We start from the raw sequence: 56,073 nt of genomic DNA, 5'->3' as shown, positions 1-56,073 counted from the left end.
GGCCGGATCCATCCACATGAACTCGAGGATGTTCCCGTCGGGATCGGTCATGCTGATGCCGTACATGAACCCGTGATCCGTCGGTGGGCGGTTCTCTCCGCCGCCGGCTTCGAGGATCGCGGTGCGCATCGCATCGACGTCGGCTCGGGACTCCCGGGAGAGCGCGGTCATCACCTGCGCCACGGAGTGCGGATCGGCGATCGGCTTGTCGGTGAAGGTCTGGAGATACTCCTTGGCGAGGATCATGAAGAAGATCGCGTCGTCCCACTTCACGCATGCAGCGTTGTCGTCGGAGAACTCGGGGACGATCTGCGTGCCGAGCGCCGAGTAGAAGGCCTTCGCCCGTTCGAGGTCGAGGGTGGGGAGGTTGACGAAGATCTGGGACATGACTGCTCCTTCGCAGTGAGGTGGTCGCGCGGATGCGGTGCCGCACTTCATCCTCACCGGTCGCCGACTCCGAGTCAACGGTCACGGTAACCCGGCCCCACCTCGGCGAACGACCGTGACGGCAGCCTGTCCACGGGAATCCGCGGGGCGAGCGGCCGAACGGCCCCACCTCGGCGGACTGACCGGACTTCGCGGACTCACCCGCGGTGGTGGCCGAAGACGAGGCTCGTCTGCGTGTGGGCGATCGTCGTGTCCGAGAGATGCTCTTCGATGAATGTGTGGAGACCGCGGGGGTGGCTCGCGGCGATGTGGACGAGGAGGTCGCGCTCACCGGAGACCTGGAAGACCTCGAGGGTCTCCGGCACCTCGAGGAGGCGGGCGATGACCGAGGCGATCGCGGCGCGTCCGACCGGTGTCATCCGCACGGAGACCATTCCGAAGACCGTGAGACCGAGCGCCTCCCAGTCGATGTCGGCGTGGAAGCCCTTGATGACCCCGCGCCGGCGCAGGGCGCTCACCCGGCCCGAGCACGTCGAGGGCGCGAGCCCCACCCGTTCGGCGAGATCTTTGTTCGAGATCCGGGCATCGGCACTGAGCTCGCGGAGGATCGCCAGGTCGGTCGCGGCCAGGGGCGCACCCGGTTCGGCACGGTGATCGGTGATGAGACTCGAATGATTCACCATTCTCCTAGAGGTTTTCCGTCGATCGTTCACTTCCGCATCGATCGTCTCGCATCTTTGACACGATGGGAAGACGATCCGACGTGTCACCGTCGTCACCGCCCGACAGTGACCGACCCGCGAAGGAAGGACCCCCGATGACCGAGCTCGACCGCGCCGCCTGCGAACGCCGCGACGCCGCTGACCCCCTGCGCGGCTTCCGCGACGACTTCATCATCGACGAGGGCACGATCTACCTCGACGGCAATTCGCTGGGCGCACGCCCGCGCGGCGCTGCCGAACGGGCGCAGGAAGTCATCGCCGAGGAATGGGGCACCGGCCTCATCCGCTCGTGGAACACCGCCGGCTGGTTCGAGATGCCGGCCGCCCTCGGCGAGAAGGTCTCCGGCCTCGTCGGTGGCGGCGCCGGCAGCACGGTCGTCACGGACACGACGTCGATCAATCTCTTCAAGGCCGCCTCGGCGGCGCTGCGCATCCAGCGCGAGGACGCCCCCGACCGCCGGATCATCCTCACCCAGCGGGAGAACTTCCCCTCCGACATCTACATGCTCCAGGGCCTCGCCGAGCAGCTCGGCGACGGGTACGAGGTGCGCCTCGTCGACGACGCCGAGGTGACCGCCGGCTTCCCGCAGTCGATGAGCGACGAGGTGGCCCTCGTCGTCCTCACCCACGTCAACTACCGCACCGGCCGGCTCTTCGACATGCGGTCGACGACCGAGGCGATCCACGCCGGCGGCGCCCTGGCGATCTGGGATCTGTGCCATTCGGCCGGCGCTCTGCCCATCGACCTCGCCGGCGACGGCGCCGACATGGCCGTCGGGTGCACGTACAAGTTCCTCAACGGCGGCCCCGGCTCCCCGGCCTTCATCTGGGTGTCCGAAGACCTGCAGAACCGGTTCGCCCAGCCGCTGTCGGGGTGGTGGAGTCACGCGAAGCCGTTCGAGATGAGCCCGGACTACGCCCCTGCTGAGGGGATCCGCCGCTTCCTCACCGGCACGCAGGGCATCGTGTCGATGTCCGTCGCCGAGGTGGGCCTCGACGTGGCGGCGCGCGCGGACATGGGCGTGGTGCGGGAGAAGTCGCTCGCGCTCAGCGACCTCTTCATCGACCTCGTCGAGCAGCGCTTGGCCGCTCACCCGGTCGAGATCGTCACCCCGCGCGACCATGCGCACCGCGGTTCGCAGGTCTCCATCGCCCATGAGGAGGGGTTCGCGATCATGAGTGCGCTCATCGACCGCGGCATCATCGGCGACTACCGCGAACCGTCGATCCTCCGCTTCGGCCTCACCCCGCTCTACCTCGGCTTCACCGACGTGTGGGACACCGTCGAGGCGCTGCGCGACATCCTGGACAACCGCCTGTGGGACACCCCCGAATACCAGGTTCGCGGCGCGGTCACGTAGGCCACGAGCCTCGGATCTCAGCAGCCGTCCGGACGCTCGGCAAGACAGCGTTCGGCAATTCTGCGATGGGTTGCTCAGCGCCGGGCCACTCTGCGCTGGGCTACTCTGCGCTGGGTTGCTCAGCTCTGGGTTGCTCAGCGCCCGGAGTGCTGGACCACCTCGGCGTAGACGCCGAAGAAGGGCTCACCCACACGGTTCGGCGCCCTCGTCGCGGCAAGCGTCCGCAGCAGACGGTCGGTGCGCTCGCCAGTGGTCGGGTCGAGATCAACGACGGCGCAGCGCGGCACCGGTCCCCCGATCCGCACGCGCAGCCCGTCGACCGCCCCGCGCAGGGTCATCACCCGCCCCAGCCACGACTCCTCGACGAACGGCTCGTCGGTCTCGACGAGGAGCGTCGCCCGGAAGCGGTGGAAGAGCTCAGCCACCGCGGTATCGCCGATCGGCTGAGACCGTTCACCGTCGGCCGCTGTGGCATGCCCGGCTGCCCCGGTGCGGTTCTCCTCGGCACGGTGCGCCACCTCGGCGATTGAGGCTGTGGCGACGATCGTCAGCGGCTGTCCGAAGACGATCGCTCCGCGCGGGGCCTGTGCCACATGCACCGCCTGCGCGAGGTGGTCGGAGAACAGCTCGGTGTGGGCGCCGGTCATCAGGCCGAGTTCGACGGAACGCCCCCAGTAATCGCAGGTCAGTGTCTCGCCGGAGAGTTCGGGCGCCTCGGCAACCGTCGTGCCGTCGGGCAGCGTCACCACCAGCTGGGACCCCTGCAGGCGCGCGACGACGGAGAGCAGCGAGGGATGCTGCACGGTCCGCAGAACCCGCCCGCGGGCGGCATCGACGAGGCAGAAACGACGATCGCCGAGCGGACCGTGCGCATCGAATTCGACGTCCGGCTGGACGCTGTGCCGGGTCCCCTTGATCGGAGTGAAGGCGACAGCGCGGGTCTCGACCACCTCGGCGATCTCCTCTCTGAAACTCCGTCCGTCGGACGGCACCTGCCCGACCACACCAGCCGGACACGGCCGACTCCATCGGTCGGACGGGGGCCGACTGTGGGGACAACCCACATTCCATCTCGCGAGCGTCCGCGTCCCACACTAGGGGATCGTCCACGGCGCGCAATCACCCCCACTAGGCTGGTGCACGGACGCACATCTGCGTACACAGCGCACCTGACCAAGGAGTCTGCTCATGCCGAAGATCACGATCGGCCTCGGAATCGTCCTCATCGTCCTCGGAGTCATCGCGTGGTTCGCCACCGCCATGGCGAGCGTGACCGCGCTCATCCCCGCGTTCCTCGGTCTCGTCATCGCGATCTGCGGTGTCATCGGCATCCGCCGCCCGAAGATCGGGATCCACATCGCGCTCGTCGTCGCCCTCCTCGGCGTCATCGGGACGTTCATGAACGTCCTGCAGCTCGGCGCCCTCTTCGCCGGCACCGCCGAGCGCCCGGCCGCGGTCATCGTCAGCACGATCACGTTCGTCCTCCTCATCATCTACATCATCCTCGGCATCCGCTCGTTCATCGCGGCCCGCCGGAGCCCCTCCGCTAACCTCGGCTGAGCCCGGGCCTTCGCCGAGGCCGCCGCCGGTGACCCTTGGGCGCGGCGCCGCCGGTGACCCTTGGGCGCGGCACCGCCGGAGACCCTTAGGCGCGGCGTTGCCGGCAACTCCGAGGGATCGTCCTTGACCTGCGGGTCGACTTGGCAGACCATCGAAGGGATCGAGGAGGATCATATGACTGCTGACTCAGCATCCACCCCCGCTCCCGCCCGCCCCGCGGACCGCCCGGACTCCGCTCTCGTCGTCATCGACGTGCAGAACGGCGTCATGGCCGAAGCCTGGAGATCCGCCGAGGTGATCGACACGATCTCCGGCCTCGTCGACCGGGCCCGCGACGCCGGCACCGAGGTGGTGTGGGTCCGGCACAGCTCCGGCGAGCTTCCGCTGAACTCCCCGCAGTGGCAGATCGTCGACGCGCTCGCTCCCGCCGACGGTGAGGCGATCGTCGAGAAGACCCACGGCAACACGTTCGAGGAGACTGACTTCGAGGACGTCCTGGCCAGCCGCGACATCGGCCACCTCGTCGTCACCGGCGCACAGTCGGATGCGTGCGTGCGCTCGACGATCCACGGTGGATTCGCGCGCGGCTACGACGTCACCCTCGTCTCCGATGCACACACCACGGAGGATCTCACGGAGTGGGGCGCGCCGGAACCCGAGCAGGTCGTCTCCCACACGAATCTCTACTGGGGATTCGAGTCAGGCCCCGGTCGCACCGCCTCGGTGAAGGAATCCGCCGAGATCGACTTCGGCACCCGGTGACAAGGCGCCGCCCCGCCTGACCGGGCGGCTCCGCCTGACTGGGCGACCCCGCATGACCGGGCGGCTCCGCCTGACCGCGCGTCCCCGCATGACCGACAGCCGGCGAGGGAGTGGACCGTCGACTGCCTCTGTCTCTGACTCTGCCTCTGCCTCTGCCATCATGGGACCATGAGCGAAGACAAGCGCAGCATCGAACTGACCCGCATCGCCCCCAACCACTACCGCGCCACTGCTCCCAACGGCGCGAGCATCGAATTCGGTCGCGGTGAGGGGCTCATGACCCCCGTCGAACTGCTGCTGGCGGCCGTGGCCGGATGCTCGTCGATCGACGTCGACACCGTGACGAGCCGCCACACCGACGCTGAGCGCTTCGACGTCCGGGCGAGCGCCGACAAGATCGTCGAGGACGGCGCCAACCGGCTCGAGAACGTCCACCTCGACTTCGACCTCGCGTTCCCCGACGATGAGGCGGGTCGCCGTGCGGATGCGCAGATCGAGAAGCTCGTCGGGCTCTCCCACGACAAGTACTGCACGGTCTCGCGCACGGTCGAGCACGCGACTCCCGTGACCTACAGCGTCCGCCGCGACTGACCTGCGCGGGGACACAGAGTCAGCGGCGTGCCGGAATCCGCGCCACGACGGCTGAGCACTCGGACCGTCCGCGAATCTGCGCCATGCCCACAGCGATTGTGCGCCGCCCCCATGGCGATCTCGGCGCCGAAACCACCCTGAACCCGGCGCAGAAGGTAGTTGGCCGCCCTGGAAGTGGCGCAGAAGCTGGCCAGCCACGATGGACTCAGCGCAACAGGTGGTCGGCCGCCCTGGACCTGGCGCAGAAAGTGGCGTGTGCGCCAATGCGGCTGCGCACTCGGACCGTCCGTGAATCTGCGCCATGCCCACGGCGATTGTGCGCCGCCGCCATGGTGATCTGGGCGCCGAAACCACCATGAACCCGGCGCAGAAGGTGGTCGACCGCCCTGGAAGTGGCGCAGAAGCTGGCCAGCCACGATGGACCCAGCGCAGAGCGTGGTCGGCCGCCCTGGCCCTGGCGCAGAAAGTGGCGTGTGCGCCAATGCGGCTGCGCACTCGGACCGTCCGTGAATCTGCGCCATGCCCACGGCGATTGTGCGCCGCCCCCATGGCGATCTGGGCGCCGAAACCACCCTGAACCCGGCGCAAAACGTAGACGGCCGCCATGGAGGTGGCGCAGAAGGTGGTCGGCCGCCCTGGAAGTGGCGCAAAAGGTGGTCGGCCGCCCGGGAAGTGGCACAGAACGCACTGACTGCCCCTGCGTGCGGCACCCTGAACCCGCCGCCGGCGGGGCCGCGCACCCGACTCAGCTCGCGAGGAGGCGCTTCTTCTCGACCTCGATGTCGAAGTCGGCCGGCGGCCACTGCGGGTCGATGCGCTCGAGGGCATCGAGGATGAGGCGCTGCACAGCCAGGCGGGCGTACCACTTGCGGTTCGCGGGAACGACGTGCCAGGGCGCGACCTCGGTCGAGGTGCGGTCGAAGACATCCTGGTAGGCCTGCATGTACTCGGGCCAGAGAAGTCGTTCGTCGACGTCGCCGGTGTTGTACTTCCAGTACTTGTCGGGCCGGTCGAGACGCTCGAGGAGTCGGTCGCGCTGCTCGTCGGGTGAGATGTGGAGCATGACCTTGATGACGATGACGCCCGCCGCCGCGAGTTCGGCCTCGAAGTCGTTGATCGCCTGGTAGCGGCGCTCGATCTCCTCGGCATCGGCGAGCTCGCGGACCTTGCCGATGAGCACGTCCTCATAGTGCGAGCGGTCGAAGACGCCGATCATCCCCGGTCCCGGCACATGCGGACGGATGCGCCAGAGGAAGTCGTGCTCGAGCTCCTCGTCGGTGGGCTTCTTGAACGCCGCGAGTTCGACGCCCTGCGGGTCGACGGACCCGACGACGTGACGGACGATCCCGCCCTTGCCCGCCGTGTCCATCGCCTGGAGCACGAGGAGAACGGCGGGGCCCGTCTCCGCATCGTGGTGGGCCGCGAACAGGCGTTCCTGCAGGTCATCGAGCTGCGTCGCGGTCGCTGCGAGCTCCTTCTGACCGGCCTTCTTATCGCCCTCATAGCCGGGGGTCGCCTCCGGATCGACATCGGCGAGGCGGAAGCCCTCGTCCACGCGCAGAAGGGGCTGGGGATCTTCGGTCCAATGGCTGCTCATGCGTTCATCTTCGCAGGTGGGAAACCGGCCGTCCACAATCCGTGAACACCGTGACCCAGGAGTCACGGACCCAGTGACCCGCCAGTCCAACCCCCAGTGACCCGCGAGACCAACCCCCCGTGACCCGCCCGTGCCGGACGCCATCACCTGACGCTCCCCGAACCCGGTGACCCGACGAACCCTGGGCGAGACCCCATCTCATCCCCTACCCTGGAATCACCGCAGCGGGAGGGGCGCCCCATGGAAGACGAACTGCTCATCGTCGAAGAGCTCATGCTCCTGCTCCTGGCCGACGACGGCAGCGCGATCGCCGGCTCGAAGGTCCTCCACTGCGTCCTGCCCGGCGCTGTCCTCGCCGAGCTCGCGCTCACCGGCCGCCTCGAGGTCCATTCCCATCGCCGGGTCGGCGGCACCCTCATCCATGCGAAGCGCGCGACCCCCGACCCGCAGATCGATCCGATCCTTGCCGAGGCGCTGCGGGCGATGGGCACGCGCGAGCACTCCGCGTACGGTCTCGTCTCCGGCCTCGACCTCGACGTCCGCCAGCCCGTGCTCGATCGCTTGGCGGCGAAGGGCATCATCCTCCGCGAGACGAAGAAGGTCTTCGGCGTGCTCCCGACGACCCGGTGGCCGACGCTCGATGTGCGCGCCGAGGCGGCCCTCCGCAACCGTGTCACCGCCGTCCTCGACGACGGTCGGCGTCCGGATGCGCGCACCGCTGCGATCATCGCGCTCATCTCCGCGGCCCAGGTCTACGTCCAGCTCCAGCCGCGGATGCCGTGGAACGCCGAGGTGGCCGCCCGGCTCAAGGAGATCGAACGCGGACAGGTGAGCGCCGCGGATGCGACACCGGAGTCCCAGGAGATCATCGACGAGATCGCCAGGGCGGTGCTCGCCATGACGTCCTCGGCCTCCTCGGCGCCGATCCTCTGACGGCATCAGCGACCGGGTCCCGGACGACCGGACCAGCGACAGCGCAGGCAACCGGCTCCGCCCCTCATCCGCCATCGGGAGCTCAGTCGGGGCGACGGAACACCGCCGGCAGGCGCTTGCGCCGCGACTGCCCGTCCTTCGCGCGCAGCGACCACTGCCGCATCGGCTGCGGCACCCGCCACTGCAGTCTCCACGCGAGCATCCTGAACCCGAAGGCGGCGGCCGCGATGAGCACCGAGGTGACGCCGCCGAGGAGACCGAACCGATCAGCGAGGATCGTCAGCCCCGAACCGAAGAGGGCGGGAATGAGGTAGAGGTCGGTGCCGCGGAAGATCGCGGGATCCTCGTTCGCCACGACATCGCGCAGGAGTCCGCCGCCGCATGCGGTCAGCGCGCCCATGAGGAGCGCGACGGGTGCCTGGGCGCCGGCCTCGAGCGCGATCGCCGTGCCGGTGAGGCTGAAGAGCCCCATGCCGAGGGCGTCGAAGACGATGATCCAGATCCGGGCGCGCAGCGTGCGCTGCCCGATGAGGTAGATGAGCAGGGTCGCGAGCAGCGGCGGGGCGAGGTAGATCGGGTGGGCGAGCGTATTGGGCACGCGGTCGAGGAGGATGTCGCGGATCATGCCGCCGCCGATTCCCGCGAGCAGACCGAGGACGAGGCCTCCGGTGATGTCGTAGCCGCGGCGTGCCGCGAGCAGCACCCCGGAGATCGCGAAGACGAACGTGCCGAGGAGGTCGAGCGCGAGCAGCACGGTCTCCGTGAATGACATGACCTCTCCTCTGCGCTCTCAATCACGTGCTCTGGACTCTCGAGCACTGTCGCCCCCACTGTAATGCGGGCAGAGCGCTCCGCATTCCGCCACCGACGCACTCGGCCCGCATGAGACCCCGCCGGACCGGAGTCAGACCACGTCCCCCTCAGACGAGACCGGGTGCCGCTAGGGTGTGACCATGTCCGAACCCACTGTGGTCCTCATCCACGGAGCGTTCGCGAACTCGCTGACGTTCGCCCCTCTCCAGGCCGAACTCGCCGCGCGGGGGGTCCGCTCGGCCGCACTCGACCTGCCGGGCCATGGCTTCTCCGCCGTCATCCCCGACGGGTATCAGTCCCCGCAGGATCTCGAGGCGCTGACCACCGCCCCGAGTGCAATGGCCGGGGTGAGCCTGGCCGACAACGTCGCCCACCTCGCCGAGGCGATCGGCCGCCTCCGCGCCACCGGGCCCGTCATCGCCCTCGCCCACAGCCGAGGCGGAATCGCCCTGACCGCCCTGGGCAACGCGCACCCCGAGCTGCTCGACCACCTCGTCTACACCTCGGCGTGGGCCCCGGTCGACCTCGAGGCCGCCGCCTACAACGCCGAACCGGAGATGGCCGACGTCGATGCCGGCGTCCTCGCGTCCCTCCTCGTCGGCGATCCGGGGCAGCTCGGTGCCCTGCGCTGCAACTTCCGCGGTGCCACCGGCGAACAGCTCGCCTCGCTCAAGGCCCTCTTCAGCGCCGACGCCACGGCTGATGAGTTCCTCACCTTCGTCAGCACGTTCCAGCCCGATGAGAACCTCGATGCCGGCGGGCCGGACGACCGCGCCCAAGCGGGCACGTGGGGCACGATTCCGCGGACGTTCATCCGCCTCGGCGAGGATCGGTCGATTCCCCTGCTGATGCAGGACCGCCTCATCCGGGAGGGCGATGCGCTCACCCCGGACAATCCCTACCGGGTGATCACGCTGGACTCCTCACATCTGCGGTGGCTCATCCGTCCCACCGAGGCGGCCGACGCCATCGCCGGCATCGTCGCCGAGGTGCGCGCCCGGTAGCACACGACCGTGCGCCCCCGCTCATCGCGGAGGCGCACGGTCGCTGCGCTCATTCGGCCCGGCTGTACGTCCTCAGCTGAGCTGGAAGTTGTCGGGGTTCTTGTAGTCCTCGATCTCGACGACCGGGGTGCCCATCCCCTTGAGGAGCTTCGAGATGGGGCAGCGGGCGTGGGCGCGGGCGGCGTACTTCTCCGCATCCGCGTCGGAGACGCCCTCGACGGAGATGAAGGCGCGGGGCACGAAGTAGAAGCCGCCGGACTTCTCCTTGTGGAGGTCGACCTCGCAGCGCACCCGTGACAGGGCGTCGATCTCGTTGACGGCGAGAACGACCTTGAGGGTCTCGCCGAGGCAGGTGCTCCATGCCATCGCAAGGAACTGCTCCGGGTTGCTGCCGAGCTCCGTGTGCGAGGTCGGGGCTGTGGCGAGAGTCGGACCGTCTTCGACGCGCACTTCTCCCGACGTGCCGCCGAGGTTCTCCACCCGAGCGGTGTAGATCGGTGCGTTGGGGCCTTTGGGTTCGTCGTCCGAGTCGGCGGGGCGCGCCTGCGGCTCGGCGTATCCGGGGTTCTCAGTCATCAATCCATGCTACGACAGCAGGGCGACGCCCGGCTGAACGTTCCGTGAAATGAGCACACAGCATCCACGGACGCGTCGGCTCCGAATCCCCCACATGAGACTTCGTCTGCGCCCCATCCTCGTCGGCGTCGCCGCGACGCTCCTCCTCTTCGGCCTCGCCGACCTCGTCGCGCGGCTCATCGGTCCGACCTCAGCGCCGCTGCTCGTCCTTGGCCAGGCGATCATCCCGCTCACCCCGACGAGCGTCATCAAACCCGTCATCGCGCTCTTCGGCGCCAACGACAAGATCGTCCTCGTCGCCACGGTCGCGCTCGGCGCCCTCATCCTCGGCGCGCTCATCGGCTGGCTCGGCGGGAGCCGGCCACGGGTAGGGCTGGCCGCCTTCATCGTCGCCGGCCTCGTGCCCGCCGGGGCCGTCCTCACCCGGACGGGGTCGACGCTCATCGACCTCGTGCCCACCCTCGTCGGGCTCGTCGCCGGGGTCGCGGTGCTCTGGGTCGGCCTGCGCTGGGCCGCACAAGCCGCGGCGGCACGGGCCGCCGTGCAGGTGCCGGCAACCCGGCCGGGGCGCTGGCCGCTGGCCCCCTCCGGGGGCGCGTCCGCGACCGGCCGGGACGGAGCGTCGGCGACCGACCCGGACGGAGCGTCCGCGACCGGCCGGGACGGAGCGTCGGCGACCGGCCCGGACGGCGCCTCCGTGACCGGCCCGGACGGCGCTGCTGCCGGAGCGACCCCTGCCGATGACCCCAGCGACCGTGCTGACGCCGAGGCGGTTCGACCGGTCGCCCGCACCCCGCTGCTCACCCGGGACTCCCCCGCCGAACGCACTCAGCGGGCCGGCTCACGGCGGCGCTTCCTCGCTCTCACCGGGATCGCGGCGGCCATCGGCGCTGTCGGGGTGGCGACGGGCCAATCGCTCGTCGCCCTGACCAGGGAGGCGGCCGCCTCGGCGGCGAACCTCGTCCTCCCCCGCCCCGCACGGACGGCGGGACCGATCCCAGCAGGAGCGAGCCTCGACGTCGCGGGCATCCGGCCGTTCGTCACCGCACAGAAGGACTTCTACCGCATCGACACCGTCCTCGCCCCACCGACGATCGACCCGCAGGACTGGTCGCTGACGATCCGCGGGATGGTCGACCAGGAGGTGACGATCACGATGGACGAGCTCCTTGCGCTGCCCCTGCAGGAGCAGCACACGACGCTGACGTGCGTGTCGAACCCGGTCGGCGGGGATCTCGTCGGCAATGCGACGTGGTTGGGCTACCCCATCCGCGAGCTGCTGCGCCGTGCGGGGCCGAGCCCGGACGCCGACATGGTGCTCTCCCACTCCCACGACGGCTTCACCGCATCGACGCCGCTCGAGGCGATGCTCGATGACCGGGACGCTCTGCTCGCCGTCGGGATGAACGGTGAGCCGCTCACCCCCGTGCACGGCTTCCCGGCCCGGCTCGTCGTCGCCGGTCTCTACGGCTTCGTGTCGGCGACGAAGTGGGTGACCGAACTCGAAGTCACCCGATTCGACGAGAAGGAGGCCTACTGGACGCAGCGCGGCTGGGACGCGAAGGCGCCGATCCTCGTCGCCTCCCGCATCGATGTGCCCCGTCCCCTCGCGAAGCTCCCCGCCGGCACCATCACCGTCGGCGGCAGCGCGTGGGCGCAGACCCGCGGCATCGACCGCGTCGAGGTGCGCCTCGACAACGGCGACTGGACGGAGGCCGAGCTCGGTGCCGAGGCGACCGTCGACACGTGGCGGCAGTGGCGGGCCGAGTTCGACGACGTCCGGTCGGGCCTCCACAGCGTCACGGTGCGTGCCGTCGACAAGGACGGCACCGTCCAGACCGCCGAGCGCCGCGAAGCCATCCCGAACTCCGCGACCGGTCACCACCGCATCCAGTTCACCGTCGAGTGAGCCGACCGTGCCCGGGTTCGCCTGACCGTTGGGTCCCGGTGCCCGGAGCCGCGAGCCTCGTGCCCGGAGCCGCGAGCCTCGTGCCCGGAGCCGCGAGCCTCGTGCCCGGAGCCGCGAGCCCCGTGCCCGGAGCCGTGAGCCCGGTGCCCAGAGCCCGGATCCCCGCGCCCACGACCCCGGCCACGCTCCACTGCCTGTCCCGCACACGCCGCATCCCGCTTCACACCTGCCCCGTCACCTCGGTGTTCTCTGCCTCCGGGGGACGGGGTCCGGCGACGAAGGACCGGAAGACAACGAGAAAAACCTGCCCGATCACCCATCCGGAATCGCGGTCGCTGCGAACCCCCAGTAACACAGCAGGACACACCACGCTGTGTCGACCAGAGCACGACCGTGAAAACGGAGAAACAAGGAGTAGAACGATGAAAACACTGCGCACTCGCACTGCCACCCTCCTCTCGGCCGGCGCGATCGGCATCCTCGCTCTGTCCGGCTGCGGAAGCTCCGGCAGCGGCTCGGAGTCGGGCGGCTCGGAGACTCAGTCGAGCGAATCCTCCGAGAGCTCCGCTCCGGCATCGGATTCGTCGGCCATGGCCGGTGAAGAGCTCGTCGGACCCGGCTGTGCGGCCTACGCCGAGCAGAACCCCGACGGTGCCGGCTCGGTCGAGGGCATGGCCCAGGACCCGGTGGCCACGGCCGCCTCGAACAACCCGATGCTCTCGACCCTCACGCAGGCCGTCTCAGGTGAGCTCAACCCCGATGTCAACCTCGTCGACACTCTCAACGGTGACGAATTCACGGTGATCGCACCGACGAACGAGGCCTTCGAGAAGATCCCGAAGGAGGACCTCGACGCGGTGGCGGGCAACGCCGATGAGCTGACGAAGGTGCTCACGTACCACGTCATCCCCGGCCAGCTCTCACCGGATGAGGTCGCCGGTGAGCAGAAGACCGTCGAGGGCTCGACCGTGAAGATCGAAGGCAGCGGCGACGACCTCACGTTCGGCGACGCGAAGCTCGTGTGCGGCGGCGTGAAGACCGCGAACGCGACCGTCTACATGGTCGACAGCGTCCTCATGCCCCCGAAGTGATCGGGGACCGCTGACGCGGTGTGCTGCCAGGGGCCTGGCTCGAGTGGTCTCGGGCCGGTTCCTGGCAGCACCCGTTTTCGGCCGCACGCGAACCCGGCACTCCCCTCGAAGCCCCCGCCCCACCCGGACGGTCGACGTCGTCCCCGCACAACCCGACCTGAGGTGAGCACCACCTCGGCGAGGATGACATGATGTTCTCATGACTTCCCATGATCCCGGGGCATCGCCGCCCGGTCGGACGATGCGGGCAGACGGTGAGGCGAACGCGCAGACGGACCCCTGTGGGCAGCTGCTCATCCAGGTGGCCGCCGGTGACCGTCGCGCCTTCGAAGAGCTCTTCGCCACCCAGTCGACCATCCTCATGGCGGTGATCGTGCGGATCGTGATGAGCCGATCGCTCGCCGAGGAGGTGCTCCAGGAGTGCTTCGCCGAAGTGTGGGCGAGGGCCGGAAGCTTCGATCCGCAGCGGGGCAGCGGGCGGGCATGGCTCGTGACGATGGCACGGCGGCGCGGCATCGACTGCGTCCGCAGCGTCCAGTCGTCCCGTGACCGGGACCTCGCCGACGGACTGAGGTCCGCAGCCGAGGTCGGCGAGCAGGTCGAGCAGACCGTCATCGACAGGGCGGAGTCCGACCGCACCATCGCCGCCCTCAAGCTCCTGCCCGACGATCAGGCGAGACCGATCGTCATGGCCTTCTATCAGGGAATGACCCATGCGCAGATCTCCGAGACGCTCAAGGTCCCGTTAGGCACGATCAAATCGAGAATCCGAGACGGCATGAGGAAGATGCGCGAAGAATTGGAGGCGAGCCGATGAACGCCGATCGTGACTACCTGGCCGCCGGCTTGGCGCTGGGCGGACTGAGCGACGATGAGCTCGTCGAGGCGCAGGCGCTGGCCGACACCGACCCCGAGTTCCAGGCCGAGGTCGCCGCCTACGGTGAGACCGCCGCCTTCATGGCCGCCTCCGACGCTCCGGCAGCCGTGAGCGAGGAGACGAAGAACGCGATCCTCTCCCTGCCCGACCACCTCGCCCAGGAGAGTGCGACGTCGGACACCGCGGCCGCGGCGCGTCCCGATAGCGACGCAGCCGGAACCGATGCCGCGCCCCGTGACGGACACATCCTCGCCGAGGCGGGCGACCGTCCCGCTGACACCGGGGCCACCGAGGTGGGCGACCGCACCGCGGCCGCTGAATCCGATTCCTCCCGCAGCGCTCAGACCGACGAAGCGGCGTCCGGTGCCGACGAGCCCATCGACCTCGCGGCACGACGGCGGAAGCGGAACTGGCTTCCCTGGGCAGCCGCAGCCGCGGCACTCATCGTCGTCTGCGGATTCGGCATCAGCGCCTGGCAGATGCAGCAGCGGCAGAACGAACTCGAGGCGACGCTCGCGGAGACGCAACAACGACTCGATGAGACGGCGCGACTCATGGACGCCCCGGACCTGAGGACGACGACGGCCGATCTCGCCGCGGGCGGTTCGGTCACGGTCGTGTCCTCCGAGACCGAACAGCTCATCCATGTGACGTCGCGCGATGTCACCCCGGCCGAGGGCACATCCCTGCAGATGTGGGTGATCGGCGACGACGGGCCGAAGAGCGTGGGCCTCATGGTCGGCGACGCCGAGAACATCGACGGCAGCGACTTCGCCGCCGGCAATCTCTTCGGCATCACCGTCGAACCCGAGGGCGGCTCCCCGCAGCCGACGACCGATCCCGTCGTCGCCGTCGAGCTCTGAGGGCTGAGGCCGCGATCGCCCGCGGACGACGTCGTGCTTCAGCGCGCCCTGAGGCGTTCGAGGTCGACCGTGCCCTGTGGGAGTTCGCGGAAGGAGCCGCGGACCAGCGCCGCCAAAGCGGTCGCATACGTCGACCGCAGCCGTTCCTCGCCGCGGCCGGCGACGATCCTCGCCACGACGCTGCGCGCGAGCAGCAGAGCCGCCTCGGCGATCGCTGAGGTCCCACCGGCGATGGCCGGCGCGAGACCCCACACCTCGGCCACCGACGCATAGACCGCTTGGAGCCGGGCCGCATCCTCGCTGTCGATGCGGTCGAGCAGCTCCTGGATCTCGGGCGTCGGCGCGTCGAGTGCCACTGCCTGGAACCGGACGAAGGCTCGCCACCGGTCCGAGCTCAGCAGCAGGTCGAGCTCTTCCTCTGCGGCGCGCGCGATGAAGCGCGCGGCGCTCTCGACTCGTGACGCGCTCCCCGTGGGTGCTTCACCGAGCACCTCTTGAGCAAGAGCGAGCGCCCGCTGCTCATCAAGGGTCGCCATCGCATGACCTGCGAGGCACTGCTCGAGCGCGAACGTTCCGAAGGCCGATCTGCCCGGCCAGATGCGATAGGCGGAGGCGCGGGAGACGCCGGCGGATTCGAGGATGCGCTCCATCGGAATCTCAGGCCAGACCGCGATGCCGTGATGGGCGACGTAGTCGACCACCGCCTCGGCGACCAGTGTGCGAGTCTCCTCGACCGATCGGTGAGCGCGGGGCATGCGATCCTCCTTGACATGAGACATAGTGTCTCTTTAATCTAGCATCACGCGATTGATACATAATGTCTCAATCAGAACTCCTGACTTCGGAGGGCATCATGACTCGGACCCGCACCGTCGCGCTCATCGGTGGATTCGTCAGTGCAGCGGCGATCGCTGCGACGATCATCTCGGCCGGACAGATCCGTCCCGCACTGCTCAGCGCCTACCAGTACCCCACCTCATCGGGGGTCAGTCTCGAGGAGGCGTCGTCGCTGACGCTGACCTACCTCTTCGCGATCGCCGGCACCGGACTGCTCGTCGCACTCGCCTTCCTCGCCGTGCGCCCTCTCGAGCGGTCGCGCTTCGGCTGGTGGTCGGCCGCCGCGCTGACGACCCTCGGATTCGCTGTCGCCGCCTACAACGTCACCCAGCTCGAGATCCCGCCGGCAGTGCGCATTGCGTTCTTCCTCCCACCGCTCGCCGGGGCCGTATGGCTCGTCGTCTCTCGCCGCGACTCACGGGAGTGACCACTGCGGCTCTCCCCCGTGCGGTGGAGGCGAATCAGCTCTCGGAGGGATGCCGCCGGCGACCTCCTTCTGTCTAAGCTGGAGGAATGGCAGAGCCGATCACCGCCGAGGAGAGGCGACCGCGAGTCCGTGACTGGTACCTCGTGGCCGCGCTCGGCATCGGCTCGGCCGTCTTCGCCGCTCTCTACAACGCCGGCGGTTTCTGGCCGTTCAAGGTTCCGCTGTGGGCCTCGTGCCTGGCCTCTCTCATCGTGCCCCTGCCCCTGGTCTTCCGACGCACGCATCCGAGCCTCGTCGCCTGGGTGGTCTCCGCCCTCTACATCGCCGCCCAGTTCCTGGGGATGATGGAACCCGGCGTTTCGCAGATCACCCTCTTCCTCGCCGTCTACTCGATCGGGGCCTGGCAGAGCAACCGTCAGGCCGCGTTCATGTCGCGCCTCCTGCTCTGCATCGCGATCTTCGCCTCGATCATCGGCGCTGCCGTCGTCCAGCTCTCCGGCCTCGGTGAGCTCACCGTCCTGCAGTACGCGGCGAACTCCGGCATCACGTTCCTCATCAACCTCCTCTTCTTCGGTGGGGCATGGGTCTTCGGCGACCGCGCCTGGCATCAGCGGCGCCTCGTCGGCGAACTCCGCGCCGCCAATGACGAGGTGCGTCGGCAGGAACAGCAGCTCGCCGACCAGGCGCTCGACCTCGAACGCGTCCGCATCGCCCGCGAACTCCACGACGGCGTCGCCCATCACATCGCCGGGGTCGGCATCCACGCCGCAGCCGCCCGGCGCAGCCTGGAGAAGAACCCCGACCGTGCCCGGGAGTCACTGCAGACCATCGAGACCTCGACGAGGGAGACCGTCGACGAGCTCCGCACCCTCGTCTACACCCTGCGCGACACGAGCTCCGCGACCGCTGCGGCGAACCGGACGAGCGGCACCCCCGGACTCGCCGACCTCCCCGACCTCTATGCCGACGCCCGCCGCAGCGGACAGCACCTCGACATCGCGACCTACGGGACACCGCATCCGCTCACCGCCATCACCGAGCTCTCGGTCTACCGGGTGATCCAGGAATCCCTGACGAACTCCAAGCGCTACGCGGGCCCCGGCGCCGAGGTGGTGGTGCGCTTCCGCTACGGCGCGAGCGACCTCGAAGTCGAGGTCAGCGACTCCTCCCCGGCCGGCGAGCGCGCCGGGCAGTCGCCCGGGGCGGGACAGTCACCCGGGGGCGGGCAGTCGCCCGGGGGCGGACAGTCACCCGGGGTCGGGCAGTCACCCGGCACCGGACAGTCCGACGGTGCCGGCCGGTCGCAGGGCACGGGGCTCGGCATCGTCGGGATGCGCGAGCGGATGAGCGCCCTCGGCGGCACCCTCGACGCGGGTCCGAAGTCACGCGGCGGCTGGCTCGTCCGCGCCCGAATCCCCTACACGCGCCCGGAAACGCCCCCGACGGCGTCGACCGCGCCCGAGATCACCGCACCTGAGATCTCTGCATCGACCGCGAATTCTCCGACGCCGATGGCAGACCAAACGCCTGCGGCCGAGACCACGGACAGCGCCGCCTCGGCGCCCGCGTCCCCGGACAGCCCGAACCCCACCGCACCGCCGGAGACGACCGCACCTCCGAACCCGACCGCACCCCCGAGCACAAAGGCACGGCACGCATGATCAGAGTCCTCCTCGTCGACGATCAGTCGATGGTCCGCACCGGCTTCCGCACGATCCTCGAATCCGAGGACGGCATCGCCGTCGTCGGCGAAGCCCAGAACGGGCAGATCGCGATCGACCGTGCCATCGAGCTCACGCCCGACGTCATCTGCATGGACGTCCAGATGCCGGTGATGGACGGCCTCGCCGCCACGGCGGAGATCGTCCGGCGCGACATCGGAAGCGCCGTCCTCATGCTCACGACTTTCGATCGCGACGACTTCCTCTTCGAAGCGCTCGCCGCGGGGGCCGGCGGCTTCCTCCTCAAGACCGCCGAGGCCGAACAGCTCATCGACGCCATCAAGGCCCTCGCCAGCGGGGACGGCCTGCTCTCCCCCGAGGTCACGCGCCGCGTCATCGAACGCTCGGTGCACGCCCCGGCTGCGACCGCGCAGCCCTCTCCCGCACTCGACCTCCTCACCGAACGCGAACAGGAGGTCCTCCGCCTCCTCGCCACCGGCCTGAGCAATGCCGAGATCGCCGGTCGGCTCCACCTCGGCGAGGCCACGGTGAAGACGCACGTGTCGAACCTGCTCGCCAAGCTCGGCATCCGCGATCGCACACACGCTGTCATCTGGGCGTATGAGAACGGTGTCGTCCGCGTCGGGGAGTCCGCGCCGACGACATGACCACCCCGACACCCGCCCCGAGGACACGACCGCCTCGGCGCTTCTCCCACAGAGCGCTTCTCCCACAGAGCGCCTCGTCCCACGGGGCTCCGCATCCCACAATGCGCCTCATCCGACAGGGCACCTCACCCACGGACGGAGCAGGGCGCTGCTGTTCACAGCGCCCTGCCTCCACGTCCATTGGGGATGGATCACGAGCACTGCTCATGAGGGGTGAGCGGGATGGTATGCCACCGCTCGTTACGTAGCGTAACGGAATGATAAAGAACCGGCAACCCCACCCCTCTCCTCTGCTACAGTCAGAGCGAATTCTGCGACCGCACGACCGATGTGAAGGATGATCGACATCAGCACCAATCGATTCTCCGGTCGGCCGCGCGACGATTCGATCGACCTGAGCATCCTCGATGCCGCGGCGCAGATCATCATCGACCAGGGCTACGGGGCGGCGACGGTCGCTGCGATCGTCGCCTCCGCCGGCACGAGCAAGCCCGCGTTCTATCGCCGCTTCACCAGTGTCGCCGACCTCGTCCCCGCGCTCGTCGATCGGCGGCACCCGCTCGACACCCCGGAGCCCACCGGCACTCTCGCCGGCGACCTCCGCGCCTTCCAAGCCCAGCAGGCGGCGATCTTCAACGATCCGTTCGTCCGCGCGGCGATGCCCGCGTGGCTCGCCCACATGCACGACGGCCCCGACGAGGCGGCCGACGCCTTCGTCAAGGGCTTCCTGCCGCAGCGGATGGCGGTGCTCACCGAGATCCTCGACCGCGCCGCCGCCCGCGGGGAGATCGTCCTCGACGACGTCGAAGCGGACGCCCTCATGGAGAGCTTCGTCGGCACGTTCCTCATGCGTTCGCTCATCCCCGGCTCGTCGCTGCTCGACGACGTCGACATCGACCGCTCCGTCACCCTCGCCCGACTCCTCATCGATCAAGCCCAGCCCGGGCAGACGGGCTGAGCGCAGGCCCGGCGAAGTCGGAACGCGCCGCAGCCGGCCCCGACCGGCCGGGGTCCGCTGCGACACAGGCAGCTCCCCCGGCAGCAGGAGGCGGATTTCGCCCGTCCGGGTGAGCCGCGGGCACCGTGTCCCCGCATAGCGTTGAGGCATGATCACGCTTGAGAACATCGCACGCAGCTTCGGCGACAAGCAGGTCCTCCACGACCTCTCGTTCACCATCGGCGACGGCCGGATGACCGGTTTCGTCGGCGCGAACGGCTCAGGCAAGACGACGACGATGCGGATCCTCCTCGGCGTCCTCGCCGCCGATGCCGGTCGCATCACCGTCGACGGCCAGCCGATCACCGCCACCGACCGCAGCGCCATCGGATACATGCCCGAGGAGCGCGGGCTCTACCCGAAGATGCCGATCATCGATCAGCTCGTCTACCTCGCCCGCTTCCACGGCCTCAGCCGGCATTCGGCGAAGCGCCGCGGTCTCGAACTCCTCGACCGGCTCGACCTGAGCGGCAAGCCGACGGACACGCTCGAATCGGTCAGCCTCGGCAACCAGCAGAAGGTGCAGATCGCCGCAGCCCTCATCCACCGCCCCCGCGCGCTCGTCCTCGACGAACCGTTCTCCGGTCTCGACCCGATCGCCGTCGAACGCACCCTCGACGTGCTCACCGACTTCGCCGACACCGGTGCTCCCGTCCTCTTCTCGAGTCATCAGCTCGACCTCGTCGAACGCCTCGTCGACGATCTCGTCATCATCAACCAGGGCCGCCTCGTCGCGACCGGCACCGCCGACGAGCTGCGCAGGCAGCGCAGCCGCCCGGAGTGGATCCTCGAGGCCGATGCGGATCTCGCCTGGGTCCGGGACCTTCCCGACATCGACGTCGCCGAGTTCGACGGCACGTGGGTGCGGTTCTCCGCCCCTGACGGTGATGCCGCCGAGGCGGTCCTCCGGCAGGCGATGGCCCTGTCGTCCGTGCGCGCGTTCGCACCCCATTCCGTTCCCCTCAATCGTCTCTTCCAGGAGGTCACGCAGGCATGAGCGCCCACCAGCCCATTCCCGGAACCCATCTCTCGACACCGGTGACGACGACCCGGGCGAGCTTCACCACGGCGATCGGCCTCGTCATCGAGCGCGAGATCATGGTCCGGCTGACCTCGAAGGCCTTCGTCTTCTCCACTCTGCTCGGGGTCATCCTCTTCGGCGCGCTCGTCGCCGTCTCCGGGTCGCTGCCCTCACTGTTCGCCTCGACGGACAAGGTGGCGGTCACCTCGGCGGGTTCCGTGGCCAGCATCGACGGCATCGAACCGGTCGTCGTCGGCAGCACCGAGGAGGCCGAGGAGCTCGTGCGCAGCGAAGAGGTCGTCGCGGCCGTCGTCGACTCCGCCGACTCACCGACCGGGACGACGATCATCGCCCTGCGGGCGGCACCCGAGTCGCTCAGCGGTGCGCTCAGCCTCGCCCCGACCGTCGACATCCTCGACCCGAATGCCCCCGACCCGGCGCTCACCCGCTTCATCGGGCTCGGCCTCGGCCTGATCTTCCTCTCCTCGGCGATGACGTTCGGGATGACGATCGCCTCATCGGTCGTCGAGGAGAAGCAGTCGCGGATCGTCGAGATCCTGCTCGCCTCCACCTCGGCGCGGGCGATCATGTTCGGCAAGGTCATCGCGTGCTCGGTGCTCGCGTTCGCGCAGGTCGCGCTCACCGCGGTCGCGGTGCTCGTCGGTGCCGCGATCAGCGGCAACGACCTCGTCCTCGGTCGTCTCGCCGACCCGATCGCGTGGTTCATCCCCCTCTTCGTCGTCGGCTTCGTCATGATCGCCGCCCTCTACGCGGCTGCCGCGTCGATGGTCTCCCGCTCGGAGGACCTCGGGTCGACGAGCACGCCGATCATGATGCTCATCCTCCTGCCCTACATGGGCGTCGTCCTCTTCTCCGACAACGAGTCGATCATGGCGGTGCTCAGCTACATTCCGTTCTCCGCGGCCGTCGCCGTCCCGATGCGGGTGTTCATGGGCACGACCGCCTGGTGGGAGCCGCTCGTGTCGCTCGCGATCCTCGTGGTCACCACGCTGCTCGCCCTGCTGCTGGCCACCCGGATCTTCGAGCAGTCGATCCTGAAGTCGGGACCGAAGGTGTCGTGGAAGCAGGCGCTCGGCCGGTCATGACCGGACCCGGCCCGAGCGCTCGGCCGGGTCCGACATGTGCTCGGGCGGTCATGACCGCGCCGCCGGCCGTCCGCATAGTGGTCATGTGACAGGGCAATTCACGCGCCCTTCATCCCGGATCAACACAGTCTGCGAGTTCCCTGAGTAGGTTGGAATGGCAGATTCGCGCACTCGCGCACCACGATCCGAAAGGACAATCATGGCCAGGAGAACTCTGCGTCTCGCAGCAGCAACCGGCGCGCTCAGCCTCGCGCTCTTCGGTGTCGCCGCCCCCGCCTCGGCGGCCGGCATCGATGAGCCCGGCGGTGCCCGCCAGCTCGACGGCGACATGACCGACTCGATCCGGAAGTCGATCGAGGACGCCGGGGCGAAGAACGTCATCCTCCTCATCGGAGACGGCATGGGCGATTCGGAGATCACCGTCGCCCGCAACTACGCCGAGGGCGCGAACGGCCGCTTCTCCGGCATCGACGAACTGCCGCTGACCGGCAGCTACACGACGTACGCGGTCGACCGGGACACCGGCAAGCCCAACTACGTCACCGACTCCGCGGCGAGCGCCACCGGCTGGGCCTCGGGCGTGAAGACGTACAACGGAGCGCTCGGCATCGACCGCAACGGCACCCCGGAGAAGACCCTCGTCGAGATCGCCCGGGCGAACGGCCTGAAGACCGGAAACGTCTCAACTTCTGAGATCCAGGATGCGACTCCGGCCGCGCAGGCCTCGCACATCTCCGCCCGCGGCTGCTACGGCCCCGAGGAGACGAGCCAGGACTGCTCCGAGGCCGCCCTCGAGAACGGCGGGCTCGGGTCGATCAGCGAGCAGATCCTCAACACCCGCGCCGATGTCACTCTGGGCGGCGGCTCGGCCTCCTTCGAGCAGACCGCGAAGGCCGGTGACTGGGAGGGCAAGACCCTGCGCCAGCAGGCCGAGGAGCGCGGCTACCAGCTCGTCGACGACGCGTCCTCACTCGATGCGGTGACCGAGGCGAACCAGGACGCCCCCGTCCTCGGCCTCTTCTCCGAGGGCAACTTCCCCGTCCGCTGGGAGGGCCCGCTGGCCACCCGCACCGGTGGCGGCGAACCGGCCGCGCAGTGCACGGACAACCCCGAGCGCACCTCCGCCGTGCCCAGCCTCGAGGCGCTGACGACCAAGGCCGTCGACCTCCTCGACAACGACAAGGGCTTCTTCCTCCAGGTCGAGGGCGCGAGCATCGACAAGCAGAACCACGCGGCGAACCCGTGCGGTCAGATCGGTGAGACCGTCGACCTCAACGAGGCCGTCACCGCGGCTCTCGACTTCGCGAAGCAGGACGGTGAGACGCTCGTCATCACGACCGCCGACCACGCCCACACGAGCCAGATCGTCGAGACGGGTTCGACGACGCCGGGCCTGAGCCGCACGCTGGAGACGAAGGACGGCAGCCCGATGACCGTCGCGTACGGCACCGCCGAAGAGGGCAATTCGCAGAGCCACACCGGGTCGCAGGTGCGCATCGCCGCCTATGGTCCCGGTGCCGCGAACGTCGTCGGACTCACCGACCAGACGGACACGCACTTCACGATCCTCGACGGACTCGGCCTCGACCCCGACGCCGAGGTGCCCGGCGACCCGGGTGACGACCCCGCGGGCTCCGATGACTCGAGCGGCACCTCCGAGGGGTCCGCTGACGCCGGCGGGAACGAGTCGAACGGCTCGGCCGATGCCGGCGGATCGGACGCCGGTGGCGATGAGTCGAACGGGAACTCCGATGAGAACGGCGCCGGTGGAGCCGGTGGCTCGGGCGGCGGCTCGGACGGCGGCGAGGGCAACGGCTCCTCCGGCGGCGACCAGGGCCCCGGACTCGCCGGCAAGGGCGGAGGCACCCTCCCGCGCACCGGTGTCGAGATCGGCGCGGCGATCTTCTTCGGTGTCGCCGCGATCATCGGCGGCACCGCCCTCGTCCGCTACGCCCAGCGCCGCAAGCTCATCAACATCTGAGCAGCAGGACGCTCTGACTCAGAGTCCGGGCTGAGCCGAATCAGCTCACGCCTCCGCTCACGGCACGGCCGTCGGCCAGCGGCACGGGTTCCCCGTGCTGTGGGTCGGCGACCGTGCCGTTCGCGCTCCCGCGAGCAGGTGGCCCGGGAAGCTGGGGCGCGTGCCCAGGCACGGTGGGGCGAGTGCCCGGGCACGGTGGGGCGAGCGCCCGGCCTCAGGGTCGGCCGGGGCGAGGCCCCACCCCGACCGAGTGCGCCGTCACGGACCCCTCCGTACGGGCCCCTCGGTACGAATGCCCCATCCCGAATGCACCCCATGTGCGCACCTTGACCCGGGGGTGGCGGCGTGGTTCGGTAGACGACATGACCGACCCTGCGCTCACCGTCCGCACCGCGCGGCTGCGCCTGCGCACCTACCAGCCCTCCGACGCCGAGGCGCTGCTGCCGATCTATGCGCGCGAGGACGTCTCGCGGTTCCTTCTCTGCGACCCCTGGACCGCCGAGGTGGCGCGGACCGAGATCGGCAAGCGGATCCCCCGCACGGGGCTGGCCGGGGAGTCGAAGGCACTCGCCCTCGTCATCGAGACCGACGACGATCATGAGGACTTCGCCGGCTCGACCGTCATCGGCGACATCGCGATCTGGCTCGACTCCGCGGACGAGACGAAGGCGGAGATCGGCTGGGTGCTCAACCCCGCTGCCGGCGGCCACGGCTTCGCCTCGGAGGCGGCGCTCGCCGTGCTCAACCATGCCTTCGACGACGCTCAGCTGCGCCGGGTCGTCGCGCAGATGGATGCCCGGAACACCGCCTCGGCGAAGCTGGCCGAGCGCATCGGCATGAAACGCGAAGCCCACCTGCGCAGGGACTGGTGGTCGAAGGGCGAGTGGACGGACACCCTCGTCTTCGGGATGCTCGCCTCCGACCGCAGGCGGGCCTGAGCGCGCTGTCACGGGGTCCGACGGCGCAGCGTGAGCGAGCCGACGATGATCGCCCCGACGATCCAGCAGACGATGAAGAGGATCCGCAGCCACACCCAGTCGGCGTCCTCGGACCCCGTGGCGACGGCGGTGAGCGCGTCGATCGCGTGCGACAGCGGCAGCCAGTCGCCGATGGTCTCGAGCACCTCGGGCAGCCGGTCCCGGGCGAGGAAGATCCCGCCGAGGAGGATCTGCGGGAAGACGAGCACCGGCATGAACTGGACGACCTGGAACTCGGTGCGCGCGAACGCGCTGGCGAGCAGGCCGAGCGCGGTGCCGAGGAGGGCATCGGCGATCGCGACGACGAAGAGCAGGACCATCGACCCCTCGATCTCGAGTCCGCACACCCAGATCGCGTAGGTCCCGGCGATCGCCGTCTGCACGATGGCGAGGAGACCGAACGCGAGCGTATAGCCGAGGATGAAGTCACCCTTGCCGAGCGGCATCGACAGCAGCCGCTCCAGCGTCCCGCTGCGACGCTCGCGCAGGGTGGAGATGCTCGTGACGAGGAACATGACGATGAACGGGAAGAGCGCGAGCATCGCCGGGCCGATGTCGGCGAAGACCTCGGTCTCGTCGAAGATCCACGCGACGAGGCCGATGAGGAGGCTCGGCACGACGAGGAGGAGCGCGATCGTGCGCGGATCGTGACCGATCTGGAGGAGGACGCGCCCGGCGGTGGCGAGCGTGCGCTGGGCGGTCATCGCGTGCCTCCGTCCCGGCCGGCGGATCGTTCCCGACCGCTGCTCGAGGATCGCCTGCGCCCGCGTCGCCGCGACGGCCTGCGGTGGTTCGCGGCACCGTTCGTAACCTCGCCGAGGAGGTGGTGGCCTCCGGCGCGATCGCGTTCGATGATCGTGAGGAAGGCATCCTCGGCGGTCTCCGCACCTGTCGCGGCGAGGAGGTCGGGCGGGGTGGTGTCGGCGATGATGCTGCCGTCGCGCATGAGGAGGAGCCGATCGCACCGGGTCGCCTCGTCCATGACGTGGCTCGAGACGAGGATCGTCGCCCCGTCGTCGACGAGCCGGCGGAAGATGTCCCAGAGGTCGGCCCGGAGGACGGGGTCGAGGCCGACGGTCGGTTCGTCGAGGATGAGGAGGTCGGGGGTGCCGAGCATCGCCGCGGCGAGGGAGACGCGGTTGGCCTGCCCGCCCGAGAGCGTGCGGGCCAGCTGCCGCGTCTGCCCGGTCAGGCCGGTGCGCTCGATGACGCGGGCGGCATCCGCGGCCGGGGCGCCGACGATGCGCGCGAAGTAGCGGAGGTTCTGCTCGACGGTGAGGTCGTCGTAGATGCTCGCCTGCTGGGTCATGTAGCCGACTCGATGGCGCAGCGCCCTCGATCCGGCGGGCCGACCGAGCACGGTGACGGTGCCGCCGCGGGTGATCTGCATGCCGACGATCGCGCGCATGAGCGTCGTCTTGCCGCTGCCGCTGGGGCCGAGCAGGCCGACGATCGCGCCCGTCGGCACGTCGAGATCGAGCCGGTCGAGGACCGTCGTGCGTCCGCGCCGGACCGTGAGGCCGCGGGTCTCGATGACATTATTCATCATACGATGAATTAGACGCCTCTTCGTCGGAGCCGTCAAGGGGAATCCGTCCGGAATCGGCGCGATCCGGCGGGTACGAGTTGCCATCCGCGTCGGCGCACTGCTCGCCGCATGGCCGTGGAAGGGCTCGCCCCACGACCGTGGACGGGCTTGCCCCACGACCGTGGACGGGCTTGCCCCACGACCGCGGACGGGCTTGCCGTACGACCGTGGAAGGTCAGTCGCGGGAACCGTCGTCGTCGCGGTCCGGGTCGCTGACCTGCGTGTTCCCGTCGATGTGCCGCTGCACGGACAGCGAGGTCCGGGCGATGACCTCCGGCAGCGGCGCCGAGGCGAGCGGTTCGAGGGCGACGACGTGGCGGATGATGAGCACGCCGGCCATCTGACTGAGCACGAGCGAGGACCGCAGCTCCGCCTCGGCGGATTCGATGCCCTCCGCGGTGAGCTTGCCGGTGATCGCCGACCCGAGCTCCCGGACCATGAACTGCCGCAGCAGGCTGCCGGCCGCGGATCCGCCGATGACGGATTTGAGCAGGGTGATGCCGATCGGCCTGATCCTCGGGTCCTCCCAGGCGGTGAGCACCGTGCCGGCGATCGATTCGCCGAGGCGGTCGAGCGGGGCGTCGAGCGCGCGCCGGACGATCCGGTCGGGGCGCACGGGCAGTCTCACCGCCTCGGCGAAGAGGGCAGCCTTCGACTCGAAGTAGTGGTGGACGAGCGCCGGATCGACGCCGGCGCGGCGGGCGATGCCGCGCATCGACGTCGCATCGTACCCGCGGTCGGAGAACTCGTCGGCCGCGGCCTTCGCGATCGCCTGGCGCGCGTCACCGCGCGAGGACTTCGGCGGGCGGCCGCGGCGGCGCGGTGCAGGATCGGACACGGTACTCAGCTTAGTCGCCTGCCGGCAGCCGGGCAGCGGCGCTGCCGGGTCGCCCCGCACGACACGAGCGGCTGCCCAAAGGTCTGCACTTCGGTCCGTCGGGGCGGACAAAGGTGTTCGAAACGCGCCTCTGTTTGGTCGGGAGCACTCAGGTCCGGGCCCTAGCGTGGAAGAGGCAGCAGTCGCCGAAGAAAGGCACACATGTTCAGGCAGTCGTCGAAGCTGGCCAATGTCCTCTATGACATTCGGGGTCCCGTCCTCGAAGAGGCGGAGGCGATGGAGGCAGCGGGACACACGATCCTCAAGCTCAACATCGGCAACCCCGCACCGTTCGGTTTCGAAGCGCCTGAGACGATCGTCCAGGACATCGTCGGTCACCTGCCCGTCGCGCAGGGCTACTCGGAGTCGCGCGGCATCCTCTCGGGGCGCCGAGCCGTCGTCCAGCACTACGAGTCGAAGGGGATCACCAACCTCGACACGCGGGAGGTCTTCCTCGGCAACGGGGTGAGCGAGCTCATCACCCTCTCGCTGCAGGCCCTGTGCAATCCCGGTGACGAGATCCTCGTGCCCAGTCCCGACTACCCGCTGTGGACCGCCTCGGTGGCCCTGTCCGGCGGTACCCCGAAGCACTACCTCTGCGACGACGAGAACGGCTGGCTGCCCGACCTCGAGGATCTCGAGTCGAAGATCACCGAGCGCACGCGCGGCATCGTCGTCATCAACCCGAACAACCCCACTGGTGCGGTCTACCCGCGTGAGACGCTGGCCGCGATCGCCGACATCGCACGCCGCCACCACCTCATCGTCTTCGCCGACGAGATCTACGAGAAGATCACCTACAACGGCGTCGAGATGATCAACATGGCGACCCTGACCGGCGACGACGTGCTGTGCCTGACCTACTCGGGACTGTCGAAGGCCTACCGGATCGCCGGCTACCGGGCGGGGTGGCTCGCGATCACCGGACCCCTCGCCGAGGCGAAGAGCTACATCGAGGGCATCACCCTGCTTGCGAACATGCGGATGTGCGCGAACGTGCCCGCTCAGCACGCGATCCAGGCGGCGCTCGGCGGCAAGCAGTCGATCGAGGATCTCGTGCTGCCGACCGGCCGCCTCGGCGAGCAGATGACCGTCGCCCATGAGGGCCTCAACTCGATCGACGGCGTCAGCGCCGAACGCGCCGACGGGGCGCTCTACCTCTTCGCGAAGCTCGACACCGAGAAGTTCGGGATCACCGACGACGAGCAGTTCGCCCTCGATCTGCTGCGCGAGCAGAAGATCCTCGTCTCCCACGGCACCGCGTTCAACTGGTCGCGGCCCGATCACTTCCGTCTCGTCACGCTGCCGTCGGTCGACGTGCTCACCGAGTCGATCGACCGCCTCGGCGAATTCCTCTCCGGCTACCGGCAGCACGCACCGACGACGTGCGAGCTGCCGATCGTCCGCGAAGTGGAGGGCGCCGCCGGGTAGATTTGGTCCTGTGACCGCACCCCGCCGAGCCCCCACCCCGCCCTGGCGTCGACCGCTTCCCCTCACGGCGATCGCCGTCGTCGTCGCAGTCCTTGCGGTGGCCGTCTGGTGGTTCGCGTGGGTGCCGAACACCCGGCCTGCGCTCGAGCCCGGCGAGGTCCACGCGATCGACGTCTCCAACCACCAGGGCGCGATCGACTGGCGGGCGGTGGCCGCCGACGACATCGCCGCGGCGATGATCAAGGCCACGGAGGGCAACGACTACGTCGACCCCCGATTCGCCGCGAACTGGACGGATTCCGCAACCGCCGGCGTGCGCCGCGGCGCCTATCACTTCTTCACCCTCTGCTCCCCCGGCGCCGAGCAGGCCGAGAACTTCCTCGCCGCCGCCCCTCCCGAACCCGAGGCGCTGGCACCGGCGATCGACCTCGAACTCATCGGCGCCTGTCAGCAGCGGCCGCCGCAGGACGAGGTCGACGCCGAGCTCGAGGACTTCCGGCGCATCGTCGAGGACGCGTGGGGTCGCGAGCTCCTCGTCTATGCGCGCGGATCCTTCACCTCCGACTACACGATCGGGACGCTGGCCGACCGCCCGCAGTGGGTGACGAACTTCTTCGTCCGGCCCGGCGGCGAGTGGACGATGTGGCAGGTCCACTACTTCGCGAACGTCGCGGGCATCGACGGGCAGGTCGACCTCGACGTCCTCCGCGTGACCGAACAGGCCCACGCCCCGCAGTCCTCGCGGGCCTCGCGGGCCCCAGAGGCGCCGCTGTCCTCGCGGGCACCGCAGTCCTCGCGAGCCTCGCAGTCCTCCGGCTGAGGGGGTCGATCCTCCGGCGGTCGGTGGGGACAGCGCGCGGGGCGGGGAGAATCCCGTCGCGGCACGGCGCTGCACCCCGAACCACCCCGCCCACCGAACCACCCCGCCCACCGACACAGTGGCACGACAACTACGCGGTGAACCGACAGTTACGCCCCGAACCTGCGCCTCCCGTGTTCGCGTCGTCGTACTCCGGACGCAGAGTGTCGATGATCGAGGTCGAAATCGACACTCTGCGTCCGGAAGTCCCTGCGTCCCGGGTGGCACCAGGACGGGCACCGACTCCAGGGCGCACGCCGCGCGGATCGCAGCCTGCGTCGGGTCGCCGAGTCACGAGTCGCGGGTCGCGGGTCGCTGCCTGCCTCGCGTCGCCGAGTCACAGGTCGCAGGTCGCCGAGTCACGGGTCGCGGTTCGCGGGTCGCAGGTCGCGGGTCGCAGGTCGCGGATCGCGTTGATAGTTGAGCAATGTGCGCCGCGTTCACGGCGATTGCGCGCCAGGTTCATGGTGATCTGGATGCGAATTTCACCATGAACCTGGCGCAGAACACGGGGATCGCCACGGATGCGGCGCAGAACCGCTGCTCCGTCATGAGCATCTGCGACTCGCTCATCCGCTTCCTCTGCTGCCGCTGTCACAGAAGTTCATAGTGTAGTAATTCACTCAACTTAATGAGTATTGTGTGGGAGGCACGTGAATCTGCTCAACAATCTCACTCAACCTCGCACAACGGAAAGGCGGCCACCATGAGGCAGCTCATCGTCTTAGGCATCGTCGGGCTCATCGCCCAGCTCATCGACGGATCCCTCGGCATGGCGTACGGCGTGACGTCGACGACCCTGCTGCTGGCCACCGGCATCGCCCCGGCGACCGCCTCGGCGGCCGTGCACTTCTCCGAGATCGGCACCTCGCTCGTCTCCGGCATCTCCCACCACAAGTTCGGCAACGTCGACTGGCGCACCGTCCTCATCCTCGCCGTCCCCGGCTTCGTCGGCGCCTTCGCCGGTGCGACGTTCCTCGCCGGACTCAACGGCGACGCCGCCACCCCGTGGATCTCCGGTCTGCTGCTCGCCCTCGGCGTCTACGTCATCTGGCGCTTCCTCGCCCTCGGCGGCGCCCGTCCGACGTTCAAGGGCCGCCCGGGCAAGGGTCTGCTCGTGCCCATCGGACTCGTCGGCGGCGCGCTCGACGCAATCGGCGGCGGAGGCTGGGGGCCGGTCGGCACGACGACTCTCCTGTCCTCCGGACGCCTCGAGCCCCGCAAGGTCGTCGGCTCGATCGACACGAGCGAATTCGTCGTCGCCGTCGGCGGATCGCTCGGCTTCCTCTTCGCCCTCGGCTCTCAGGGCATCGAGTGGTCGATCGCGGGCGCTCTGCTCGTCGGCGGCATCATCGCCGCACCGTTCGCGGCGTGGCTCGTGAAGATCCTTCCGGCCAAAGTCCTCGCGATCGCCGCCGGCGGCATCATCATCCTCACGAACGCCCGGACGATCGCACTGGCCCTCGGTGCGTCGACCCCCGTGGTCTCGACGATCCTCGCGGCGCTGGCACTCGGGTGGATCTCCCTGCTCATCCACGTCGTCCGCCTCGAGCGCAGGGCCCGTCGCGCAGAGGCCGCAACCGAACCCGTCGGCGCCGAGGCCTGAGGCCACGCCTGCCACCCCCTCCGAGGGGTCGGCCGGGCTGGGGTCAGTCAGGCTCAGGTCGTCCGGGCTTGGATCAGTCAGACTCGGGCCGCCCAGGCTCGGGTCGGCCAGGCCCAAGACGGCCGGACTCGCGGGTCGGCCGGGCTCGGGTCGGCCGGACTCAGATCAGCAGGGCTCGACTCGGCTGGGCTCAGGTCGTCCGGGCTTGGATCAGTCAGGCTCGGGCCGCCCGGGCTCGGGTCGGCCGGACTCAGATCAGCAGAGCTCGGGTCGGCCAGGCCCAGGTCGGCCAGGCCCAAGCCGGCCGGGCTCGGGTCGTCCCGGCTCAGGCCTGCCAACCTCGGATCAGCCAGCCTCGCGGGTCGGCACGACCCGCGAGGCGTCAGAGTCGGCGCCACGGTGAGTCAGCCCGACACCACCGCACTGCGCCTGTCGTGTTCCGCACCCTCAGGCGGCAAGACAGGGTGCTACCGAACCGCCGTGCGCGGTAGCATATCGGGATGCGGGTCACGACGAAATCCGACTACGCGCTGCGCGCGCTCATCGAGATCGCCGGCGCTGTCGACGGCGATCCCATCAGCGCCGACGAACTCGGACGCCGGCAGGACATCCCCAAAGGCTTCCTTCAGTCGATCCTCGCCGACCTCCGTCGCGCGGGGATCCTCGTCTCCGTCCGCGGAAAGTCCGGAGGGTGGCGGTTCTCCCGCCCAGCCGCCGAGGTGACCGCCGCCGACGTCATCCGCGCCGTCGACGGCCCCCTCGTCTCCATCTACGGCCAGCGGCCCGAGGCCGTCGAATACGATGACGCCGCCGAATGCCTCCAACAGGTGTGGGTCGCCGCCCGTTTCGCTCTGCGCGACGTCCTCGAGAAGGTGACGATGGCCGACCTCGCGGTCAAGACCCTGCCCCCGGAGATCACGGACAGAGTCGCGATCGAAGACGCCTGGCAGCCGCACTGAGAGCCACCTCGTAGTCCGACTGCCTACCGCCGAGGCGGTCCGCCCGGGTGGTCCCCACACCGGCGTCGCGCTCTCAGGCTTGCGATCCGCAGCCCGACCGCCCCGACTCCCTCACCGCGGTCCGACTGCCCCCGCCGTGACTGCAGTGCGCGGTCCGACCGCCCAGCGCCGGGGCCGCAGTCCCATTCCTGACGGCCTACCGCCAGACCGCGGTGACGGTGCGGACGTCAGCGACCACCTCGGCGACGGCGGCGGAATGGGCGGCGACGATCGGATCGTGTCGCGCAGACTTCTGCCGCGGGCCGAGCTGCGGAGCCCGGGAGACGAGGAGGACGTCCCGCCGGGCGGCCGACAGGGGCATCGGGACGATCTCGATCTCAGGGTCGGTGGGCAGTGAGGACTCGGGGATCATCGCGATCGCCAGACCCGCGGCGATCATCCTGTTGATCGCCGCGTAGTCGTCCATCCGCATCCCCACCCGGGGTTCGAAGCCCGCGGCCAGGCAGAACGCTCGGATCACCTCGTCGATGGCGTCGCCGGGATCGATGCTGAACGCCCACGACTGCGTGACGAGCGCCGCGAAGTCGGGCAGCCCGTGCGGATCGATCGGCACCGGTCCCACGGCCTTGGGCACGCAGAGGAAGAGCTGCTCGGAGTAGAGCTTCCGCGCCGTGAGGCTCGGCGGGATCCACACCTTGTCGACATCGGTGGAGACGAGGAGTGCGAGGTCGAGATCGCCGGCCTCGAGGCGCGAGACGAGCTTCGCGTGCTCGTCCATCGTGACGTCGAGGGCAGCCCCGAGCACCGTCGCCGACGCATCGTCCCCGACCTGCCACCGCGGACGCTTCTGCAGCTCGTGGTGGAGCAGCGGGATGACGCGGGCGCCGACGGTGGGCACGGCCCCGATCTTCACCGGCACCGCCTGCGAATCCCGCCACAGCGCGACTTCGTCGACGAGGCGGTCGGCGAGACCGAGGATCTCCACTGCCCGCGTGACGACGAGGCTGCCGACGGTCGTCGGATGCGAGCCGCGGGGAGTGCGTTCGATGAGGGTCGCCCCGAGCGCGCGCTCGAGATTCGCGAGGTGATGGTTGACGGTCGGCTGGCTCCAGTCGAGCCGCGTCGCCGCTGCCGCAACCGATCCCGCATCTGCGACGGCGCGCAGCGCGACGAGTCCGCGAGTGTCCAGGACTTCCATAGCTCTCCCTCGATGAGTTCAATACTGACTATAGAGCAGGAGAGGAAACTTGCTATTCTCCCCAACGCCGGTGTTCCCTACCCTGAAGGCATGACCGTGCACCAGGACTCCGCCATGCCCGCGACACCCCACGAGGGCGATCGCGCGCGCACTCACGCCCCTTACGCCGACGCTCTCGCGAAGGCCGCCGCCCGCAACCCCCTGCTTCTCCAGACTCCCGGTCACGGCGGCAACGGTGACGGCATCTCCGCAGGTCAGGCCGACTTCTTCGGCGAGAACGTGCTCGCCCTCGACATCCCTCCGCTCTTCGACGGCATCGACCTCGGCGTCGACACCCCGAAGGACGAGGCCCTCGAGCTCGCGGCCGAAGCGTGGGGAGCCCGCCGCACGTGGTTCCTCACGAACGGCTCCTCGCAGGGCAACCGGATGGCGGCGCTGGCCATCGGCACCCTCGGCTCGGGCGTCGTCACGCAGCGCAGCGCCCATTCGAGCTTCATCGACGGCATCGTCCTCGCCGGACTCAACCCGCGCTTCGTCTCACCCAACGTCGATGAGGTCAACGGCATCGCCCACGGCGTCACCCCCGACTCGCTGCGCCGCGCGATCCGCAGCCACCCGGAGACGGTCACGGCCGTCTATCTCGTCACCCCGAGCTACTTCGGTGCGGTCGCCGACGTCGCGGCCCTCGCCGAGGTGGCCCACGAGGCCGGCGCGATCCTCATCGTCGACGCGGCATGGGGTGCGCACTTCGGCTTCCACCCCGACCTCCCGGCCTCCCCGGTCACGCTCGGCGCCGACGTCGTCATCATGAGCACCCACAAGCTCGCCGGCTCGTTCACGCAGTCCGCGCTCCTCCACCTCGGCGACACCGAGTTCGCCGACCGCCTCGAACCGGCACTCGCCCGCGCGTTCATGATGACGGCCTCGACGAGCGAGAACGCGCACCTCATGGCGTCGATCGACATCGCCCGCCGCGACCTCGTCAACTCCCATGACGCGATCACGGAGTCGCTGGCGAACATCCGCCACGCCCGCGCCCAGATCGAAGGGTCGGAGCACTACCGGCTGCTCTCGGCCGACTTCCTCAGCTCCCCGGACGTCGTCGACATCGACCCGTTCCGCCTGCCCATCGACATCACCGCGACCGGCCTCGACGGGCACACCGTCCGCAAGCGCCTGGCCGAGGACTTCGGGATCTTCGCCGAGATGGCCACGGCCACGACGCTCGTCGCGCTCATCGGACTCGGGAAGTCCCCGGACATCAGCCGTCTCCTCGACGCCCTCGAGCAGCTGCGCCTCGAGAACGCCGAGGCCGGTATCCACGCCGAGGTCGACGGGTCGATCGAGCAGATCACCGCACCGGCGTCCGAGGACGACGCTGCGGTCGAGATCCCGCCGCTGCCGGCGGCGGGCGACCTCGTCATGCTTCCGCGCGATGCGTTCTTCGCGGAGTCCGAGGTCGTCTCCGCCGCCGAGGCGGCCGGCCGGATCAGTGTGAGTTCGCTCGCCGCGTATCCTCCCGGGATTCCCAACGTCCTGCCCGGTGAGGAGATCACCCAGGAGACGATCGACTTCCTCCAGGCGGTTGCGGCCAGCCCTTCGGGACACGTGCGCGGCAGCGTCGACCCCGAGCTCGCGAACTTCCGGGTCGTCGTTCCCTCGCATGCTCACGACGCCTGACGGCGACAGCATCCACCACATCGACGGCGCGCACGCCGGGGCGGGAGTCCCGGCGTGCGCGCCGCTGTCGTCAACCGGGCGACCACCTCGGCGAGGGCCTTCCCACTCTTCGGGAGCCGGGACGGCGGCAGGCTTCCCTGACGGAATCATTCGTTTCACCATGTGACCCCTGTCACAATTCGGACGTGAATAGGATCACGGCGATCTCCATGGCGACACAGCGCCGCTTGCCGCATGAGAACACCGAAGCGCGGGTGCGAAATCCGCATCGGACGATCCGCCTTCTGCGTGATCTGGTTCACAATTGCTGTTGACAGTGCTTGCGCACAGCGCAAAGATGAACTCCATTGCCTTGACGCCGCCGGCCGTTGCCGCGGCGTTTTCATCTCAGTCAACGTGAGGAATCAGCAATGACATCCGGCCACACCGAACCGAGCGCGGAGAGCAGAAAGCCCTTCCGCATCAAGCGGCGGTCGACGAAGAAGAAGCGCTTGGAAGCCGACGACTGCATCGTCGTCGAGCCGAAGTCCATCCGCACCGCGATCGGCGGCACGACCGTCGGCAACTTCATGGAATGGTTCGACTTCGGCGTCTACGGCTACCTTGCCGTGACGATGACCGCCGTCTTCACCGAGGGCATGGATCCGCAGATGGGACTGCTCGTCACGCTGCTCGGTTTCGCCGTGTCCTTCCTCGTCCGCCCGCTCGGCGGCATGGTGCTCGGACCGCTCGGTGACAAGATCGGACGCCAGAAGGTCCTCTTCTTCACCATGGCGACGATGGCGACGGCCACGGCGCTCATCGGCGTTCTGCCCACCGCCGCTCAGGTCGGCCTGTGGGTGATCATCCCCCTCTACATCCTCAAGATGATCCAGGGCTTCTCCACCGGCGGCGAGTACGCCGGTGCCACCACCTACGTCTCCGAGTTCGCCCCCGACAAGTCCCGCGGCTATTGGGCCGCCTGGCTCGACGTCGGCTCCTACCTCGGCTTCGCCGCCGGTGCCGGCACCGTGGCCATCACGAGCGTGGTGACCACGAGCATCTGGGGCGAGAACGCGATGGTCGACGGCGGCTGGAGGATCCCGTTCCTCGTCGCCATCCCGCTCGGTGTCGTCGCCATCTGGTTCCGGATGAAGATCCCGGAGACTCCCGGCTTCGAAGCCGCTCAGGAGGAGGGCCTCGTGACGAAGAGCGCGGACGATCCGTTCGCCCGCCACGGCCTCATCGGCGTCGTCCGCCACTTCTGGAAGGAGATCCTCATCGGCATCGCCATCGTCGCGGGATCGCAGACGGTGGGCTACGCGCTGACGAGCTTCATGCCGACCTACCTCGAGGAGACGGTCAAGGTCTCGAACATCCAGGCCGCCGTCGTCACCATCCCGGTGCTCGTCATCATGTCGATCTGCCTGCCGCTCATCGGTCGGCTCTCCGACAGGCTCGGCCGCCGGTTCGTCTTCGGGCTGGCCGCAGGCATGACGATCGTCCTCATCGTCCCCGCCTTCGCCGTCATGCAGATCGGCGAGATGTGGGCGGTGACAATCGCACTGTTCATGGTCGCGCTGCCCGCGGCGTTCTACATCGCATGCCTCGCCTCGACCCTGCCGGCGCTGTTCCCGACGGCGTCGCGCTACGGCGCGATGGGCCTGACGTTCAACCTCGGCGTCTCACTGTTCGGCGGCACGACGCCGCTGTTCAGCCAGGCACTCATCGACCTCACCGGGAACTCGTACATGCCGGCGTTCTACATCATGTTCTTCTCGGTCATCGCGCTCGTCGCCGTGTTCTTCATGCGCGAATCCGCGCACCGGCCGCTGCTCGGGTCGTTCCCGACGGTGTCGTCGCGCGAAGAGGCCGTCGAGCTCGCCAAGGGCCAGGACGAGAACCCCGACATCGACCCCGAAACTATGCCGATCGGCGCCGGGAAGTGAGTACGTCGACGACGCTCAGTCAGAGCTGGTGATCTGAACTGAAGGGACGAGGCATCGTCCGAGCAGACGCGGTGTCGTCCTAGCGCGTGCGGCCCCGTCCGGGACGGCCCGGCTGCGTCTGAGCAGACTTCGCTGACGTGACCAGGCACGACGGACCAGCACAGGGCATCGCCCCTTCCGCGCAGTGCGCGCGGGAGGGGCGATGTCGTGTGCTGAGAGGTCCGGCGGTGCCGTTCACTCCGAGACATCCGAGGCCGAAGCCTCGGTGCGCTTGTAGAAGTAGAGGTTGCGGGTGACGAGATCGGCGACCGCGTCGGGCTGGTTCGCTTCGATGAGGTCGACGATGTCGATGAGCTCCTTCGCCGAGGTGACTGCGACGCTCTCGACAGCACGTCCCCTCACCGAGGCGTCCGAGCTATCAGCTCCGACCCCGGCGCCTGTCCCCGCGCTGCGGGATCCCGCTCCTGGAGTCGCGTGGGCGCCGGTTCCCGCTCTGCCGGATCCCGCGCCGCTGGACCTCGCGCTGCCGGGTCCCGCGTCGTCAGTTCCCGCGCCGCTGGATCCCGCGCTGCCGATCTCCGCTCCGCCGGGTCCCGCATCGCTGGATCCCGCGCCGCCGGGCCCCGCGTTCGCCGTCGGGAGATGACCGATCCGGGACTGGTCGCGCAGCCGCAGGCTGATCTCGGCGGCACGGCGTCCGAGCCCGAACGCGAGGAGCGACTCGTGGAACCGGCGGTCATGGGTGTAGAAGGCGACGAGGTCGCCGGCAACGGCCGCGGCCACCGTCGCCTCGGCATGGGTGCGCAGCCGACGCAGCTGATCGCGGATCGCCTCGCCCGTCCCCGCAAGGGCGCTGTCTCCCGTCCCCGCAAGGGCGCTGTCTCCCGTCCCCGTGGGGACGTTTCCGCCACCGCTTCTCCCGTCGGCGCCCTCGAGGTCGACGGCCCCAGAACCGCTGGCACCCGCAGCCGACCCCGCACTGCCCTCGCCCGCAGCAGACCCGGGCCCCGCCTCGGCGAGCCGATCGCACAGCTGCCGCACCGCAGGCACGGCGAGGAGGACGCGGATGCGGATGATCTCCTCGAGGTCGGCCTCGGTGATCGGGACGAGGCGGAAACCCCGGTTGGGCACCGCCTCGACGGTGCCTTCGGTGACAAGTGCCATCATCGCCTCACGCACCGGGCTGAGCGAGATGCCGAGCTGCTTCGCAAGCCCGGCGGCCGAATAGATCCGATCCTCGGCGAGCTCGCCCGTGGCGATCGCGTCGCGGATGATCGAGAGCGCATGCTCACGCAGCGAAGGCTGCTTCGCTCGGTCCATGCCATCGCCCCCTGCCGTCCTCTCCTGCCAGAACTATTGACAGCATAGCCCGGAGAATCCACGATGGAAGACAGGTAGTCGGTAATCGATTACCTACCAATCAGTGTGAGAACTGCAGCCCACACCAGTACTGCAGCCCGCACCAGCCCGACAATCCGTTCCAGCCCCGCGGCCCGCCTCATTCCGGCACCCCGCTCCGGCTCTGGAACCCGTTCCTGCGATGGAGGAGGAATGGACGACCCGCTGCTCCAGCCGTACGACCTCGGCGGACTCACCCTGCGCAACCGCATCGTCTCGACTTCGCACGAGCCCGCCTACACCGAGGGCGGCATGCCGACGGACCGGTACCGGCTCTACCACCGGGAGAAGGCGCGCGGCGGTGTCGGGCTGACGATGATCGGCGGGTCCGCGATCGTGTCGAAGGACTCACCGGCCGCGTTCGGCAACATCGACCTGACGACGGACGAGGTCGTCCCCTGGCTGAGCGCGATCGCCGAGGACTGCCACGCCGAGGGCGCCGCGGTGATGATCCAGGCGACGCATCTGGGGATGCGCTCGTCGAACTTCGCCGGGGACTGGCTGCCGCTCGTCTCGCCGTCGCGGACCCGGGAGCCCGCGCACCGGTCGTTCACGAAGGCGCTAGAGGACTTCGACATGGACCGGATCGTCGCCGACTTCGCGGCCGCGGCCGCTCGGGTCGCCGCGGCCGGGTTCGACGGCCTCGAGATCATGCACGCCGGCCACCTCCTCGACTCCTTCCTCGCGTCCTGGCTCAACGAGCGCACCGACGAGTGGGGCGGCGACCTCGACGCGCTCATGCGCTTCCCGCTGCGCGTCATCGACGCCGTCACCGCCGCCGTGCCCGCGGGCTTCCTCGTGGGCATCCGGATGGCCGTCGACGAACTCCGCGACGACGGGATGCGCGAGGACCGGGCGACCGACGTCCTCGAGACGTATGCCGCCCACGGCATCGGATTCCTCAATCTCAACGTCGGCACGATCAGCTCCGATCGGGTCCTCGCCGAAGCGATCCCCGGGATGGGCACGCCCTCGGCACCGTGGCTCGAGACGTGCCGTCGGATCCGCAAGGCCATCGACATCCCCGTCCTCCACGCCGCCCGGATCGCCGACGTTCCGACCGCGCGCTACGCGATCGAGGACGGCTGCCTCGACCTCGTCGGGATGACGCGGGCACAACTGGCCGACCCCCACCTCGTCGCGAAGATCACCGAGCACCGGGAGGACGACATCCGCCCGTGTGTGGGCGCGAACATGTGCCTCGACAGCATCTACACGTCCGGATCGGCGACGTGCATCCACAACCCCGCGACCGGTCGCGAGGCCGACCTGCCGCAGGAAGTGCCCGCGCGCTCCGTCACCGAGGCCAAGCACGTCGTCATCGTCGGGGCCGGTCCCGCCGGCCTCGAAGCCGCCCGCGTCGCCGCCATCCGCGGACACCGGGTCACCGTCCTCGAAGCCGATTCCGCGCCCGGCGGTCAGGTCCGCATCGCCGCCCGGTCCGAGCGTCGCCGCGACCTCATCGGGATCGTCGACTGGCGGGTCCAGCAGTGCCGCAAGCACGGCGTCGATCTGCGCCTCAACACCTATGCCGACGCCGAGGCGGTGCTCGGCCTCTCCCCCGACGTCGTCATCGTCGCCACCGGGGGCATCCCCGACTCCGGCGACCTCGCCGCGTTCGACGTGTGGGACGTCATGGACGATCACCTCCGCGGTCGGCAGCGCGTTCTCGTCTTCGACGACCACGGGGCGTACCCGGCCCTCGACGCCGTCGAGCGGCTCGCCCGCGCCGGCCAGCACGTCACCTATGTCAGCCCGGAGCGGACGATCGGCATCGACGTCGGGTCGATGAACTCCCCGGCCTACCTGCGGACGTTCTCCGAATGCGGGGTCGAGGTCCGCCTCGGCGAGCGCCTGACGGCGACGCAGCCGCACGGCACCGGGGTGCGGGCGGTTCTCACCAGCGAATACTCGGACCTCGAGGCGGAGATCGAGACGGATGCCGTCGTCGTCGATCACGGGACGCTGCCCAATGACGAGGTCTACCTCGAGCTGCGTGACCGGGCGTCCAATCGTGGGGAGATCGACCTCGCTGCGTGGGTGCGCGGGCAGCCGCAGCCGGGTCCATCCGCCGAGGTGACCGGGTCGTTCGCGCTCTACCGGATCGGTGACGCGGTCGCCTCCCGCAATGTCCATGCCGCCGTGCTCGAGGGCCTGCGGGTCGGGATGGGGCTGGGTCGATGAGCAGGACGGACGACGACCGGGGAGAGCGGAGCGCCATGGGGACCGTGACGACGGTCGACTACCACACGGCCGGTGAGCCGTTCCGGATCGTGCCGGAGCCCCCGGTCGACATTCCCGGGACCACCGTCGCCGACCGGCGGGCGTTCGCGATCCGCTCGGCCGAGGTCGACGGACTGCGGCAGCTCCTCTGCTTCGAACCGCGCGGACACGCCGATATGTACGGCGGCTTCCTCGTCCCACCCGATGACGACGGCGCCGACTTCGGCGTGCTCTTCTGGCACAAGGACGGGTTCTCCACCGCGTGCGGGCACGGCACGATGGCCCTGGGCGTCTGGGCGATCGAGTCGGGGCTCATCCGGGCAGACGATTCCGGGACCACCGAGGTCGTCATCGACGTGCCCTCGGGCAGGGTCCGGGCTGCGGTGCACACGGACGAGACCGGCGGGGTGACCTCGGTCGACTTCGTCAATGTGCCCAGCCGCCTCGTCGCCACCGGCCTCCCGGTGACGACGGCACGGGGCGAGGCCTCCGTCGATCTCGCATGGGGCGGGGCGCTCTATGCACTCGTCGACGGGGATGCGCTGGGGATCACGGTCGAACCGGACCGCCTCGGCGAGCTCATCGCCCTCGGACGCGAGGTCAAGGCCGCACTCGCCGGGCATCCGGCCACCGCGCACCCGAGCGATGACCGCCTCAGCGGCGTCTACGGGACGATCATCGTCAACCGGCTCGGCACCACCGACGATGGTGAGGTCTGGCATCGCAACGTCACGGTCTTCGCGGACGGTCAGGTCGACCGCTCACCCTGCGGTTCGGGGACGGCCGCGCGCATCGCAGCGCTGAGCGCGACGGGCGAACTCGACTCGGGGCAGACGCTGCTCCACGAATCGATCGTCGGCACGCGGTTCCGGGCCAGGGTCCTCGCCGAACTCGACGGCGGTGACGGCAACGGGGACAGTGACGGCAGCAGGGAGGCTGGGCGGACTTCCGGCAGCGGGGCCGGCTGGGGAGCCGGGACCAGCTGGGGCACTGCCGGCGGCGTCGTCCCTCTCGTCACGGGCACCGCCCACCGGGTCGCGACGTGCACCTTCGAGGTCGACCCGCGGGACGATCTCGTGCCGGGATTCGTGCTGCGCTGATCACCGCTCGATGACGCTGGTCACCGCTCGATGACGAGGTCGCTGAGCGGCGTCGAGCAGCACGGCAGGAACCTGCCGGCCGCGATTTCCTTCGGACGGATCCCTCCGGCGTGGCGCATGTCGACCTCGCCGCTGAGGAGTGTCGACTTGCACGTCCCGCACATTCCCGCTCCGCACGACGAGGGGACAGGCAGACCGGCGGCGGCCGTGGCCTCGAGGACGGTGGTTGCGACATCGCATTCCACCCGGGTGCCGCTCGACGCGAAGTCGATCGCAAACGTCGCGCCGGGCGCGACCGGGACCACCGACTGCTCGGCTCGGCGCCTGGCCAACCGGGCAGTGGGTGCGGAGCCGAAGACGAACGACTCTTCGTGCACTCTCCGGGCACCCACCTCGGCGAGGAGCGGACGCACGGCGTCCATGTACCCGACGGGGCCGCACACGAAGGTCTCGCGATCGCAGGCATCGGGGGCCGCCTCGGCGAGGATCTCCCGGCCGATCCGCCCGCGCGGGCCCGTCCATCTCTCCGCGGCCGCATCCCGAGAGCAGTGCACGACGACGCGGACTCCCGGGACGGTGGCGAGCTGGTCGAGCTCGGCCCGGAAGACGATGTCCTTAGGTGTTGAGGCGCTGTGGATGAGGACGATGTCGACGGGGTCCGGCATCCGGTGGGCCAGGAGTGCGCGGATCATCGACATGATCGGGGTGGTCCCCGAGCCCGCAGAGACGAAGAGGTGCTTGTCCGCAGGGTGGAAGCTGGTGCTGAAAAGTCCGTAGGGGCCGTCGACGTGGAGCCTGTCGCCGATGCGGAGGACGTCGTGGAGATGCGTCGAGACGGCACCGCCGGGCACGCGCTTGACGGTGAGGGTGAACGTGTTCGTGCCGAACGGCGCCGAGGAGATCGAGTAGCAGCGCTCGAGACCGAGCTCGGGCACGCGCACCGTGAGGTACTGCCCGGGTTCGAAGTCCGCGGAGGTGAGCCACGGTGCGCGGAGTTCGATCGTGATGATGTCGTGGGTGACTCGGGTGATCCCGACGCATTCGGCGAGACCGGTGATGCCATCGGCCTCTCCGGCCATCGTCGCGGTTGCGACGGCACCGATCGCGGCAGCGGCGGCACCGGGCGCGGTTGCGACGGCACCGGGCGCGGCAGCGGCGGCACCAGGCGCGGTTGACTCAGCGGTGCTCACTGCGACGGCACCTGCGGCTGCCGCGGCAACCGACGATGCGGAGGCCCCCACACCCGCACCCCGCGCCGGCACGCGGAACGTCGCCTTGCTCGCCGGCGCCCCTGGCCGCAGGTCTGCCTCCAGGGGAAACGGTGACCTCACGTACCTCATCGCCCGTTCACCCTCTCCCGGTGCGCCGTGAGCCGTTCGATGTACCACGTGCAGAACTCATCGAGGTGCACCTCGGTGGGCGCGTACGGTCCGGGCAGGTACGCCGGGGACGACACCCCGAGCTGCCCGCGCTCGCAGAACGTCGCGTCCTGTTCGTTCGTCTTCATCCACACCGTCGTGAGGTTCTCGAGGTCGTAGTCGATGCCCTCGACCGCCTCGGCGTCGACAAGCCACGTCGTGCGCACGAGCGTCCGGTCCGCGGCGAGGGGGACGAGGCTGAAGGTGACGATGTGGTCGCCCATCGCGTGGAACCACATGTTCGGCTGGACGTGGAGGGAGGCGCGTCCGAGGGTGAAGGTGTCGAGGTCGCCGAGCAGCTTCGCCGAGGCGGCCGCACCGTCCATCGTGTACGACTCCCCCATCCCGTCGAGGGCTGCCCGTTCGATCCTGAACCCGGTGGGGCGTCCGCTGAGGTCTTCGACGAGGGTGTAGGGCACACCGTTGCGATCGCAGTTCTCGTGCAGGCGCGCCTCGGCGTCGAGGAAGCGCTGGTAGGCCGGCTGCAGGCGAGTGGGGATCTCGTCGGGGGCGTAGCCGTAGGTGGGGAAGAAGGTGCAGGTGAGCTCCGGGTGGCCGGCTTCGCAGTGGTAGCACTCGCGGTTGTTCTCCATGACGAGCTTCCAGTTCGAGTCCTCCATGAGGTCGACCTGGGCTGCGACCTTGGCCCCGGCGATGTCGTGGGGTGCGATGTAGGGGGCGATGACGTCGGCGACCTCGGCGATGTCGTCCGGCGGCGGCCCGAGGCAGATGAAGATCAGCCCCGCGATGACGCGGACGCTGACCGGACGCAGGGAGAAGCACGCGGGATCGAAGCCCGGTGCCTGCGCCCCGGCGGAGATGAGCTCGCCGCCGGGGGTGTAGGTCCACTGGTGGTAGCTGCACACGATGTTGCCCACCGACCCGGCGAGGTCGTTGAGCAGCCGGGTGCCGCGGTGCCGGCAGACGTTGTGGTGGGCGCGGACCTCGCCGTCGTCGTCGCGGATGACGATGACCGAGTACGTGCCCACGTCGATCGTCACGTAGTCGCCGGGGTCGGGCACCTCGGCGACGGTGCCGACGAAGATCCACGTCGAGGCGAAGATCGCTTCGACGTCACGGGCGAAGAACTCGGGGCTGATGTAGAACGGGGCCTCGAGGGACCAGCCAGGGCGGCGCTCGTCGATGAGCCGGTCGAGCGCGCCCGGCGCGCTGAGATCGGCGCCCGGCGCGCTGAGGTCGGCGGGCGGTGCGTTGAGGTCGGTGGGCGGTGCGCTGAGGCGGGCGGCCGGCTCACCGGGGTGGGTTGGGGCGCCTGGCCCATTGGGGTGGACGGGGGCGGCTGGCCCGCCGGGGCGGCCGTGGGCGCCTGGCCCACTGGGGTGGGCGTGCGCGGCTGGCGCACTGGGGTGGGCGGGGGCGGGGACATCGTCAGTCGGGGCGGGCGTTGCGGTCCGGGACCGGGGAGCCATCGTCATCTCTGCTCCTGCCTTTCAACTTCCACTGCATCGTGCTCGCTTCGGCCAGTCGGATGATCGCCTCGGCCGGTCGGGTGATCGCCTCCGCCGACGCTCCACCGCTCTGGGGATCGTCCGTCCCGCGGCCGACGTCCTGTGCCGCAATCGGATGCGGCCGACGTCCCCTTGTGCCACCGGCGATGCGCTGGCCGAGCATCCGACATCTCGCTGTGTCTCCAGTGTCGAGGCGGCAGATGACGAAGAAAAGCGAATCATTTCGTGGATGGTCGTGAAAGAATATTGCATGATCGATCGTCGCCTCCACGTTCTCCGCGTCCTCGCCGAGGTCGGCACCGTCACGGCGGCCGCCGAGCGCCTCGACTTCACTCCCTCCGCGATTTCGCACCAGCTGAGAACCCTGTCGAAGGATCTCGGAGTCGCCGTGCTCGAACAGCACGGCCGCACCCTCGTGCTCACGCCCGCCGGTCAGCTGCTCCTTGAGCGCACGCAGGAGCTGTTCACCCGGTGGGAGGAGATCCGCGGGGAGCTCTCCGAGGCTGGACACGCAGTCAGCCAGCGGGTCCTGCGGCTGTGCGGCTTCTCGACGGCCGCGGCGAGTCTGCTTCCGCTCACGGCCGAGCGCGTCATGACCTCGCATCCCGGAGCCGAGGTGCGGATCATCGAAGCCGATCCGCAGGAGTGCTTCGACCTGCTCCTCGCCGACCAGGCCGACATCGCCGTCGTCGTCGCGACCGATCCGCTGCCGCCGCGCAGCGATGCCCGGTTCGAGCAGTCCGCGCTCTTCACTGACCGTCTCGATCTCCTCGTCCCCGGCCACCACCGTCTCGCCGGACGCGAGTCGGTGGCCCTCGGCGAGGCAGCGGAGGAGAAGTGGATCCTCGATCGGCCCGGCACGCCCTACCACCGCCTCGTGCGCACTTCCTGCGCCGCCGCGGGCTTCGTCCCCGAAGTCGCCCATGAGTCCCACGAGTGGGAGACGGGGGCCGCGCTCGTCTCGGCCTCGCTCGGCGTCGCGCTCGTCCCGCGCCTCGCGCACCTGCCCGAGGGCTACGATGCCGTGCGCGTGCCGCTGCGCGGGGATCCCGTCCCGGCTCGGAAGATCCTCACCGGGATCCGCAGCGGTTCGGCCGGGCAGCCGCTCATCGCCGCGGCGCTCACTGTCCTCACCGAGGCGGCCGAGGTCGTCGCCCGACGCACGTCGTGAGGATCCACCGCTCAACGCTCACGCGCGAGACCCGGGGTGAGACCCGACAGCGGTGGTCGACCCAATAGCGGTGGTCGACCCGACAGCGAGACCCGACAGTGCGACCCAATAACGGTGGTCGACACGACGATGCGGCCCGACTCACGGACCGCGCTTCGCCCTGCTGCCGGCATCACCTAGCCTGGAGGAGACCGCCCCTGCCACCCGGTGCTGCGCGCCCTCGGATGTCCGCACCCCGATGGACCGCACCACCGTCGCAGCGCGAGGGGTCCGCAGTGAGGAAGGACGTGACGATGAACGATGTGACCTACCTCGACGCCGATGCGGTGGTCGCGGCCCTATCCCCCGCCGAGGCGGTCGCCGCCCTCCGCGAGGCGCTGGCCGGGGATTTCGATCCGGCCGATGACATTCCGCGCACGATCGCCGACATCAGCGCCGGCAACATGATCTTCATGCCCTCCGAGCTCGGCGCATGGGTCGGGGTCAAGCTCGTCGGCGTCTCGGTCGACAATCCCGATCACGGCCTGCCCCGGATCCAGGGGCAGTACCTCATGTATGCGGCCGAGACGCTGCAGCTGCGCACGGTCATCGACGGTGCGGCGCTGACGACCCTGCGGACGCCGGCGGTGTCGGTGGCGGCGATCGAACCGGCGCTGTCCCGGTTCACCGGACCCGTGCGCGTCGTCGTCTTCGGGGCGGGCCCGCAGGGCGTCGGACACGTCGACACCCTGCGCGAGGTTCTCAACGTCGATCTCGCCGATGTCGCGTTCGTCGTCCGGCATCCCGATCGTGTCGCCGCCGGAGTGCGTGAGCGCGGGCGTGTCATCGCAGCGACCACCGCCGAGGCGAACGCCGCCCTGCGGGAGGCCGACATCGTCGTCACGGCGACGACGGCGAGCAGTCCGCTCTTCGACGGCGACCTCGTCCATGACGGTGCGATCGTCATGGCGTGCGGCTCGCACGACCCGCACGCCAGAGAGCTGCCGGCGTCGCTGTTCGCACGCTCGGCGGTCGTCGTCGAGGATCTCGGCACTGCGCTGCGCGAATGCGGGGATGTCGTGCTCGCGATCACCGACGGCGAACTCGACGCGGAGACCCTCATCACGATGAAGCAGCTGAGCACCGGCGAGGTCGTCGTCGACGACGAGCGGACCCTGATCTTCAAGGGGTCGGGGATGTCGTGGGAGGATCTCGCGGTGGCCGCGAAGATCACCGAGGAGGCATCAGCCGCCTCGGTGGGGTGAGCCCGGACTCAGGCCCAGTCCTGCATGGGACGCGGCGACCAGTCGGCGAACCACGGGCGCGCCCGGTGCTTCGCGGGCTTGTGCGCGGCGTCGCCGGAGAGCTCTCCGGCCGCGTCGAACGAGGTGCGGTAGCCGGAGTACTGTCCGCCGGACTGCGCTTCGACGGAGCCGTCGACGATCGAGAAGATGAGGCTGTCGAGCTGCTGGAGGAGGACGTCGGAGCCGTAGTCGCAGAAGTCGCAGCCGCAGTCGGGCACGCGGGCCAGTGACACCGCGGGGTCGCCGAGGGCGATGACGACGTTGGCGACGAGGTCGACGCCGTGGTCATCGGGGACGTAGTCGTTGAAGCCGATGACGAGTTCGGGATTGTCGGGGATTCCGCTCGTGATCACCTCGGCGTGATCGGCGGACGCGAGGAACGGATCATCGGTCGCCCAGTCGACCTCGGGGTTCTCCCGCGCGCTGCCTCCCCACCGGCGCAGGACGTTGATCCACGCGCGGGCTCGGGCGTGGACGATGTCGAACTTCGCGTGGTCGGTGACGTCGGCCTGATCGTCGGGGCCGTTGACCCGGCCCCATTCGAAGTCGGGATTGCGGTGCGGGTCGTCCCACCTCGGCGTGTCGGCTCCGGTGAGGAGGAATTCGTCTTCGACCGCACGGAACATCTCAGCGGCCCGATCGGACACCGGCATCGTCGCGATCGCATGGTTCCACCGCTGGTCAGAGCGGTCATCGAAGGATCGGGCAAGGTTGGTTCTCAGCTCTTGCCACCAGAAAGTCATGGTCCGATCTTAGTCCGGGTCGCGCGTCGGACCGGCAGGGCTCTGGGGGAAGCGGTTCCTCAGTCCTGCAGACGCGTCGTGCCCTCATACCCTCCTGAGGTATTCAGCTGCTTCGCGTAGCAGTTGTCGGGGCCGAGTCCGTTGGACGAACACCACGACAGCGCGTCCTCGGGATCGTCATAGCCGATGCCGACGATCGTCACCCAGAAATCGTCTTCTTTGAAACTCGCGAAATCCCCTGACCACACCAGTTGTACGCGCGGATATTCCTTCCGCATCTGCTCGTGTTCGGCGAGAATGTCCTTCGGTTCCCACGTCTTTCCCTCGGCTTCGATTCCGACCTTCTTCGAACTCAGCTGGGGCACCCATTTGCCGTCGAGGTCGGCGACGACGGTCTTCCGATCCGTGGTGACGATCTGGTCGAGCGCCTGCTTCGGATCGGCGGGAAGCGAGGGGGACGACTCCGGAGCTTCGGTCGGATCAGCGTCCTCGCTCGGCCCGGCGCTCGGAGCCGTCGAGGCGTCCTCGCCTGCCGGCGCCGTCGTCGCTGCGACAGTGGACCCCTCGTCACCGTCCCGGTTGACGAACATCAGGGCGCCGAATCCGATCGCGGCCGCGGCGATGACCGCGAGCACGACGACGGCGGCGATGAGGCCCTTGCTGCGCCGAGGCGGCTGACCGGCGGGTGCGGCGCCGGAGGGTGCGATCCCGGTCGGCAGCTGGTTCGAACCCGGTGGACCCGGCGGGGGTGCCACGCCCGGCGGAGTTCCGGGTCGGGCAGCAGCGTTGGGCGGTGGTGCTCCCGGGGTGGCCGCGTTCGCTGGTGGTGCTGCCGCGCTCGGTGGTGGGGTGGCCGCGTTTGCTGGCGGGGTTCCCGGCGTTCCGGTCGCCGCGGACTGCGAGCGCGGGGGCCGCGCGGGGTTCTGCTCGGCGATGTAGGGCATGCTGGGGCTGTTCGGTTCCGCACTGTCGTTGCCCCAGCCCGTCTCGGCGCTCCGGCCCCAGCCGGTGTCGGTGCTTCCGGTGCCGGAGCCTCGGCCCCAGCCGGTGTCGGTCTGCCGACCCCATCCCGAATCGCCGTTCTGGTTCCACGCATTCTCGGCACGGGGATTCTCCGCTTGAGCGCTGCCCGCCGAATCGTCGCGCGGCCATTCGTCGCCGTTGCCCTGGGGAGATTTCGTGCTCATCGGCAGCTCCAGATCACTTGTCGGTCAAAAAGTTCTCTTCACGGAAACTTCCATCGCCATTCTCAGCCTAATATAAGGACATCACTACAACTGAATGGATCGATGGAAACATCGATCTGCTGGGAAACCGATTTCAGACCAGCGGCCACGTCAAGCGCACTGCAGCGACCGGTGTGCGAGAGCAGTCGGAGGACTCCCCATGAGCAGAACGCCCGCATCTCCCCCATCCGGACACGACGACGATGCCGACCGTCGCCCTGCCGCCGAGGACTCAGCTAGCAGGCCCGGCTCCCCCGCTGGCGCCGAAGGCGCCGAGGCGGCCAAGGGAACCGACGAGGCGAAGGGAACCCACGCGGTTAAGGGGACCGGCACGGTTAAGGGGACCGGCACGGTCAAGGGCACTGGGGATGAGAAGGCTGCCGGCATTGCGAAGGGAAGCAGGGCCAACGGAAGCAGTGCGAAGGGAACCGGGGTGCCGGAGGCGACGGACGGAGCCGAAGGCACCGGGGCGGCGAAGTCGACCAACGACGTCAAAGGCACCGGGGCGCCGAATGCTGCTGACGGATCCAGCGGCACTGCGAAGTCGACCGACAAGGTCAGTGCCGCCGGGACAGCGAAGGCGACGGACGGCGCCAAACGGACCGGGACCGCGAAGTCGACCGACAAGGGCAGTGCCGCCGGGACAGCGAAGGCAACCAACGAAACTCAGGCCGACCAGCCGCCGAAAGGCAGCAGGGCGAGCGCCTCTGCCTCGCCTGACACCTCTGCCACGCCTGGCGCTGCTGACTCGCCTGGTCAGACTGCCACGCTTGGCACTGTTGACTCGCCGGGTGCCGCGGGCACAGACTCGGGCACCTTCGGCGGCGAGGCAGACGTCCCCGTGAAGCCGGGAGCTCCACCGACCAATTCCGCACCCGAGTCCACGGAAGCGACGGCACAGTATCCGCGCTTCTCTCCGGAGGCTGCAGCGGCGGCGTCCGCAGCCGCGGCGTCCATACCAGGAGCGGCTTCCGCAGCCGCAGCGAACCCGCCCGCCGATCCTTATGCGACAACGGACACACCGTCTGCGACACCAGGAGGGCAGTCTCCCACCCCCGGCACGTCGGGCCAGCTCCATTCACTAGGAGCAGAACAGGGTTCGCCGTACGCAGCCCAGCCCTACCCATCGCAGAGCTCAGAGAACTCAACGCAGGGATCCCAGCCTTCTCCCCAACCCGGCCAGCCCTCTCCGCAGCCGGGCCAGCCGTATTCCCCGCAGAGCCAGACCTACGCCCAACAGGGCTCCCCCTACCCATACCAGAGTTCGCCTGACCCGAACCAGGGTTCGCCCTATGCCGGCCAGGGCTCGCCCTATCCAGGTCAGAGTCACCTCGGCGCTCCGAGACCGTCATCGCGCTACACCGCCCCGCTCTCCCAGGGTGCGACGTGGCGGGCGATTCTCCTCCCGCCGGGAATCGCCCTCGCCGCGGGCATCGTCGTCGCGATCATCCTCGCCGCGATCGCCGGTTCGATGTCTGACCTCGACTCATTCACCGAGTACACGGGCATGAGCACCGACAAGATCGGCTACGCGCTCCCCTTCGTCCTCCTCGCCCTGGCGCTGTTCGGCTCGGCCGCCGTGCGGTTCGAGTTCCAGTCCGACGGATTCGCCTCGGCCAGTGGGGACATCGTCCTCTCCGGTGCCCCTCTCATCATCACCGCAGTCGTCCTCGGCACGCTGTGGTGGTTCACCCGGTGGAGCGAGCTGCGCTCCCCCTCCCCCAATCGGGGGTCGACGTGGATTCGCATCGGCATCTCCGCCCTCGCCTTCACCATCGTGCTCTTCGTCCTCCAGCTCATCTTCGCCGCCCGCTTCTCGCTCATGGAGGGCAGTCAGGGCGCCACACTCGAGTTCTCCGCGGTCACCGCGCGATCGTTCTTCCTTCCGCTCCTCGTCGTCATCGCCGTGAGCATGTGGGGTCGCATCGCCGGTCATTTCAAGGGCACCGAGGCGGTCGGAGCGCGATTCCTCCGCTGGGTCGTTCCCGCCGCACTCGTCGCATGGATCCACCTCATCGTCATGGTCGCGATCATGTCCGTCGTCGCCCTCTTCGTCCTGCCGCTCGGACTCGACGTTCCCGGGCAGCTCGTCCCCCTGACCTTCGTCAACATGGGTCTCATCCTCACCCTGCTCGTCCATCTCGGTGGTCTCACCGCCTCGATGGCCGGCGCGTTCGGCATGGAGTCCGGAAATTTCTCGGAGACACTGACGATCTTCAGCGACGATGTGCCGGGACAGCTGTGGCTGGGGCTCATCGCAGTCGCCGTCGCCGTGCTCGCGGCCTCCCTCGTCGCCACGGTCACGCGGCGTCCGTACTGGACCGCGCAGGGTCCCGACCCCCGGCAGTGGAGCACCGCATGGCGGATTCCCCTCGCGTTCGCCGTGGTGTGGGGGCTGCTCTCGGTCCTCGCGCTGCCTCTGCGCGCGGCCCTGCAGGGCTCGGCACAGGCGACGGAGATGTTCGGCGGCATGGGCACGGCTGAAGCCGGCATCGGCGTGCTGGCCTGGTCGTTCCTCATATTCGCTGTCTGGGGCGGCCTCATCGAGGTGGTCTCGCGCACCCTTGGGCCGAGGCTGGCGCTGACGATGCCCGGTGTCGCGAAGCTCCTCGCCGGGCGCGCTATTCATCCGCACTGGGGACACGCCCTCGGGATGAGCGAACCGCGCTTCCCGCTCATCCACCCCGATGCCGTCGCCGGCGGGTCGACGCCTCCCCCGCCGCCACCGGTGGCACCCGGGTACCCGGCACCGGGAAGTGACGCGGGTGCGCCCGGACAGCCGGGCGCGGTCTCCCCGGGATCCGGTGGCAGCAGTCCCGGAGATGCTCACTCCGCCGCGACCACCACCTCGGCGTCGGGGTCACAACCGGCAGGGGCGTCCCCCACCGCGGGACAGGACGCGTCTGCGCCCTACGCTTCAGCGGCGGGCCACTACGCGGCCGGGCACGCCGCGTCGGCATCGAGTCAGCAGCCGACCGCCCAGCAGTGGAACAGCAGCGCGGCCCCACCCTCCGGTCCTCCGGCTGGGTATCCCGCGACCCCGCCGGCCAAGCCCTTCAACCGCAGGAAGGCGACGCTCGTCGGAGTGATCAGTGGGGCGGCGGTCCTCGTCCTCGTCGCGGGGCTGATCGTCGTCACGCAGGTCAACGGCGGAATGTTCGGCCCCGAGGCCACCGTCGAGAAGTATCTGCAGCGCCTTGCCGACGGAGACGCCGAAGGCGCGCTCGAGATCGCCGATGTCGACGTGCCCGCCGAGCAGCGGCAGCTGCTGACGAACGACGTCCTCGGCGGCGCCAAGGCCCTGCCGACCGACATCTCCGTCGCCGACGCCGATGTCGCCGATGATCAGGCGCTCGTGTCGGCGACGTTCGACCTCGGCGGGAGCAAGAGCACAACCGAGTTCTCGCTGGTGAAGTCGGGCAAGACTGCGCTCTTCTTCGACGAGTGGACGCTGCAGTCGCCGGAGCTCGCGCCCCTGACGGTGGACACTCCGGGACTGAGCACGGTCAAGGTCAACGGGATCGACGTCGACACGACCGACTCGGCGCTCTCCCTGCCGGCGTTCCCCGCCCTCTACACCGTCGGGTTGGCCGAGAAGAGCGACCTCGTCTCCGCGGATCCGATCGAGGCCCGCACCTTCTTCGGCGGCAGCGTCGAGGATCAGGATCTCGACGCAGGTGATCCCGCGCTGCTCGCGCCCGAGCCGACGGACGCGTTCCGCAGCGAGGTCGACAAGCAGGTCAAGACGCTCGTCGACAGCTGCGCGAAGAAGACGGTGGCTCAGCCCGATGGCTGCCCGTTCGGCTCATACAGCGCCGAGAGCTTCGATGCCACGGATCTCAAGTGGTCGATCTCGTCGTACCCGACCGTCACGGTGTCCGATCCGTCGTCCGATCCGTACTACTACGACGGCGGAATGGGAGCCGGGCCCAACGGCGGTCCGTCGTGGGCGATCACGACGGTCTCCGAGGGCGAGGCGCTGGTGACGGGCAGCTACGACTCGTTCTTCGACGACGGCGGGGCATTCGATGACACGGTGATCTTCTCCGTCGACGGCGTCGCCGAGATCGTCGACGGGAAGGTCGTCATCACCATCAGCGACGGCTACGACTACTGAGACGAGCGGTGGCGGAGGTGGTGACCTGCGGCTGCCGTGATGGCCGGTGGCAGGGACGGCCCGTCGCCGCACGGACGGCTCGTCACCGTCGGGACGAGCCGTTGCTGCCGGAATGGTCAGCTGTCGGAACGCTCGGCCGTTTGCTGCGAGGGACCGCGCCGGCGACGCCGCGCCTGACCAGGTCGGGTCCTGACCGTCTCCGGCCGTGAGCGCACGCAGACCTGATCGTGGGCGGTCCCGACCAGTTCCGGGCCCGGAGTCAGCCGGGTCAGTTCTTGTCGATGTCGTCGGCTCGGTCGAGCACCTCGGCGAGGTCGTTGAGCCATGCTGCGTACCCGTCGTAGGTGAAGGCGCGCTTGTCGTCCCAGGTGCCGGTCTGACCGGCCTTGACCGTCGGCAGGCTGAGGTAGATCGGATTCGTCTCGAAGTCGGCCGAGGCGTCGTGGACGAGGAGGACATCGGCGGGGTAGTCGCTGATCTTCTCCCACGAGACCTCGGCCCATGAGCTGTCGGCGCCGGAGTCGGGTCCCACGAGGGTCACGCCGTCGTCGGCGAGCATCCGAGCGATGCCGAGGTCCTTCGCGGTGTAGATGATGTCGGCGTTGAAGTTCGCGAGGAGCACCGTGAGCCAGTCCTTGTCCGCGGTGACGTCGCGGATGCGCTGCCGTGCCGCATCGAAGTCTCGGCGCTGTGCGGCGATCTCCGCGGAGCCGGTGTCCGCACCGATCGCCTGGGCGACGGCGGCGTACTGGCCGAACATGTCGTCAGGTGTCTGGTCCTGGAGCTTGATCGGGACGAACGGGACGAGCGAGGTGACCTGTTCCTTGAGCTTGTCATCCCACCAGGTCCAGCCGTCGCCGGTCTCGTTGCCGTAGGCGACGAGGATGTCGGGCATTGTCGCGGCCAGTGCCTCGGTGTCGAGTTCCATGTCGGTGCCGACGACCTTGACGCCCGTGGAGTCGAACGACTTGCCCGGGGATTCGTTCTGCCCGAATCCGAAGACCGCGACGGGAGTGATGCCGTAGGGCGCGAGCGCGGCTGCGGAGTAGAAGTCCATCGCGATGCGCTCAGCCGGTCGGTCGAGGGTGACGGTGACCCCGTCGTAGCCGGCGGGCGAGTAGGAGAAGTTCTTCGCCGAGGATTGAGCGGCACCGGACTCGGACGCCTCGGTGGAGCAGGCGACGAGGGCGAGCGGAGCGAGAGCGGTGAGAGCCAGGAGCTGACGTCGGCGCATGACGACCTTTCGAGAGGGAGCGGGAACGAGATCACCGTAGCATCATTGTGGAGAGGCTAACCTAACAAAGATGTTATGCTCGTCGAGTACCAGCCGGATCGCTCCTGCCCGTGCAGGAGGCAGAGGAGAACACGTGTCACGAGCATCCATCGGCGCTTTCGAGGCCACCGTCATCGGCGTCGAGGACCTGAGCCCCTCATTCCGCCGCATCACCTTCGGTGGTGACGGCTTGGCGGATTTCGGCACCGACGGGCATCCGCGTGACCTGCGGTTCAAGCTCATCATCCCGCCGGGCGGACTGAGCGCTCCGGAGTTCGACCTCCTCGGTTTCTTCGCCGAGCAGGTCGAGGCCGGGAACCCGTGGTACCAGGCGTGGCTGCAGGTCGATGAGGATGTCCGTGGGGCGATGCGCACGTACACCGTCCGCGAGTGGCGCGGTGATGCCCGGGAACTCGTCGTCGACATGGTGCTCCACATCGATGATGACGGCCATTCGGGTCCAGCGGCGACCTGGGCCAAGAACGCTGAGATCGGCCACCGACTGCACGTCATCGGCCCGTCCCGTCACCACCAGGGCGCGTACGGCGGCATCGAGTTCGACTGCGGCGATGCCGATCAGATCCTGCTCGCCGGTGATGAGACCGCCGTCCCTGCCATCGCCTCGATCCTCGACTCGCTCAAGGACGCGACCGTCAGCGGCAGGGCCGTCATCGAGGTTCCGAGCGCTGACGACATTCTCGACCTCACGACCCCCGAGGGCTTCGAGGTCGAGTGGCTGCCGCGCGGCGACGCCGACTTCGGTGCGCTTCTCGAGCCGGCGGTGCGCGAGGCCGTGCGCGCGGAGAACAAAGCCCTCGCCGAGGTGGGGGCGTCGGTGTCCGTGGGAGGCGGAGTCGAACTCGAGGATGTCGATATCGACGAGGAGATCCTCTGGGACACGCCTGCCCTGCTCACGCAGGCCGCGAAGAGCAGTTCGAGTGACACCGAGCACGGCTCCCGCCCGTTCTATGCGTGGATCGCCGGCGAGGCCGGCCCGGTCAAACGACTGCGCCGTTACCTTGTGCAGGAGGTCGGCGTCGACCGCAAACAGGTCGCGTTCATGGGTTACTGGCGACAGGGCAAGGCCGAGGGCTGAGAACGAGCCGAGGGGTGAGAGCGAATCGTCTCATCTTGGGGCGAGCTCGAGCTGACGGTGCCCCGACGGTCTGGTCGGCTGCGGTGTCGTTCAGGTGGCAGTTCCACAGCCACAGTTGGTGATTGTTCCATAGTCGCAGATGGTGATGGTCCCATAGCCGCAGATTGGGTTCGAGCACAGATTGAGCTCAGGCTCAGATAGAGTTCGGGTACAGATCGGGTTCGGATACAGATTAGGTTCTGGCACTGATTGGGTTCGGGCACAATTGTCCCCTGGCCCGGTCAGTCTGGTGGCCGACTCGACCCGTTGGCACTCGACCCGTTGGCACCCGACTCGCCCCCGCCACCCTCATCGTGGCCGCCCGTGCCGCCGAGGTCGTCGAAGAGGGTGCTCATGATGTCCTCGGCCAGGAACCGGGGATGGAAGACCGGTTCCCGGGCAGGATCAACCGATGCCGGTGGCACCCACGCCGGGCGCCCATTGGCCATCATCCGCATCTCCCACTCCGACCGATCCATCAGATGATGATGAGCACTGCACGCCAAAGCCAGATTGTTGACCTCCGTCAACCCACCCCGGGCATGCGGGACCACATGATTGGCATCACACCACCCCGGAGGCGCATCACACCCCGGGAACGTACACCCCTTGTCACGAGCCGTGACCACCGCGATCTGCTGCTTATTGGCAAACCGTTTCTCCGTGAGCA

50 protein-coding genes (1 of these 50 only partly in view) are annotated in these 56,073 nt (G+C 69.2%); 30 read left to right on the top strand and 20 right to left on the bottom strand.

The genetic code is table 11. The annotated features are described in order from the left end of the window. Positions 1 to 387 carry the 5' portion of a VOC family protein gene (locus tag FJ887_RS00255; protein ID WP_137824916.1) on the bottom strand. 63 nt of this gene lie to the left of the window's left edge, so the window shows 387 of its 450 coding nt (coding positions 1-387); its start codon is at positions 385 to 387; its stop codon lies off the left edge, out of view. Positions 388 to 584: 197 nt separating this feature from the next. Continuing rightward, the gene (locus tag FJ887_RS00250; RefSeq protein WP_137824915.1) at positions 585 to 1,070 is read right to left on the bottom strand and encodes an Lrp/AsnC family transcriptional regulator; all 486 of its coding nucleotides are present in this window, start codon (positions 1,068 to 1,070) and stop codon (positions 585 to 587) included. Positions 1,071 to 1,204: 134 nt separating this feature from the next. Between FJ887_RS00250 and kynU the strand changes: the two genes are divergently transcribed. Then, complete coding sequence (kynU, locus tag FJ887_RS00245) at positions 1,205 to 2,470, top strand: kynureninase (protein WP_137824914.1); 1,266 nt, start codon at positions 1,205 to 1,207, stop codon at positions 2,468 to 2,470. Between the two features lie 134 nt (positions 2,471 to 2,604). Here kynU and FJ887_RS18470 read toward each other — a convergent pair whose 3' ends face one another. Beyond that, complete coding sequence (locus FJ887_RS18470; protein WP_249356686.1) at positions 2,605 to 3,420, bottom strand: MOSC N-terminal beta barrel domain-containing protein; 816 nt, start codon at positions 3,418 to 3,420, stop codon at positions 2,605 to 2,607. 238 nt (positions 3,421 to 3,658) lie between these two features. On the opposite strand from FJ887_RS18470, the gene FJ887_RS00235 reads away from it, so the two are divergent. The 3 genes from FJ887_RS00235 to FJ887_RS00225 all read left to right on the top strand — a co-directional run bounded on the left by FJ887_RS00235 (position 3,659) and on the right by FJ887_RS00225 (position 5,383). Continuing rightward, the gene (locus FJ887_RS00235) at positions 3,659 to 4,030 is read left to right on the top strand and encodes a hypothetical protein (RefSeq protein ID WP_137824913.1); all 372 of its coding nucleotides are present in this window, start codon (positions 3,659 to 3,661) and stop codon (positions 4,028 to 4,030) included. Positions 4,031 to 4,204: 174 nt separating this feature from the next. Beyond that, a complete protein-coding gene (locus FJ887_RS00230) occupies positions 4,205 to 4,792 on the top strand; it encodes a cysteine hydrolase family protein (protein ID WP_140955808.1) in 588 nt (195 codons plus the stop codon). A gap of 168 nt (positions 4,793 to 4,960) precedes the next feature. Further along, the gene (locus FJ887_RS00225) at positions 4,961 to 5,383 is read left to right on the top strand and encodes an OsmC family protein (protein WP_137826900.1); all 423 of its coding nucleotides are present in this window, start codon (positions 4,961 to 4,963) and stop codon (positions 5,381 to 5,383) included. A gap of 745 nt (positions 5,384 to 6,128) precedes the next feature. On the opposite strand, the gene FJ887_RS00220 is transcribed toward FJ887_RS00225, so the two are convergent. After that, entirely contained in the window at positions 6,129 to 6,980 is an 852-nt protein-coding gene (locus FJ887_RS00220; RefSeq protein WP_140955791.1) for a polyphosphate kinase 2 family protein, read from the bottom strand. Between the two features lie 240 nt (positions 6,981 to 7,220). Here FJ887_RS00220 and FJ887_RS00215 point away from each other — a divergent pair, with 240 nt between their 5' ends. Beyond that, positions 7,221 to 7,913 (top strand): GOLPH3/VPS74 family protein, encoded by a 693-nt coding sequence (locus FJ887_RS00215; protein WP_140955792.1) that lies wholly within the window; start codon positions 7,221 to 7,223, stop codon positions 7,911 to 7,913. Positions 7,914 to 7,995: 82 nt separating this feature from the next. Here the strand turns inward: FJ887_RS00215 and FJ887_RS00210 are convergent, their stop codons facing one another. Next, on the bottom strand, positions 7,996 to 8,685 hold the full coding sequence (locus FJ887_RS00210) for a trimeric intracellular cation channel family protein (protein WP_140955793.1): 690 nt from the start codon (positions 8,683 to 8,685) through the stop codon (positions 7,996 to 7,998). A gap of 181 nt (positions 8,686 to 8,866) precedes the next feature. Here FJ887_RS00210 and FJ887_RS00205 point away from each other — a divergent pair, with 181 nt between their 5' ends. Continuing rightward, positions 8,867 to 9,730 carry an alpha/beta hydrolase gene (locus FJ887_RS00205; RefSeq protein WP_140955794.1) on the top strand — a complete coding sequence of 288 codons (864 nt, stop codon included), beginning with the start codon at positions 8,867 to 8,869 and terminating at the stop codon, positions 9,728 to 9,730. A 72-nt stretch (positions 9,731 to 9,802) separates the two neighbouring features. On the opposite strand, the gene FJ887_RS00200 is transcribed toward FJ887_RS00205, so the two are convergent. After that, positions 9,803 to 10,306 carry an OsmC family protein gene (locus tag FJ887_RS00200; protein ID WP_137826905.1) on the bottom strand — a complete coding sequence of 168 codons (504 nt, stop codon included), beginning with the start codon at positions 10,304 to 10,306 and terminating at the stop codon, positions 9,803 to 9,805. 94 nt (positions 10,307 to 10,400) lie between these two features. Here FJ887_RS00200 and FJ887_RS00195 point away from each other — a divergent pair, with 94 nt between their 5' ends. The 4 genes from FJ887_RS00195 (at position 10,401) to FJ887_RS00180 (ending at position 15,046) form a co-directional block, all read left to right on the top strand. Further along, positions 10,401 to 12,215, top strand: coding sequence for a molybdopterin-dependent oxidoreductase (locus FJ887_RS00195; RefSeq protein ID WP_283202139.1), 1,815 nt, complete (start codon positions 10,401 to 10,403; stop codon positions 12,213 to 12,215). A gap of 422 nt (positions 12,216 to 12,637) precedes the next feature. Continuing rightward, positions 12,638 to 13,306, top strand: coding sequence for a fasciclin domain-containing protein (locus FJ887_RS00190; protein WP_137826906.1), 669 nt, complete (start codon positions 12,638 to 12,640; stop codon positions 13,304 to 13,306). Between the two features lie 199 nt (positions 13,307 to 13,505). Beyond that, positions 13,506 to 14,123: a sigma-70 family RNA polymerase sigma factor gene (locus FJ887_RS00185; RefSeq protein WP_137826907.1), complete on the top strand. Its 618-nt coding sequence runs from the start codon at positions 13,506 to 13,508 to the stop codon at positions 14,121 to 14,123. Continuing rightward, complete coding sequence (locus FJ887_RS00180; protein ID WP_137826908.1) at positions 14,120 to 15,046, top strand: anti-sigma factor; 927 nt, start codon at positions 14,120 to 14,122, stop codon at positions 15,044 to 15,046. The genes FJ887_RS00185 and FJ887_RS00180 overlap by 4 nt, the downstream gene beginning before the upstream one ends. 38 nt (positions 15,047 to 15,084) lie before the next feature. Here FJ887_RS00180 and FJ887_RS00175 read toward each other — a convergent pair whose 3' ends face one another. After that, positions 15,085 to 15,801, bottom strand: coding sequence for a hypothetical protein (locus tag FJ887_RS00175; RefSeq protein ID WP_137826909.1), 717 nt, complete (start codon positions 15,799 to 15,801; stop codon positions 15,085 to 15,087). Between the two features lie 98 nt (positions 15,802 to 15,899). Between FJ887_RS00175 and FJ887_RS00170 the strand changes: the two genes are divergently transcribed. The 8 genes from FJ887_RS00170 to FJ887_RS00135 all read left to right on the top strand — a co-directional run bounded on the left by FJ887_RS00170 (position 15,900) and on the right by FJ887_RS00135 (position 24,682). Then, the gene (locus FJ887_RS00170) at positions 15,900 to 16,310 is read left to right on the top strand and encodes a hypothetical protein (protein WP_137826910.1); all 411 of its coding nucleotides are present in this window, start codon (positions 15,900 to 15,902) and stop codon (positions 16,308 to 16,310) included. A gap of 86 nt (positions 16,311 to 16,396) precedes the next feature. Next, entirely contained in the window at positions 16,397 to 17,971 is a 1,575-nt protein-coding gene (locus FJ887_RS00165) for a sensor histidine kinase (protein WP_140955795.1), read from the top strand. Next, entirely contained in the window at positions 17,968 to 18,639 is a 672-nt protein-coding gene (locus FJ887_RS00160) for a response regulator (protein ID WP_137826973.1), read from the top strand. Before FJ887_RS00165 ends, FJ887_RS00160 begins: the two co-directional genes overlap by 4 nt. Positions 18,640 to 18,976: 337 nt before the next feature. Beyond that, a complete protein-coding gene (locus FJ887_RS00155) occupies positions 18,977 to 19,597 on the top strand; it encodes a TetR/AcrR family transcriptional regulator (protein WP_137826972.1) in 621 nt (206 codons plus the stop codon). A 148-nt stretch (positions 19,598 to 19,745) separates the two neighbouring features. Then, positions 19,746 to 20,633, top strand: a complete 888-nt coding sequence (locus tag FJ887_RS00150; RefSeq protein WP_137826971.1) for an ABC transporter ATP-binding protein — start codon at positions 19,746 to 19,748, stop codon at positions 20,631 to 20,633. Beyond that, on the top strand, positions 20,630 to 21,763 hold the full coding sequence (locus FJ887_RS00145; protein WP_137826970.1) for an ABC transporter permease: 1,134 nt from the start codon (positions 20,630 to 20,632) through the stop codon (positions 21,761 to 21,763). The genes FJ887_RS00150 and FJ887_RS00145 overlap by 4 nt, the downstream gene beginning before the upstream one ends. Before the next feature lie 199 nt (positions 21,764 to 21,962). Beyond that, positions 21,963 to 23,744 carry an alkaline phosphatase gene (gene phoA, locus FJ887_RS00140; RefSeq protein ID WP_137826969.1) on the top strand — a complete coding sequence of 594 codons (1,782 nt, stop codon included), beginning with the start codon at positions 21,963 to 21,965 and terminating at the stop codon, positions 23,742 to 23,744. Positions 23,745 to 24,106: 362 nt separating this feature from the next. After that, positions 24,107 to 24,682 carry a GNAT family N-acetyltransferase gene (locus tag FJ887_RS00135; protein ID WP_137826968.1) on the top strand — a complete coding sequence of 192 codons (576 nt, stop codon included), beginning with the start codon at positions 24,107 to 24,109 and terminating at the stop codon, positions 24,680 to 24,682. An 8-nt stretch (positions 24,683 to 24,690) separates the two neighbouring features. Here the strand turns inward: FJ887_RS00135 and FJ887_RS00130 are convergent, their stop codons facing one another. From FJ887_RS00130 to FJ887_RS00120, 3 genes are all read right to left on the bottom strand, one after another. Next, the gene (locus FJ887_RS00130; RefSeq protein WP_137826967.1) at positions 24,691 to 25,425 is read right to left on the bottom strand and encodes an ABC transporter permease; all 735 of its coding nucleotides are present in this window, start codon (positions 25,423 to 25,425) and stop codon (positions 24,691 to 24,693) included. After that, positions 25,422 to 26,270, bottom strand: coding sequence for an ABC transporter ATP-binding protein (locus tag FJ887_RS00125; RefSeq protein ID WP_137826966.1), 849 nt, complete (start codon positions 26,268 to 26,270; stop codon positions 25,422 to 25,424). Before FJ887_RS00125 ends, FJ887_RS00130 begins: the two co-directional genes overlap by 4 nt. 214 nt (positions 26,271 to 26,484) lie before the next feature. Then, the gene (locus FJ887_RS00120) at positions 26,485 to 27,147 is read right to left on the bottom strand and encodes a TetR/AcrR family transcriptional regulator (RefSeq protein ID WP_171007127.1); all 663 of its coding nucleotides are present in this window, start codon (positions 27,145 to 27,147) and stop codon (positions 26,485 to 26,487) included. Positions 27,148 to 27,348: 201 nt separating this feature from the next. Between FJ887_RS00120 and FJ887_RS00115 the strand changes: the two genes are divergently transcribed. Beyond that, a complete protein-coding gene (locus FJ887_RS00115; RefSeq protein WP_137826964.1) occupies positions 27,349 to 28,617 on the top strand; it encodes a pyridoxal phosphate-dependent aminotransferase in 1,269 nt (422 codons plus the stop codon). Positions 28,618 to 28,627: 10 nt separating this feature from the next. Beyond that, positions 28,628 to 29,437, top strand: a complete 810-nt coding sequence (locus FJ887_RS00110) for a GH25 family lysozyme (protein WP_140955796.1) — start codon at positions 28,628 to 28,630, stop codon at positions 29,435 to 29,437. Positions 29,438 to 29,813: 376 nt separating this feature from the next. Here the strand turns inward: FJ887_RS00110 and FJ887_RS00105 are convergent, their stop codons facing one another. Beyond that, the gene (locus FJ887_RS00105) at positions 29,814 to 30,074 is read right to left on the bottom strand and encodes a hypothetical protein (RefSeq protein WP_137826873.1); all 261 of its coding nucleotides are present in this window, start codon (positions 30,072 to 30,074) and stop codon (positions 29,814 to 29,816) included. Positions 30,075 to 30,182: 108 nt separating this feature from the next. Between FJ887_RS00105 and FJ887_RS00100 the strand changes: the two genes are divergently transcribed. Beyond that, a complete protein-coding gene (locus tag FJ887_RS00100; protein WP_137826874.1) occupies positions 30,183 to 31,082 on the top strand; it encodes a sulfite exporter TauE/SafE family protein in 900 nt (299 codons plus the stop codon). 500 nt (positions 31,083 to 31,582) lie between these two features. Further along, positions 31,583 to 32,041, top strand: coding sequence for an RrF2 family transcriptional regulator (locus FJ887_RS00095; RefSeq protein WP_137826875.1), 459 nt, complete (start codon positions 31,583 to 31,585; stop codon positions 32,039 to 32,041). 196 nt (positions 32,042 to 32,237) lie between these two features. Here the strand turns inward: FJ887_RS00095 and FJ887_RS00090 are convergent, their stop codons facing one another. Further along, a complete protein-coding gene (locus FJ887_RS00090) occupies positions 32,238 to 33,239 on the bottom strand; it encodes a LysR family transcriptional regulator (protein WP_140955797.1) in 1,002 nt (333 codons plus the stop codon). Between the two features lie 90 nt (positions 33,240 to 33,329). On the opposite strand from FJ887_RS00090, the gene FJ887_RS00085 reads away from it, so the two are divergent. Both FJ887_RS00085 and FJ887_RS00080 read left to right on the top strand, forming a co-directional pair. After that, complete coding sequence (locus FJ887_RS00085; RefSeq protein WP_137826877.1) at positions 33,330 to 34,919, top strand: aminotransferase class I/II-fold pyridoxal phosphate-dependent enzyme; 1,590 nt, start codon at positions 33,330 to 33,332, stop codon at positions 34,917 to 34,919. Positions 34,920 to 35,329: 410 nt separating this feature from the next. Then, the gene (locus FJ887_RS00080) at positions 35,330 to 36,847 is read left to right on the top strand and encodes an MFS transporter (RefSeq protein ID WP_250786133.1); all 1,518 of its coding nucleotides are present in this window, start codon (positions 35,330 to 35,332) and stop codon (positions 36,845 to 36,847) included. A gap of 234 nt (positions 36,848 to 37,081) precedes the next feature. On the opposite strand, the gene FJ887_RS18225 is transcribed toward FJ887_RS00080, so the two are convergent. After that, positions 37,082 to 38,167, bottom strand: coding sequence for a GntR family transcriptional regulator (locus FJ887_RS18225; protein ID WP_283202138.1), 1,086 nt, complete (start codon positions 38,165 to 38,167; stop codon positions 37,082 to 37,084). Between the two features lie 231 nt (positions 38,168 to 38,398). Here FJ887_RS18225 and FJ887_RS00065 point away from each other — a divergent pair, with 231 nt between their 5' ends. Together FJ887_RS00065 and FJ887_RS00060 are read left to right on the top strand one after the other, a co-directional pair. Beyond that, on the top strand, positions 38,399 to 40,429 hold the full coding sequence (locus tag FJ887_RS00065; protein ID WP_137826878.1) for an oxidoreductase: 2,031 nt from the start codon (positions 38,399 to 38,401) through the stop codon (positions 40,427 to 40,429). Next, on the top strand, positions 40,426 to 41,568 hold the full coding sequence (locus tag FJ887_RS00060; protein WP_249356915.1) for a proline racemase family protein: 1,143 nt from the start codon (positions 40,426 to 40,428) through the stop codon (positions 41,566 to 41,568). The genes FJ887_RS00065 and FJ887_RS00060 overlap by 4 nt, the downstream gene beginning before the upstream one ends. A gap of 20 nt (positions 41,569 to 41,588) precedes the next feature. On the opposite strand, the gene FJ887_RS00055 is transcribed toward FJ887_RS00060, so the two are convergent. The 3 genes from FJ887_RS00055 to FJ887_RS00045 all read right to left on the bottom strand — a co-directional run bounded on the left by FJ887_RS00055 (position 41,589) and on the right by FJ887_RS00045 (position 44,726). Further along, the gene (locus tag FJ887_RS00055; protein WP_249356916.1) at positions 41,589 to 42,758 is read right to left on the bottom strand and encodes an FAD-binding oxidoreductase; all 1,170 of its coding nucleotides are present in this window, start codon (positions 42,756 to 42,758) and stop codon (positions 41,589 to 41,591) included. A gap of 146 nt (positions 42,759 to 42,904) precedes the next feature. Next, the gene (locus FJ887_RS00050; protein WP_250786132.1) at positions 42,905 to 44,422 is read right to left on the bottom strand and encodes an aromatic ring-hydroxylating oxygenase subunit alpha; all 1,518 of its coding nucleotides are present in this window, start codon (positions 44,420 to 44,422) and stop codon (positions 42,905 to 42,907) included. Beyond that, positions 44,376 to 44,726: a hypothetical protein gene (locus tag FJ887_RS00045; RefSeq protein ID WP_181365686.1), complete on the bottom strand. Its 351-nt coding sequence runs from the start codon at positions 44,724 to 44,726 to the stop codon at positions 44,376 to 44,378. Before FJ887_RS00045 ends, FJ887_RS00050 begins: the two co-directional genes overlap by 47 nt. Between FJ887_RS00045 and FJ887_RS00040 the strand changes: the two genes are divergently transcribed. Together FJ887_RS00040 and FJ887_RS00035 are read left to right on the top strand one after the other, a co-directional pair. After that, a complete protein-coding gene (locus FJ887_RS00040; RefSeq protein ID WP_137826948.1) occupies positions 44,706 to 45,626 on the top strand; it encodes a LysR family transcriptional regulator in 921 nt (306 codons plus the stop codon). The two genes, FJ887_RS00045 and FJ887_RS00040, sit on opposite strands and share 21 nt — an antisense overlap. Before the next feature lie 293 nt (positions 45,627 to 45,919). Continuing rightward, complete coding sequence (locus tag FJ887_RS00035) at positions 45,920 to 46,870, top strand: ornithine cyclodeaminase family protein (protein ID WP_140955798.1); 951 nt, start codon at positions 45,920 to 45,922, stop codon at positions 46,868 to 46,870. Positions 46,871 to 46,878: 8 nt separating this feature from the next. Here the strand turns inward: FJ887_RS00035 and FJ887_RS00030 are convergent, their stop codons facing one another. Next, positions 46,879 to 47,652, bottom strand: a complete 774-nt coding sequence (locus tag FJ887_RS00030; protein WP_140955799.1) for a DUF6226 family protein — start codon at positions 47,650 to 47,652, stop codon at positions 46,879 to 46,881. Positions 47,653 to 47,711: 59 nt separating this feature from the next. Beyond that, positions 47,712 to 48,839, bottom strand: a complete 1,128-nt coding sequence (locus FJ887_RS00025) for a hypothetical protein (RefSeq protein WP_250786131.1) — start codon at positions 48,837 to 48,839, stop codon at positions 47,712 to 47,714. A 199-nt stretch (positions 48,840 to 49,038) separates the two neighbouring features. Here FJ887_RS00025 and FJ887_RS00020 point away from each other — a divergent pair, with 199 nt between their 5' ends. After that, positions 49,039 to 52,995: a hypothetical protein gene (locus FJ887_RS00020; RefSeq protein WP_250786130.1), complete on the top strand. Its 3,957-nt coding sequence runs from the start codon at positions 49,039 to 49,041 to the stop codon at positions 52,993 to 52,995. 268 nt (positions 52,996 to 53,263) lie between these two features. On the opposite strand, the gene FJ887_RS00015 is transcribed toward FJ887_RS00020, so the two are convergent. Further along, entirely contained in the window at positions 53,264 to 54,229 is a 966-nt protein-coding gene (locus FJ887_RS00015; protein WP_140955800.1) for an ABC transporter substrate-binding protein, read from the bottom strand. A 133-nt stretch (positions 54,230 to 54,362) separates the two neighbouring features. Between FJ887_RS00015 and FJ887_RS00010 the strand changes: the two genes are divergently transcribed. Further along, positions 54,363 to 55,364 carry a siderophore-interacting protein gene (locus tag FJ887_RS00010; protein WP_250786129.1) on the top strand — a complete coding sequence of 334 codons (1,002 nt, stop codon included), beginning with the start codon at positions 54,363 to 54,365 and terminating at the stop codon, positions 55,362 to 55,364. Between the two features lie 281 nt (positions 55,365 to 55,645). Here the strand turns inward: FJ887_RS00010 and FJ887_RS00005 are convergent, their stop codons facing one another. Then, complete coding sequence (locus FJ887_RS00005; RefSeq protein ID WP_250786128.1) at positions 55,646 to 55,882, bottom strand: hypothetical protein; 237 nt, start codon at positions 55,880 to 55,882, stop codon at positions 55,646 to 55,648. Between the last annotated feature and the right edge of the window lie 191 nt (positions 55,883 to 56,073).

It is taken from the genome of Brevibacterium sp. XM4083 (assembly GCF_006489205.2).
Classification (GTDB): Bacteria; Actinomycetota; Actinomycetes; order Actinomycetales; family Brevibacteriaceae; genus Brevibacterium.
This window is presented reverse-complemented; position numbering and strand designations above follow the sequence as displayed.

What these genes read in the sequence shown, in the direction of transcription:
- FJ887_RS00020 (WP_250786130.1), top strand. Translation starts at nt 49,039, where the DNA reads ATGAGCAGAACGCCCGCATCTCCCCCATCCGGACACGACGACGATGCC.
- FJ887_RS00065 (WP_137826878.1), top strand. Translation starts at nt 38,399, where the DNA reads ATGGACGACCCGCTGCTCCAGCCGTACGACCTCGGCGGACTCACCCTG.
- FJ887_RS00175 (WP_137826909.1), bottom strand. Translation starts at nt 15,801, where the DNA reads ATGCCCCGCGCTCACCGATCGGTCGAGGAGACTCGCACACTGGTCGCC.
- FJ887_RS00085 (WP_137826877.1), top strand. Translation starts at nt 33,330, where the DNA reads ATGACCGTGCACCAGGACTCCGCCATGCCCGCGACACCCCACGAGGGC.
- FJ887_RS00040 (WP_137826948.1), top strand. Translation starts at nt 44,706, where the DNA reads ATGATCGATCGTCGCCTCCACGTTCTCCGCGTCCTCGCCGAGGTCGGC.
- FJ887_RS00155 (WP_137826972.1), top strand. Translation starts at nt 18,977, where the DNA reads ATGATCGACATCAGCACCAATCGATTCTCCGGTCGGCCGCGCGACGAT.
- FJ887_RS00195 (WP_283202139.1), top strand. Translation starts at nt 10,401, where the DNA reads ATGAGACTTCGTCTGCGCCCCATCCTCGTCGGCGTCGCCGCGACGCTC.
- FJ887_RS00015 (WP_140955800.1), bottom strand. Translation starts at nt 54,229, where the DNA reads ATGCGCCGACGTCAGCTCCTGGCTCTCACCGCTCTCGCTCCGCTCGCC.
- FJ887_RS00205 (WP_140955794.1), top strand. Translation starts at nt 8,867, where the DNA reads ATGTCCGAACCCACTGTGGTCCTCATCCACGGAGCGTTCGCGAACTCG.
- FJ887_RS00200 (WP_137826905.1), bottom strand. Translation starts at nt 10,306, where the DNA reads ATGACTGAGAACCCCGGATACGCCGAGCCGCAGGCGCGCCCCGCCGAC.
- FJ887_RS00125 (WP_137826966.1), bottom strand. Translation starts at nt 26,270, where the DNA reads ATGATGAATAATGTCATCGAGACCCGCGGCCTCACGGTCCGGCGCGGA.
- FJ887_RS00005 (WP_250786128.1), bottom strand. Translation starts at nt 55,882, where the DNA reads ATGGATCGGTCGGAGTGGGAGATGCGGATGATGGCCAATGGGCGCCCG.
- FJ887_RS00190 (WP_137826906.1), top strand. Translation starts at nt 12,638, where the DNA reads ATGAAAACACTGCGCACTCGCACTGCCACCCTCCTCTCGGCCGGCGCG.
- FJ887_RS00160 (WP_137826973.1), top strand. Translation starts at nt 17,968, where the DNA reads ATGATCAGAGTCCTCCTCGTCGACGATCAGTCGATGGTCCGCACCGGC.
- FJ887_RS00130 (WP_137826967.1), bottom strand. Translation starts at nt 25,425, where the DNA reads ATGACCGCCCAGCGCACGCTCGCCACCGCCGGGCGCGTCCTCCTCCAG.
- kynU (WP_137824914.1), top strand. Translation starts at nt 1,205, where the DNA reads ATGACCGAGCTCGACCGCGCCGCCTGCGAACGCCGCGACGCCGCTGAC.
- FJ887_RS00225 (WP_137826900.1), top strand. Translation starts at nt 4,961, where the DNA reads ATGAGCGAAGACAAGCGCAGCATCGAACTGACCCGCATCGCCCCCAAC.
- FJ887_RS00235 (WP_137824913.1), top strand. Translation starts at nt 3,659, where the DNA reads ATGCCGAAGATCACGATCGGCCTCGGAATCGTCCTCATCGTCCTCGGA.
- FJ887_RS00165 (WP_140955795.1), top strand. Translation starts at nt 16,397, where the DNA reads ATGGCAGAGCCGATCACCGCCGAGGAGAGGCGACCGCGAGTCCGTGAC.
- FJ887_RS00115 (WP_137826964.1), top strand. Translation starts at nt 27,349, where the DNA reads ATGTTCAGGCAGTCGTCGAAGCTGGCCAATGTCCTCTATGACATTCGG.
- FJ887_RS00145 (WP_137826970.1), top strand. Translation starts at nt 20,630, where the DNA reads ATGAGCGCCCACCAGCCCATTCCCGGAACCCATCTCTCGACACCGGTG.
- FJ887_RS00185 (WP_137826907.1), top strand. Translation starts at nt 13,506, where the DNA reads ATGACTTCCCATGATCCCGGGGCATCGCCGCCCGGTCGGACGATGCGG.
- FJ887_RS00035 (WP_140955798.1), top strand. Translation starts at nt 45,920, where the DNA reads ATGAACGATGTGACCTACCTCGACGCCGATGCGGTGGTCGCGGCCCTA.
- FJ887_RS18225 (WP_283202138.1), bottom strand. Translation starts at nt 38,167, where the DNA reads ATGGACCGAGCGAAGCAGCCTTCGCTGCGTGAGCATGCGCTCTCGATC.
- FJ887_RS00230 (WP_140955808.1), top strand. Translation starts at nt 4,205, where the DNA reads ATGACTGCTGACTCAGCATCCACCCCCGCTCCCGCCCGCCCCGCGGAC.
- FJ887_RS00025 (WP_250786131.1), bottom strand. Translation starts at nt 48,839, where the DNA reads ATGAGCACGAAATCTCCCCAGGGCAACGGCGACGAATGGCCGCGCGAC.
- FJ887_RS00060 (WP_249356915.1), top strand. Translation starts at nt 40,426, where the DNA reads ATGAGCAGGACGGACGACGACCGGGGAGAGCGGAGCGCCATGGGGACC.
- FJ887_RS00135 (WP_137826968.1), top strand. Translation starts at nt 24,107, where the DNA reads ATGACCGACCCTGCGCTCACCGTCCGCACCGCGCGGCTGCGCCTGCGC.
- FJ887_RS00215 (WP_140955792.1), top strand. Translation starts at nt 7,221, where the DNA reads ATGGAAGACGAACTGCTCATCGTCGAAGAGCTCATGCTCCTGCTCCTG.
- FJ887_RS00220 (WP_140955791.1), bottom strand. Translation starts at nt 6,980, where the DNA reads ATGAGCAGCCATTGGACCGAAGATCCCCAGCCCCTTCTGCGCGTGGAC.
- FJ887_RS00250 (WP_137824915.1), bottom strand. Translation starts at nt 1,070, where the DNA reads ATGGTGAATCATTCGAGTCTCATCACCGATCACCGTGCCGAACCGGGT.
- FJ887_RS00150 (WP_137826971.1), top strand. Translation starts at nt 19,746, where the DNA reads ATGATCACGCTTGAGAACATCGCACGCAGCTTCGGCGACAAGCAGGTC.
- FJ887_RS00090 (WP_140955797.1), bottom strand. Translation starts at nt 33,239, where the DNA reads ATGGAAGTCCTGGACACTCGCGGACTCGTCGCGCTGCGCGCCGTCGCA.
- FJ887_RS00170 (WP_137826910.1), top strand. Translation starts at nt 15,900, where the DNA reads ATGACTCGGACCCGCACCGTCGCGCTCATCGGTGGATTCGTCAGTGCA.
- FJ887_RS00080 (WP_250786133.1), top strand. Translation starts at nt 35,330, where the DNA reads ATGACATCCGGCCACACCGAACCGAGCGCGGAGAGCAGAAAGCCCTTC.
- FJ887_RS00095 (WP_137826875.1), top strand. Translation starts at nt 31,583, where the DNA reads ATGCGGGTCACGACGAAATCCGACTACGCGCTGCGCGCGCTCATCGAG.
- FJ887_RS00100 (WP_137826874.1), top strand. Translation starts at nt 30,183, where the DNA reads ATGAGGCAGCTCATCGTCTTAGGCATCGTCGGGCTCATCGCCCAGCTC.
- FJ887_RS00030 (WP_140955799.1), bottom strand. Translation starts at nt 47,652, where the DNA reads ATGACTTTCTGGTGGCAAGAGCTGAGAACCAACCTTGCCCGATCCTTC.
- FJ887_RS00050 (WP_250786132.1), bottom strand. Translation starts at nt 44,422, where the DNA reads ATGACGATGGCTCCCCGGTCCCGGACCGCAACGCCCGCCCCGACTGAC.
- FJ887_RS00180 (WP_137826908.1), top strand. Translation starts at nt 14,120, where the DNA reads ATGAACGCCGATCGTGACTACCTGGCCGCCGGCTTGGCGCTGGGCGGA.
- phoA (WP_137826969.1), top strand. Translation starts at nt 21,963, where the DNA reads ATGGCCAGGAGAACTCTGCGTCTCGCAGCAGCAACCGGCGCGCTCAGC.
- FJ887_RS00210 (WP_140955793.1), bottom strand. Translation starts at nt 8,685, where the DNA reads ATGTCATTCACGGAGACCGTGCTGCTCGCGCTCGACCTCCTCGGCACG.